Source organism: Natranaeroarchaeum aerophilus (assembly GCF_023638055.1).
Taxonomy (GTDB): Archaea; Halobacteriota; Halobacteria; order Halobacteriales; family Natronoarchaeaceae; genus Natranaeroarchaeum; species Natranaeroarchaeum aerophilum.
Genome location: NZ_JAKRVY010000001.1, coordinates 757,592 through 812,288 on the forward strand (window position 1 = coordinate 757,592; position 54,697 = coordinate 812,288).

The following is a 54,697-nucleotide window of genomic DNA, read 5'->3' on the forward strand; positions in this document are numbered from 1 at the left end:
TCGAGGGGACGATCGACGAGGACGGCGTCGGGGCCTTTGGCGGCGAGATCGTCGACACCGTCACCAAGGTCCATGGGACGACACGAGCCCGACAGCTGATCAACGAGATCGCCGCGCTCGCGATGCGCTCGATCATGCACTTTGGCTTCTCGATCGCCATCGACGACGAGACGGTCTCGCTGGAGGCCCGCGAGCGGATCAGCGAGACGATCGACGACGCCTACGACCGCGTCGAAGAACTGATCGCGACCTACGAGGCGGGCGAACTCGAATCCCTGCCCGGCCGAACGGTCCACGAGACGCTCGAAATGAAGATCATGCAGACGCTGGGCAAGGCGCGTGACAACGCCGGGGACATCGCCGAGGAGCACTTCGACGACGACAACCCGGCGGTCGTCATGGCCGAATCCGGCGCACGTGGGTCGATGCTGAACCTGACCCAGATGGCTGGCTGTGTCGGCCAGCAGGCAGTCCGTGGCGAGCGGATCAACCGCGGCTACGAGGACCGCACCCTCAGCCACTACAAGCCGAACGACCTCTCCGCGGACGCACACGGCTTCGTCGAGCACTCCTACACTGAGGGGCTGAACCCGCGGGAGTTCTTCTTCCACGCGATGGGTGGTCGCGAGGGGCTGGTCGACACCGCAGTCCGAACCTCGAAGTCCGGCTACCTCCAGCGCCGACTGATCAACGCCCTCTCCGAGCTCGAAACGCAGTATGACGGCACGGTCCGGGACACCTCCGACACGGTCGTCCAGTTCGAGTTCGGCGAGGACGGCACCAGCCCGGTGCAGGTCTCCTCACACGAGGATCACGAGATCGACGTCGAATCCATCGCGGATCGGATCGTCGAGGCCGAGTTCGCCGACGACGACGAGAAACAACAGTTCATGGGTCGCGAAGAGCTACCGACGAACCTTTCCGAACACGCCGACGCCCGGCGAGTCCAGTCGCCGCCACCGGAGCCGGAACCGGCGGCCACGGAGGTGGACGATGACTGAGATACTCGAGTTCGATGTCAGCAACGACGAGGAAGCGATGGTGGAGGATACGGACCTCCCCCGCCGCCTCAAAAACAAGGTCTACGAGACGCTCGAAGCACGGGACGTGACGCTCGAACAGGCCGACGACATCATCACGGCCGTCGAGAACCGATATCTCGACACCCGGATCGATCCGCTCGATCCCGTCGGGACCGTCAGCGCCCAGTCGATCGGGGAGCCCGGTACCCAGATGAGTGTCCCTCACGACGAGCGTGTTGTCGTTCGACGTGACGGAGAGACCGATATCGTCGAGATCGGCTCGCTCGTCGATTCGATCGTCGAATCGCACGACTCGCGTACACTCGACGACCACGAAATCTCACTGGCTCCGGACACCCTCGAAACACTAAGTCTAAGTAAAGACGAACAGGTGCGCTGGAAGTCGGTCGAAGAGGTCAGTCGACACGAGACGCCGGATGAACTCCTGGAATTCGAGCTCGAATCGGGTCGGACGATCCGCGCGACGAAAGCGCACTCGTTTGTAACTCGACGTGACAACGATATCGTACCCGTCTCTGGTGACGAACTCGACGAGGGAGACTGGCTTCCGGTTGTGTCCGAGTTCGATGCAGATGGAACAGAGACAGTCGATCTTCGAGAGCACCTACCAGCCGCCGAATACTGGTACACATCAACGTTAACTGACGGCGGTGTCGAATCGATTCCCGCTGGAGAAGACCAGCTCCGAAACAAGCGCGCTGCACTCGAAGCCGACGAAATCGATGCGAACGCAGTCTATCCAGTCGGTGGAACTGTCGGCTTGCCCGAACAGTTCCCGCTCGACGAGGAGACCGGGTTCTTCATCGGTGCGTGGCTCGCCGAAGGGTCGATAGCCGATCACTATGTCTCGATCTCGAACGTCGACGAGGCGTTCCAGGACCGGGTACGGTCGTTCGCCGATCGGTTTGACCTCTCGACAAACGAGTACGAAAACGACAGCGGATACGCGTGCGGATACGACATCCGACTCAATGGGACGGTGCTTGCAGATGTCCTGCGTGCGACGTGTACCGAGAACGGCGAAAAGATCGTTCCCGGCTTCGCGTTCGGCGCAGACCAGGCGTTCGTAACGGGATTACTGAACGGGTACTTCAGTGGCGATGGGAACGTGAGTGCAAGTGCGATTCGATCCAGCTCCACCAGTGACCGGCTCACTGCCGGGGTCAGCCTGTTGCTTGGTCGTCTGGGCATCTACTCGACACTCGCAGAGCAGGACGGATCGCGAACGCTACGAGTGCCGAAAAAGCACGTCCCAACCTTTGCCGATACGATCGGTATGACCGGCCAGCGCGGTGAGGAGCTCGAAACACTTGTCGACGATATCGACAGTAATGGTCCGGACGCGACGGACCAGATCCCGAACTTCGGCAATACGCTCAGAACAATGGCATCCGAGGCCGGAATTCCGAGTCGACAGATCAACGCGGCCTCGAACCGGCAGCGTATCGGTCGCACTCGGCTCGAACGACTCGTTCAAGAAGCCGAAGAAAGTGGCGTCACTGACGATGCCCTGAGCGAACTAAAACAGGCAGTCGAAGGCGATGTTGTCTGGGATCGCATCGAATCGATCGAAACGGTCACCAGCGAGCACGAATACGTGTACGACTTCTCCGTGGAAGGGCTGGAGACGTTCACGACCGCAGAGGGTGTCGTCACACACAACACGATGAACACCTTCCACTACGCGGGTGTCGCGGAGATCGACGTGACCCAGGGACTGCCGCGATTGATCGAACTCGTCGACGCGCGAAAGGAGCCCGACACGCCGACGATGACGGTCCACCTGGAAGACGAGTACGCCGACGACCGCGAAAAGGCCCACGAGGTCGTCTGGAAGCTCGAAGCGACGAAGATCCTCGCGCTCGGCGACGTCTCGACGAACGTCGCGGACATGCGCGTCCGGATCGACCTCAACGAGGACACCCTCGAAGAGCGGATGATCGATCCCGAGGGAGTCGCCGACACGATCGAGGCGAACCTCGGTGTGAAAACGGTTCAGGAGGGACCTGTCATCAAGTTCGGCCCGGAAGAGCCGAGCTACCGTGATCTACTCCAGCTCGTCGAGGAGCTGCGAGAGATCACCTTCAAGGGGATCGAAGAGATCTCCCGTGTGGTGATCCGCAAAGAAGAGACCGAGGACGGCGAGGAGTTCGTCCTATACACCGAGGGGTCGGCCTTTGGCGACACACTCGCGATCGAGGGCGTCGATTCGTCACGGGTCACAACCAACAACATCCACGAGGTGTACCGACAGCTCGGCGTCGAGGCCGCCCGCGAATCTATCATCAACGAGACGATGGACACGCTCGAAGAGCAGGGGCTCGATGACGTGAACGTCCGGCACCTCATGCTGGTTGCAGACATCATGACGAATCCGGGGACGATCGAGTCGATCGGTCGTCACGGGATCTCGGGGAACAAGGACAGCGTGCTCGCCCGTGCGGCGTTCGAGGTGACGGTCAATCACCTGCTTGACGCCGCGATCCACGGCGAGGTCGACGATCTCGATGGCGTTACCGAGAACGTCATCGTCGGCAAGCCGATCAAACTTGGGACCGGCGACGTCGACCTCCGGATGGGATCGCTGGGTCCGGACGCCGAGTCGAGTTCGGACTGATGACAGTCACTCTGTCGGACGCCGCACGCCAGTATCTGGTCGCGTTCGAGGACGCGACCGGCGCGGAAGCCAGAGACTGTGTCGTCGAGGACGAGCGCGTACTGATCCTCGTGGCGACCGGCGACATGGCACAGGCGATCGGCCCCGGCGGGGAGACGGTTCGGAAGGCGGAAGCCCGAATCGGCAAGGACGTCAAGCTCGTCGAAGACGCCCCGACCGCCGAGGCGTTCGTGGCGAACGCACTCGCCCCCGCGGCGGTCTACAACGTAACGATCAGCGAGAACGACGGGCTGGTGGCATACGCCGAGGTCGCCGACGAGGACACCGGCGTCGCCATCGGCGAAGGCGGGGCGAACATCGAGGCCGCCCGCCTGCTGGCGGAGCGGCATTTCGATATCGAAGATATCCAGCTCACCTGAGCACGGAGTCGACTCGTTTTCACGCCCGCCGCACACCGCTACGACGACGAAACGCCTTCAGATTCCTTTATTCACCCCTGTCGAGGCACCTCACGCCGTAACTCCGGCTTCGAAAGGGGATGCTTAAGTGGCTCCGTCAGGTAGTCGGTGGTACTATGGCAAACGGCAAATACGCCGCGCGGAAGATCAAGAAGGACCGCCAGAGTGCGCGGTGGTCCGACTCGGAGTACGCGCGACGCGAACGCGGTCTCGGCGAGAAGTCCGACCCGCTGGAGGGTGCACCCCAGGGTCGAGGTATCGTGCTGGAGAAAGTGGGCATCGAGGCGAAACAGCCCAACTCCGCAATCCGGAAATGCGTCCGTGTCCAGCTGATCAAGAACGGCAAGCAGGTCACTGCGTTCTGTCCTGGCGACGGCGCAATCTCCTTCATCGACGAACACGACGAAGTCACCATCGCCGGGATCGGCGGTGCGAAGGGTCGTGCGATGGGTGACCTTTCCGGTGTCAACTACAAGGTCGAGAAGGTCAACGGCGTTTCGATGATCGAACTCGTTCGCGGAAACGCGGAGAAACCGGTGCGATAACGATGGCGGCAGAAGACCAGCCCGAACCTGACAAGCCCGCGGGCACCGACGACGACAGCGCAGTCGCAAAGCTGTTCGGCGAGTGGGAGGTCACGGGAATCAGCTACTCCGATCCCTCTACTGAACGGTACATCACGGTCACGCCGGTCGCCCACACGATGGGGCGTCACGCAGGCAAGCAGTTCCAGAAGTCCGAAATTTCGATCGTCGAGCGACTCATCAACCGATTGATGCAGACCGACGAGAACACCGGCAAGAAACAGCAGGCGCTCAACATCACGCGCGACGCCTTCGAGATCGTCCACGAGCGTACCGAAGAGAACCCGATCCAGGTGCTCGTGCAGGCCATCGAGAACGCCGCACCGCGCGAGGAGACCGTCCGCCTGAAGTACGGTGGCATCTCCGTCCCCAAGGCCGTCGACGTCGCGCCCCAGCGCCGCGTCGATCAGTCCCTGAAGTTCATCGCGGAGGGCGTCTACGGTTCATCGTTCAAGACGACGACTGACGTCGAAGAAGCGCTGGCAAGCCAGCTCATCGGTGCCGCCGATAACGACGTCAACACGTACGCCGTCAGCCAGAAAGAGGAGAAAGAACGCGTCGCTGCCGCCGCACGGTAACTCTACTCTCGATTCTTCGTTTTTCGCGTTTGCTACTGGCGAGACTCAGTCCGCGGCCTGCTCCGTTCCCGTCGCGTACGCCCGCGTGGCATCGACGAGATGTTTCCGGTAGTCGCTTGGGTCCGGATCGTCCTGTAGCTGCTTGAACCGACGTTTGAACCCGTCGAGATCGATGGCGGGCGCGTCTCGCGTGGCCGCCTCGGCAAGGTCGTAGAGGCGGTGGTCCGGTGCGAGGAGGTTATGACGCTCCAGCAAGGCGAGCGCGAAGGCGGCGTTGACGACGGTCATTTCGGGATCCGAGGCAGCAGTGAGCCGTCGAGCCGGTTCGTGCTGCCCGTCGAACTCCATGTCCCGGGCTGGTGGGGCGGTTGCGGGCTGATCGGCCAGCGCAGCGGCGAGTTTTGACTCGAAGAAGGTGACGAGCTTGTCAGCTGGGCCGACTGAGAGCGTGATATCGTCGGCGTAAATATCCTTCATATGATTAGCGATCTGGTAGCAGTGAGTGAGGGTGCGTCGCTCGACCGTCTTCCCGGCAAGGGCGAGAAACAATATCTCCTCGGTCGACTGGACGTGTGAGGCGTGGCCCTCCTCGTGGCGAAGCATATGTGAAAGCTCGTGGAGGGCGAGTTCCCGAGCCATCGTACTGGTCGCCGCCTGTGCGGAGATGTTCAGTACGTGGTGGTCCTCGTGGTGGCCGGTCCAGGTCCGTTCGTCCGGACTCTCCCGGACGTACACCTCGACCGGGCGATCGAGATCGTGTTCGGTTTCGAACAGGTCCTGTGCCCCGAGAAACGGTGCCGCCGGGGCCCCGCCCTGTACGTTCAGTTCCATGTCTACTTCTAGCACGGAACGGACGGATATGAGGCTGTTGGCGGAGACCCCACGGGGCCTCCACGACGAGGTCAAACGTTTTGGGAGCCGAGTGACAACCTCGAAACGTAAGCCATGCCAGACACTCCCGCGGAGCATGGCCCGGAATCGTCCGACGACCACGAGGAGTCGACCGAGGACGTCGAGGTGGATACCGACACCGACGAGACGGAGATAGAGACGATCACCGAGGGATACTTCGAGGAGGAGTACTACCTCGATGCCGAGGACGCGGGTGAGTTCCTTGGCGATCTGGCCGAACAACTCCGTTCGGACGACGAGATCTCGGTGAGTGGCGACGACTGGGAGCTACCGTTCCGGTTCGGCGAGCCGGTGAGCCTGGAAATCGAGTTCGAGGGGGAACTGAGCCGGAGTTAGAGATCGAACTCGAACTGGCCGGCCGAACCGACGACGAACCACCGGAGCTGGAGTGAACGAGCCGGCTCGGCGGTGCCCGACTGCGTGGGATTTAGGTTCACTCGGCCCGACTGACAACTATGCAATCGCTATCGGGTCAGTCGGTCGCCATCGTCGGCAGCGGATTTGGCGGCCTTTCGGCTGCCTGTTATCTCGCTGATGCCGGGGCTGACGTCACCGTCTTCGAGAAGAACGAGCAAGTTGGTGGCCGCGCGAGCCGGTTAGAGCGGGACGGCTTTCGGTTCGACATGGGACCATCGTGGTATCTGATGCCGGACGCGTTCGAGCGTTTTTTCGGCCACTTCGATCGTGATCCGGCCGAGTTTTACGAGCTCGAACGGCTCGATCCACACTACCGGATCTTCTTCAAAGAGGACGGCGAGGGATCACTGCCGGGTGCGACCGCCGTCGAGGAGGTCCCGACGCGTAGCGAGCGCGAGACTGGCGAAGTCATCGATCTCGTGCCGGAGCTCGAAACGAACAAGCAACTGTTCGAGTCGTACGAACCGGGTGCTGGGGAGGCCCTAGAGCGGTATCTCGATCAGTCTAGCGAGAACTATCGGATCGGGATGGACGATTTCGTCTACACCGATCGGAGCCGGCTTCGGGACTGGCTCGACGTCGACGTCCTGCGTAACGCGCGGGGCCTCTCGCTGATCGGCTCGATGCAGGACCACGTCGAGAACTACTTCGAGCACCCGAAGCTCCAGCAGGTCGTCCAGTACACGCTGGTCTTTCTGGGCGGGTCGCCGACGAACACACCCGCCCTCTACAACCTGATGAGCCACGTCGATTTCAACCTCGGCGTCTGGTATCCCGAGGGGGGAATCGGCGGGGTCGTCGACGGGATGGTACAGCTGGGCGAGGAGCTCGGCGTCGAGTACCGGACCGGTGAGGCGGTGACCGAGATCAAGGGGCGAGCGGGCGGCTTCCGCGTCGAGACCGAGGTCGGCGGCCACGAAGTCGATTACGTCCTCAGCGACGCGGACATGCCCTACACCGAGCAGGAGCTGCTGCCGCCGCAAAAGCGCCAGTATACCGAGGAGTACTGGGAATCGAAGACATACGCTCCCTCCGCCTTCCTCATGTATCTTGGCGTCGAAGGGGACGTTCCTGAGCTGGAACACCACACGCTGGTGTTGCCGACCGACTGGGACGAACATTTCGAGCAGATCTTCGAGGAGCCGGCGTGGCCGGATGACCCCGCGTACTACCTCTGTGTCCCCTCGAAGACCGACGACACTGTTGCGCCGGAGGGCCACAGCAACCTCTTTGCGCTGGTCCCCATCGCACCGGGTCTGGACGACGACGAGGAGACCCGCGAGTGGTATCGCGAGCTCGTGCTCGACGACATCGCCGCGAACACCGGCACCGAAATCAGAGACCGGATCGTCGTCGAGGAGATCTTTTCGGTCTCCGATTTCGCCGGGCGGTACAACAGCTACGATGGCACTGCCCTGGGGATGGCCCACACCCTCACCCAGACGGCGCTGTTCCGCCCGAACCACCGGTCCAGCGAGGTCGATGGGCTCTATTTCGCGGGCTCGTACACCAACCCCGGTATCGGGGTTCCGATGTGTCTGATCAGCGGTGAACACGCGGCGACAAAGCTCATCGAAGATTACGGCGACGCGACTAAGTGATACGAAACCGGTAGCTTCGGACGTGATTCCGACCACGACGACGGGCGGTGCGGCGAGCCAGGAGACCGCAGGCGAGCGGCTGCGCTACCTGTTCGTGCTCTCGCGACCGCGCTTCTGGCTGTATCTCGCCGGGCCGGTCGCGGTCGGAGCCGTCTACGGCGCAGCCACGCTCGCCGACCTCGCCGAGCCGGTCTTGCTGGTTCTTTTCGCGTACTTTCTCGTGCCGGCGAACGTGTTCCTGTACGGCATCAACGACGTATACGACGCCGAGATCGACGCCGAAAACCCAAAAAAAGACGACGGGGGGCGGGAGGCGCGCTGGGAGGGCCAACGGTTCGTCGTCTACGCTGTTACTGTCTGTGGGGCGCTGGCGATCCCGGTCGCCCTGCTGCTGCCGCGGGCGGCGTGGCTCTGGATCGGGTTGTTTGTGCTGCTCGGTGCGGAGTACAGCGCGCCGCCAGCCAGGTTCAAGACGACCCCTGTGCTCGATTCGCTCTCGAACGGGCTCTACGTCGTTCCCGCGATGGCAGCCTACGCCACAGTTGCAGGGGCGCAACCGCCGCTTCTCGCCGTCGCTGGCGCGTGGTGCTGGGCGATGGCGATGCACACGTTCTCGGCGATTCCGGATATCGATCCGGACCGACGGGCCGGAATCCGGACGACTGCAACGCTCCTGGGAGAGCGGGCGACCTACGCGTACTGTACTGTGGTCTGGGGGCTGGCTGCGGTGGCCTTCGGACTGCTCGACCCACGCCTCGGTGTCGTGTTCGCCGTCTATCCCATGCTCGTCGCCGGGATCGGTCTCTCCTCCGTACCTGTCGACCGCGCGTACTGGTGGTATCCAACGATCAACACGATCGTCGGCGCGGTACTGACGATGGGCAAGCTCTGGCAGATCGCACCACCGTTCTGAACGACGACAAAGCGGTTCGTTGATGTATCGGGAATCCGGAGAGGGAACTAATGGATCGACGCGCGTTCGAGGACCGGTTGGATACGCTGATCCGGAACAACCGCGTGACGATCGCGATCACGTTCCCGCTCGTCGGGACCGTACTCCTGATCGGCGCGGCAGAAGGCGTGATCCCTCACTGGCTCGCGTTCAATCCACTCCTGTTGCTCGGGGCGGTGCTGGTGATGCGGCTGCCACTGATCGGCGGGCTCGCCCCGCTGGTCGACCGGCGGGTCGCCGCAGGGCTCGGCGTCCTCGTCCTTTTTAGCTGGGGCATCGAACTCGTCGGCGTCTACACGGGCTTTCCATACGGTGAATTCGAGTATCTGATCGATCTCGGACCGATGCTGTTCGATGCCGTTCCAGTTGCACTGCCGGTCTTTTATTTCCCAATCTTGCTCAACAGCTACCTGCTCTGTGCGCTAGTGCTCGGCGAGCGCATGCAGTCGCTACCGATCCGGTTCCTTTCGGTCCTCGCGGTCGTCATCACGATGGACCTCGTGCTCGATCCCGGTGCAGTCGCGCTCGGCTTCTGGGGCTGGGACGCCGGCGGGGCGTACTACGACGTGCCAGTCCAGAACTACATCGGCTGGATGATCTCGGGGACGGTCGCGGTTGGGATTCTCACTGTAACCTTCGACCACGACGCCCTCTCTCGACGGCTCGAGCGCTGTGAGTACGTCCTCGACGATCTGATCAGCTTCGGACTGTTGTGGGGACTGGTCAACCTCTACTTTGGCAACCCTATCCCGGTCGCGCTCGCCGCGGCACTGCTGGTGACGCTGTTCCGCGCGGACTGGTTCGACTTTGCGGGCCTGACGACGACCCCCGCCCATTTCCCGATCGAAAAGTAGCTACTGCGCTGGTGTCGTATCCGGCCGATCGGGATCGTGCTGTGGCGTGTCCGTCTCCGTGATCGTACTGACCCGCTGGAAGACGGCGTCCGGATCCCGGTTCCACTGCCAGTGCCAGCGGGTCTTGGCCGCCAGCCAGAGCTTTCGTGCCATACTCAACTCCGGTTCGTTCGAGACCGTATCGAAGCCGAGATCACGAATCAACCGGTGGTGGTCCGCGTACAGCACCGCCGACAGCAGGACGGGGAACTGACAGTCCTCCGGCAAGTACTTGATGCCGGCAACGCCCTCGTGATACAGCCGTTCCGTCCGGGCGAGCTCCGCCTGAATCGCCCGTCCGATTTCTGGCGTGAACTCCAGATTTTCGATATCGCTAACCGACGCATCGTACTCCTCGAGCGTCTCGATGGGGAGATAGATGCGGTCCCGGTCGACGACGTCCTCGCGGACATCCCGGAGGAAGTTTGTAAGCTGAAACGCCTCGCCGAGCGCAACGGCGTGTGGCAGTGCCACGTCGGGCTGGTCGAGGTCCATAATCTCGGTCATCATTACACCGACCGCCGCTGCCGAGCCGCGCATATACTCCTCGAGCTGGTCGTATGTTTCATACCGGCTCTTGTGGATATCCGTCTTCATCGCGTCGATGAAGTCGTTGATCTCGCGTTCGGAGATCTCGTACTCGACCGCAATATCGCGAAACGCGTCGAGTACCGGTCCCTCGGGGGGCTCCTCGCCAAGCGCCTGCCTGCGGAACGATTCCAACTGCTCTGCCTGTTCGTCCGGCGGCGTTTCTCCGGCATCGTCTACTACTTCATCTGCGATGCGAAAGAACGCGTACAGTACGTACGTTGGATGGCGCGCACGCTCGGGGAGAAAACGGGTCGCGACGTGGAACGTCCGCCCGGTGCGCTGCTGGATTTCTTTCGTACGTTCGATCTGTTTGCTATCGACCATATTACGTGAACAACTGAGAGGCTACGGTGTCGGGATCATCGAGTCGGGCGAGCATGATAGATTCGTGTAATCGGCTAGGGAACGACGGGGTATAATAATTTGTGTGACGCCCCAACGAGTAGTTTTTCACTCCCCACCCGCAATCGGATGCTATGCACCTCGGGATCGTCGCCCAGCGGGGGAACGAGCGGGCAGCCGAGCTCGCGCGGGACCTCGTCGAAATCCTCACGGCTGACGATCTCACAGTTTCGGTCGATGCGGCGACCGGCGACACGCTCGACCGTCCCGGCGTCGACGTAAGCGAAATGGCTACGTGCGACCTCGTCGTCTCGATCGGCGGGGACGGGACTTTCCTGTATGCGGCCCGCGGTGCCGCTTCGACGCCAATTATCGGCGTCAACCTCGGTGAAGTCGGCTTTCTGAACGCGATCGCGCCCGCCGACGCGATCGAAGCGGTCACCGCCGAAGTCGAACGGCTTCGGTCGGACGGTCGTGTAGCGTCGCGTGAGTTGCCACGGTTACAGGCCGAAAACGGGGACTGGTCGCTCGAGCCGGCGATCAACGAGATCGTGTTTCAGGGCCCACAGCGCGGCCACGGGATGGGTGCTGATTTCGAGGTCCGGATCGACGGCGACGTGTACACGACCGGCCACGCCGACGGTGTACTCGTGTCGACGCCAACCGGAAGCACCGCGTACAACCTCAGTGAGGGGGGCCCGCTCGTTCATCCGGGGCTCGACGCCGTCGTCGTTACCGAGATGTGTCCGACTGATTCGATGCCTCCGCTGGTTGTCGATGCCGACAGTACGGTGTCCGTGACTGTCTCGGACGCCGACGACGCCTTCGTGGTGAGCGACGGCCGGACACGAAAGCAACTGGACCCACCCACCACCGTCACCGTCGAAACTGCTGGCGCTCCAGTCCGTCTCGCCGGAGGCAGTGCCGATTATTTCGAGGCCCTGAAGAAACTGGAGTGATAGCCTGTCGTCCCCGCATTCCTGTCGTAGAAGTGCTCCTTTCGAAAGGCCTAATCACGCTCCACCCTGACCACCGCTCAATGAGTGAACAACTGCCGGACGTCCAGGCTACCCGCCCGGATGTCACCGTCGGCCTGAGTCAGGTCGGCGTTACGGATGTCGAGAAACTCGTCAAGGTCGCCCGCCCCGACAAACGCCCGATCGTACTGATGGCCGAATTCGAGGTGTTCGTCGATCTGCCCTCCTGGCGCAAAGGTGCGGACATGAGCCGGAACATGGAAGTCATCGACGAGACGCTCGAAGCCGCCACCCGTGAAGAGGTTTACCGTGTCGAGGATGTCTGTGGCGACGCTGCGGAACGACTGATCGAGAAACACGAATACACGAGTGAGGTCACTGTCTCGATGGAAGCCGAGCTGGTCCAGCGCGAGCAGACGCCGGCTTCGGACAAGGAGACCCAGAGCACCGTCGATATCACCGCCAGTGCGACGGCAACCGATGAGGGCACCCGCGAGATGATCGGGGTCGATGTCACCGGGATGACGGTCTGTCCCTGCTCGCAGGGGATGTCCGAGACTCGTGCCCGTGACAAACTCGAGGAGCTCGATGTCGACGCCGACGCCGTCGAAGAGTTCCTCGAAGACGTGCCACAGCCGGGCCACTCCCAGCGCGGCCACGCCAAGATCACGATCGAGAGCACGGGAGCACCCGAAGTCGACCTCCGCGATCTGATTGAGGTCGCCAAGGAGTCGATGAGCGGCCGGATCTACAACATGGCGAAACGACCGGACGAGGACCACATGACCTACGAGTCCCACGCCGACGCCAAGTTCGTCGAGGACTGCGTCCGCGCGATGGCCGAGGGTGTCGTCGAGGAGTTCCCCGACCTCGCAGATGACGCGGTCGTCTCGATGCGCCAGTCCAACGACGAATCGATCCACCAGCACAACGCCCACGCCGAACGGCACGTCGAGATGGGTCAGCTGCGATCGGAAGTACAGAACTGACCGGAGTGTCTGACGGAAGCTATTTTATGATCGGCCGATTCGTCCCGGACGATGAGACCGATTACGCGACGGAAACTGCTCGCCGCGAGCGCGGCGGGAACAGGTGCCGTTCTCGCGGGCTGTCTCGGCGACGATGATGAGCCCGAGAACGGCGACGAGGAACCGACCGATCAACCCGAAGACGACGGGAACGGCGACGATGACTTCGAGGAACCGGACGACAACGAGGACGCGGACGATACCACCGACGACGAACCCGCTGGCTCGACCCCGGCACTGTACTACGTCGACGTGGAAAACGGGACCGACGAGACCCGGACGGCACACGTCATCGTCGAGGACGGCGGCGAGCTGATCCACTGGTCCGATCTCTCCCTCGAAGCGGGCGAAACTCGACGCGTCGAACGGAACTGGGAGCCAGTTTCGGGCTCCTACGTGGTTTCGATCCGCATGGACGGACAGGACGAGTGGCGGCAGGTCGATCTGACTCAAGAGAACTCGCCGTGTTATGGTCTCTTCGCCCGGGTTCGTGATGGCAACGAACTGAACGTGCTTCTCGATCCCGGCCCGAGCGGCTGTGAGGAGGATACGGAGGGAGACAACTAGAAGGAGAGGGGCTCGGCGTCCTCCCACTTCGGCAGGAACTCGTCGTGGATGTTGGTCGCGAACTCGGGATCCTTCAGGTCGATCATACCGAAGGTGTCGTTGACAGCGAGCGGGTGTGGCACCTGAATGCAGACCTCGACGTCGTCGATTACGTTGAACGTCCCCGTCACGTCGTCGCTGACCCGGACCTCGTAGTCGGGATGCGGTGAGAGCGTCTCGCGGTGGCGCTTGCCGACGTCCTCGGGCAGTGAATCGACCAGTCCTGGCGTCATCAGCACGTTGATCTCGACGCCCCGGTCGATCGCGGCTTCGAGCTGTTTCGCGACGAGCGTGCCAATATCGCCCTGATCGAACAGCGAGGTCTGGTCGGAGGCGACGACGACGATCCGTTCGTCGGCCGCCGATAGGCGTTCGACGAGCAGGTCGGCAGTCTCTTCCGCGCCGACCGCCGCCGTCCAGAACTGTTCTTCGACGGGGTCGGCGGCGTGCAGTTCGGTCGATAGGTCGTCGACGATCTCCTCGTACTGGTCGGCCTTCTCCTCGAGTTCGCGCTTCTTGTCGTCAAGCAGGCGGTCGAGCGCGGTCGATGGTTCGACCGCGACGTACTTTTTCGGTCGACTGGCGGTCTGGGTTCGGACGAGATTGTACTGCTCGATACTGTTGAGTACGTCGTAAATCCGCCCCATCGGCACGTCACTCACCCGAGACAACTCTTTTGCGGTTGTGGGACCCGTGTTCAGCAGCGACCGGTATGCGCGAGCTTCGTACTCCGATAGGCCGAGATCCCTGAGGCTAGGCATACTGCTCAAGAAACGCTCGAACAGTATAAACGCACCGACCGTTTGAAACCTTGGCGGGACGAACGGAGAAAACCACCTGCAGGTCTACGCCATTGAGAGCGTCCGAACGCGCTGCTCGAGCTCATCGGGTGTCGTTGCAGGATCTGCCGATCGGTCGCCGCGTCGCGCGACAGCTGTACCGTCTTTCATTCCGGCTGCGTCCGGCACCACGACTTTCTCGTGATCGCCGACGCGAAGTGCGGCGCGGTGCAGGTCCGAACCTGCGGCATCACCGATGCGGATCGTCAGCGTGTCGTTCAGGAGTCGGGCAGTGACAGAGCCAAACCCGGTTACTTGGGGACCGAACCGGTCGTAGGCACCGGCGAACGCCTCGACCGTTTTCCGTGTGACATCACGATATCGTTCGTTACCAGTGATGGCATAGAGATCGAGCAACGCGTCGGCCATTTCGACGTTGCCGTCGAGCGGGCGGAGCGGCCTGTCGAGCAGACCAAGGCCTGCAGCAGGACCATCCCGGAACGAGGACTCGTCGAACAGTTCGTCAATGGCCGCATCGGCGACGGTTTGGGCGGTCTCAATTGTATCAGCTCCAATCACTTCGTGGGCCGTCACGAGTGCTGCAAGCGTGTGCGCGTGATCTGCAAGCAGGAGCCGTTCGCCGCGTTCGTCGCCATCAATAAAGTGTAACACCTCTCCGTCGTCGATCAGTTCCTCCCGGAGGTGATCGAGCGCTCGCTCCGCATAGCGACGTGCCCGGTCTTCGTCCGTGTAGGCGTGGTACGTCAGGAGCGCGTCGACGGCCAGCGCGTTCCGGTCGGCGAAGACTGTCGTATCGACCGGTGGGGCCTCTGCGTCCTCGCGCCCGGTGGGTTCCAGCGTGTAGTAGCTCGCCCCCTCGCCCGCGGACTGGCTGCCGGCAAAGGCAGCTCCGGTCCACAGAGTCGTCGTCAGGTAGTCGATGGTGCGCTCTGCGGGCTCGCGGTACTCCTCCTTGCCGGTGTAGAGATAGGCGTTTGCGAACGCTCGCACCAGCGCGGCGTTCGTGTCCAGTAGCTTCTCGTAGTGGGGATCCGCCCAGTTGCCCTCGGCGGCGTATCTGAAGAAGCCACCGGCGTACTCGTCGAACAGGTTCGCGCTGATCGCACTCAGGGTCCGCTCGGCCTGCTCGCGCTCGCGTTTGAGCGCGAACTCGACGGTTCGGGGCATCGGGAACTTTGCATTCGTTCCCCAGCCGCCCGCCCGCTCGTCGTAGGTCTCATGGAGTGCACCGAGAAAGTGGCGTTCGATCTCCTCGCTTATTTGTCCTGCAGGTGGGCTATCGCCGTTGACCGCCCGGGGGACCCGGCCCGCGGAACTGCCCTTTCCGTCCCACATCTTCCGGACGCTCGTAATTACCTGACGCATCCCGTCGGGCCCGAGATAGCCCGACCCGGTCAGCAGTTCACCCTCGGGCGTCAGAAAGACCGTCGAAGGAAACCCACCCATGTTGTACCGCTCGCGAACCCGTGGATGGCGATCGACATCGACCCGCACCGGTACGAAGCCGTCGTTGACGTTTGCGGCGATGCGTGGCTCACCGTACGTCTCGTGATCCATCTCGTGACACCACGAGCACCACCTCGCCGACAGCGACAGCAAGATTGGCTTGTCCGCCCGGTCCGCAATCTCGAACGGCTCCGGCCCCCACTCGTGCCACTCGACACCGGTCTGGGCTGCGTGTTCGTCCATGCGGGCCGCTACGCCGCCGCGAGGGTAAGGGCTTCGGGACCGGTCCGGAGTGTTAAGCGTTTTTACCGCGGAGCCGCTATCAGTGTGTATGTTCAAGCGGATTCTGGCCCTGTTGATGCTCATCCCGCTCCTGGACTCGGTGTTGCTGGTCGCACTGGGCATCTTCTGGGTCAGCTGGATCGGCGGGCTCGAGATCGTCCTGCTGGTCGTCTTGACAGCCCTGATCGGTACCCTCGCGGTACACGCCGAAGGTAAGCGAACAATCCGGAAGCTTCAGCGCTCCCTTCGGGCTGGCGACGTCCCGACGAACCAGCTGATCGACGGGGGCTTCCTGATCGCCGCCGGAGCCTTCCTGCTCACGCCGGGACTCGTAACCGACCTTATCGGCTTCCTGCTCGTGATCCCGCCGACACGGATCGCCATCAGAGCCGTGGTCAAGAAGTTCGTCATCGTCCCCTATATCGACAAGCAGACCGGCGGCTTCGCCACCGGAAACGTCTACACCTTCGGGTTCCCCGGGGACACGAACGAAGGGCCAGGCCCAGCACAGGCCGGGAATCCGTTCGACATCGACGGGGGATCGGGTGGCGCTGACGATTCCTTCGATACGAATCCACGGTCCGACGGGGGCGACGACGTATACGACCTCGGCGACGACTCCTACGATGTCGAGTTCGACGAATCCGGAGAGTCGCCGGATCGCTAGCGATACCGCAGGAGGGCGTCACCCCCTGACAGGGCCCCGGGAGAAGGAAACGCTTAAACACACAAGCCAACTACCCGATAATGCGTTCGCGGGCCAATAGCTCAATCAGGTTGAGCGCTCGGCTGATAACCGGGAGGTTCGCGGTTCAAATCCGCGTTGGCCCATCAAAATTTTAACCGGTCTTTGGTCGGTAGAAAAACGGCGTTACAATCCGTCAGCACGTCGTTTATCCACAAATTCAGTTTTCGAAAATCGGACCGCTGAGTTTGTCCCATCATATTCTATCCCGGTGGTCCGCGCCCTCTGGCGATTGGGATTAGCCGAAATTGAGGGGTGGTCGGCGTGTTGAAGCTCGTCGAGAGCGACGAGTCCCCCACCTGCCGGAACTGTGGCGCCCACGTCACAGAGGACTTCCGGCGCGTGTTCGGTGACGAGGATCACGTCGCCCACCGCTGTCGTGAGTGCGATACCAGCCGCACCAGTCGCAGACCAACAGGGGCATCCACGTCGGCGCTGGCGAGCGCGGTCGCCCAGATGCGCCGGAAACGGTGAAAGGTATCGTACTCCACAACCGATCACACGTACTTGCCCAGTGACCAGTCTGCAGATATCTGGGCTCCGCTATCGCTCCCAGGTTCTTGAAAGCACCCAAAGATAGTAATTGAAAAGAAAATCTTTTCATAGACCAGCTCTGAAGTTCGTAGTAATCACTGGTGTCAGTTAGTGCCACGAATGGAAACTGCAAACATCGATACCGACTTGAGTCTCTTCAAATACGACAACCTCGAACAGTTACCCGAACAGTACCGGGAACTGGACGAATCCGAACGGACTGACCGGATTGAGGCTGCATTGGCCGAGTTGGGCGACGATGTCGTGATCCTCGGACACAACTATCAGCGCCGGGAGATCGTTGAACACGCCGATTTCATCGGTGATTCCTACCAGCTCTCGAAAGAAGCGGCGAACGCTGACGCCGAGTACGTAATCTTCGGCGGCGTGACGTTCATGGCCGAGAGCGCGGACATCATCACTGACGACGAGCAAACTGTTATCCTCCCGAGCATGGAAGCGTCCTGCCCGATGGCCGGGATGGCAGAAGCCCTGCAGGTCGACGCCGCGTGGGCCGAGATCACGGCGGCTGCACCCGACGAGGAGATCATCCCGATCACGTATATGAACTCCTACGCGGATCTGAAGGCGTTTACCGCCGAGCATGGCGGCGCGATCTGTACGTCCTCGAACGCCCATCTTGTCTTCGAGTGGGCCCTAGAGAAGGGGGACAAAGTACTGTTCCTGCCCGACAAACACCTCGGCGAGAACACGGCTCACCGACTGGGCCTCGAAGACGAGACCGCCGACTGGGATCCGTGGGATCCCGAGGGAAAAGACGCCGAGGAGGTGGCAGAAAGCGACATCATCCTCTGGGATGGCTACTGCCAGGTCCACGAGAGGTTCCGCGAACACCACATCGAGAAGATGCGCGAGGACAATCCCGCGGCGAACGTCGTGGTGCACCCGGAGTGTCGCCGCGAGGTCGTCGAAGCCGCGGACGTCGTCGGCTCGACGAGTACGATCTGTGAGGTCGTCGAGGAGGCCGATCCCGGCGACACCTGGGCGATCGGAACAGAGATTCATCTGGCGAACCACCTCGATCGCTGGTATCCCGAGGTGAACGTCCTTCCACTGTGTGGCGACGCCTGTATGGACTGTAACGCGATGCGCCAGATCGACCCGAACTACCTGACGTGGGTGCTCGAAGAGCTTGTCGAGGGGCGTGAGCGCAACGTCATCGAGGTGGCAGAGCGGGAGAAAGAGCTCGCCGAAGTGGCGATGAACCGGATGCTGGAGCTACAGGGGTGAACAATGTCGGACCACACCACTGCGGACGTGCTTGTCGTCGGTACCGGCATCGCGGGCTGTGCCGCGGCGCTCGCGGCCGCACGCGGGGGAAGCCACGTGCTGGTCGCAACGAAAGCCGAACGTCCCGAAGACGCCAGCACCGACTGGGCACAGGGGGGCATCGCCGTCTCGCGGGACGATCCCGATGGGTTCAAACGCGATATTCTGGCGGCAAGCAGTAATACCGCGGATCCCGACGCCGTCGACGTCCTCGTGGAGAACGCCAATGACGCCGTCGAGGACGTCCTGCTGGAGACGCTCGGGGTCGAGTTCGATATGGCTGGTGGAGAGTTCGATTCGCTGGGCGACGACTGGGACTACGGGCGCGAAGCGGCTCACTCCGAGAACCGGATCCTGCACGTTAACGCCGAGACGGGTACACACATTCTCCGACCCCTTCTATCCTATCTCGACGACCACGAGCGCGTACAGATCATGGAGGACACCGCCGCGCTCGATCTGATCACCCACGAAGGGCGCGTCCACGGCGTCCAGCTGGACCGGACACCAGACGGGGAGCGTTCACGGACCGGCTACCCCGTCTTCGCCGGATCGACCATCCTCGCGACTGGTGGGATCGGATCGCTGTACCCACACTCGACGAATCCAGCGGGTTCGACCGGCGATGGGATCGGGATGGCCGCGCTCGCCGGCGCGGACGTCGCCGACATGGAGTACGTCCAGTTCCACCCGACCGCGCTCGATGAGACGGTATCGGGCGTGACCGATGCGGCGGACAACGACACGATTGAGACAGTCCTGATTAGCGAGGCCGTCCGCGGCGAGGGTGCACACCTCATCAACGGCGAGGACGAGCGGTTCATGCCCGGGGTTCACGAGGACGCCGAACTCGCCGCGCGTGATGTGGTTGCACGTGCGGTCGCACGCGAGCGTGACGAAACCGGCGAGGTCCGACTTGACGTCTCGATGTTCGACTTCGCCGAGCAGTTCCCCGATCTCGCCGAGCGCTGCGAACGGCGCGGCGTGGATCTCGACGCTGGCATCCCTGTCACGCCCTGCCAGCACTTCCTCTGTGGCGGCATCGCAGTCGACGACCGCGGTCGGGCCAGCCTCGACCGACTGTTCGCCGTCGGCGAGTGTGCCCGAACCGGCGTCCACGGTGCGAACCGACTGGCCTCGACCAGCCTGCTCGAAGGGCTGGTCTGGGGGCTCCGGACCGGCGAGACGGCGACTGGCAACGAGCCACAGCCGATCGAGGCCGCCGACCTGCTCGACAGCGACCCGGACCTCCCGCCACGTTTCGCCGCCGAGAAGTTCACGCGCCTGCGTCGCGTGATGGGCGAGCACGTCGGCCTGCGTCGCGAGTCCGAGGGGCTCGCACGCGCTGCCGCCGTTCTACGCCGACTCAAGGGAGAGGTCGACGCATACGTCCGAACGCGAACCGCGAGGGATCTGTACGAACTCCGGCACGCGAGCGTCACTGCATTGCTGATCGCGCGCGCCGCTGCTGAAAACGAGCGCTCTGTGGGCTGTCACTATCTCGTCGACGAGCCCACCGAATCGGCTGCGACACTCGCGGACGACTGATGATCACCGACTCACAGATCGAAGGCTGGCTGCGGGAAGATCTGGGCCATCACGACGTGACGAATGGGGTGCCCGGCCGGACAGCCGGTCGTCTCGTCGCAAAAGAAGCGGGTGTTATCGCTGGACTCGACGCCGCTCGCGCGGTCTTCGTGTACCTCGACGTCGACGTCACGGAATCGCTGGAGGATGGCGAGCGAATCGAACCGGGCGATCAGGTCCTCGCAGTCGAAGGACCCGCCCGCGACGTCCTGCGTGGCGAGCGCGTCGCCGTGAACATCGCTGGCCACGCCTCGGGCATCGCCACGAAGACGCGTCGAGCGGTCGAGCGTGCCGCGGCTGTAGTCGGGGCGGAAACGGCCCCGGAGATTGCGGCGACCCGCAAAACGACGCCGGGCCTCCGCGGGATCGAAAAACGCGCAGTAGTCGCGGGCGGTGGCGATACCCACCGCCTCGATCTCTCGCATATGGTGATGGTGAAGGACAACCAGATCGCGGAGCTGGGCCTCGAAGGGGCCATCGAGCGCTTCGACGACCGGACTTCCTTCGCCACGAAGATCGACGTCGAAGTCGAACGCGTCGGAGACGCCCCACGAGCCGCGGAGGCCGGAGCCGATATCGTCCTGCTGGACAACATGACGCCCGCCGAGACCAGCGAGGCCGTCAACCTGCTGGCAGAGTACGACGGCGTCCTCGCCGAGGCGTCGGGCGGCATCGGCGTCGATGACATCCCGGCGTACGCGACAACTGGCGTCGATATCATCTCTATGGGCGCGTTGACCCACAGCGCGCCCGCGCTCGATCTGTCCTTTCGGACGGGGCAGTGATAATCATATTCTGCCATATCTGGTTAAGTTGAAAAGAACTATAATGGAATATAAATTACAGATCCATGATGTCAGCACAAGCCTCCAAAAATAATATACTCTCTGTATATACTGGAATTGGAATTCTACTGTTCTCTATTAATCTGGTCATCATTGGAGTGAGTATCGAGGAATTCCTTCTTTTAACCATTGTAGGCATGGTACTATCCCTTTGTGGACTTCTCATCGTGATATTGTCCTGAACTGTGGACTATTCTTCGATAGTTTCGGACCGGTGAGTGAACCATTCCTGGTCGTCTATCGGTTCGAATACATAAACCCCCGACGACGACATCGCCGAGATGATCGTCGGCGGGGGCGATCCGGAGCCGTATATTGATCAGATCGACGCCTTCGCCGATGCGGGCTACGATCACGTCTACATCCACCAGATCGGACCGGAGCAGGAGGGGTTCATCGAGTTCGCACGCGAGGAGTTGCTGCCGAAGTTCTGATCGAGTTCGTCGGACCGTTTATATACGATTGGGCGGCCAGCCCCGCCATGCGACTCGAAGCCTTCCGGTCGGACGACCGGGCGATCGAGGGACTGCCGATCAGACTCGTCATCGCCATCGTAGTTGGCGTGGCGAGTCTGTCAATCATGATGTCGATGCTCTCGGGCGTCGGGACGCTCGGAACGACCGAACTCGACGTCGAACCCGACGAGGAGGTGATCGAGACGGGGTACAACTCGGTCGATCTGACGGTAATCGACGATCAGGGCGATCCAGTCGAGGGCGCGACAGTGATCGTCTCCAGTGGGACCGCGAACATCGATGGGGTTGTAAACGAGGAATCGGACGCCGATGGCGAAGCCACAGTCGGCATATCGCCGGAGCTCCGGGACAATCAGGACAAGGGCACCCTGGAGATCGACATCAATCCGCCAGCAGGAACCGAGTACGAGGACCAGCGCGAGAATACGGAGCTACTGGTGATCGACGACTAGACGCCGTCCCAGTCGATCCACTCGCGCTCCCAGCAGTGACGCGACTGAGCGGCGCGCTCTGCGTGCTCACGGTCCTCGCGAGCGGTTCGGTTGCGCTCGATGGCATCGGCCTGTTCGCCCTCGACGAGCAGCGGCGCGAACGCCACCGTACCGTGTTCCTCGACATCGCCACTGCTCTCGATGACGGTGAGCCGCTGGGTGGCGTTGCCCTGCGGTAAGACGAGTTTCCCCTCGGGAGCGAGCTGATCCAACAGGGCTGGTGGCGGTCGTACTGCCGCCGCTTCCAGCAGGATCCGGTCGTAGGGCGCGTACTCGGGGAGGCCGTCAGCACCGTCACGGCAGTCGACCAGCACCTCACCGTGACCCGCCGCAGCGAGGTTCTCGCGGGCGGCGTACACCAGCGAGCGGGTGATATCGACCGCGTGAACGCTTCGCCCATCGACGATCTCGGCGAGCACAGCGGCGGTGTAGCCGACGCCGACGCCGACGACCAGCACCGAGTGACCCGGCCTGACATCGACCAGTTCGAGCAGTCTGGCCGCTTCGCTCGGCGAGAGAACGCGTGTGCCGTGCTCCTGATGGGAGATATCGGCGTAGGCCGCCCGATCGGCGTCGACGAACTCGTGGCGCGGAACCTCCCGCATCGCGAGCCCTACCTGTTCGCTCCGGACAACGGCCTTGGCCTCGTGTTCGAGGCTGTCGACCATGTCGTCTCGGAGTACCGCGGGTTCCATGTCTCCGGATTCGTTCCGGAACGTAATCAATCGCGCGGCTGGCGGGCGGGATAGTTCGGTGTCGGGTCAGCCACGCATCTGTACGAACCGGACCCCGCCATGAGATTCCGTGGCGAGAGAGCCGTCCGCTCGCTTGTCGAACTGTTTGAGCATCTGCTGTCGTCGACCGATCGGGGCGAGGATTCGACCACCGCCCACGACCTGTTCGGCGACCGGTTCTGGAAGTTCGGTGGCAGCACAGGTCAGATACGCACGGTCGTACGGGGCGTGTTCCGGCCAGCCATCCCAGCCGTCGCCGACGCGAATCGAGACGTCACCGTATCCGAGATCGGAGAGCGTGTCCTCGGCACGCTCGGCGAGGCACTCGCTGTACTCGACGGAGTAGACGTTCTCGCTCCCGACGACTTCCGCAGTGACGGCTGCGTGATAGCCACAGCCAGTGCCGATTTCGAGGACGACATCCCCGGGTTCGGCATCGATCAGCTCGGTCATCATCCCGACCATATGTGGGGCGCTGATCGTCTGATCGTCGCCGATCGGGAGGGGACGGTCCACGTAGGCTGCGTCACGTTTGGGGGCGGGGACGAACTCGTGGCGCGGGACCGAACGGAGGGCGTCGATAGTCGCCTCGTCGCCGATCCGGCCGCTCTCTACGAGACGGTCGACCATCCGGTCGCGTCGATCCTCGAACGCACCCCCGGACATCGGCTACCAGGCCGACCAGGCGGTTGAGGTCTCGTCTCGGACGTACAGCCGCTTGACGTCCTTTGCGACCGCCGTATCGCGGTCGTGATCCAGTTTGTCGAACTTGTAGCCGGTTGCGTCGTCCCGGACGACGATCCCTTCGATCGTGAACTTTTCACCGGCGAGTTTGTCGGTCGCGCCGACGGTGAACTCGTAGTCCCCTGGGACCTGCAAGGTAACGCTTCTGGTCTCCTCTCGGCGACCGTCCTTCGGGTGGATCGTCGTGTTGACGCCGACGTTCCCGACCGCGCGGGTCCAGATCGTACTGACGTCCTCGGCGCTTGCTTCGTCGACGCGCTTGTCGCCGTCGAGTTCGAGGCTGGTGATCCGGACAGTCATGATCGCCTCGGGCGTATCGAGGACGAACTCCTCGCCGGTGGCAAGGGTTTCGTCGGCCGGTGGTTCTGCCGTCGCGGAGAAGGACTCGTCTTCCTGTGAGACGACGACATCGCGCTCGACGGTCCGATCTTCCTCGATACGAACCTTGTGGACGTGGCCGCACTCCGTACAGCGAACGGTCGCCTGTCCACCGGGCTTGAGTACTTCGTGGACAGTCTCGGCATCTGGCGAACAGGAGGGACAGCGTGCTCCGATTCGCTCCGTGGTATCGCTCATACCGGCCACCTACCGTCCGAGCGGATAAAAGGAGTCGGTCATGGGAACGTCAGGCCGTCGCCGCTGGCGCGGTGGCAAGCTTCCCCGATCCGATAGCACTTATACGTCCGGCCGGTCTGTGACCGAGTATGGCACGACAGGACTACCAACAACAGCTGGAGTCTCTCCGTGAGGACGTTCTCTACATGAGCGAACTCGTCCTCGAACGGCTGCGGATGAGCTTCGACGCCCTCGAACAGAAAGACGAGGCGATCGCGGAGCAAGTGATTCAGGGCGACCACGAGATCAACCAGCTGTATCTCGACCTCGAACAGGACTGTATCGATATTCTGGCGCTACAACAGCCCGTCGCCGGTGATCTTCGATTTATCGCATCCTCGTTCAAGATCATCACAGATCTGGAACGGATTGGGGATCTCGCTACCAATCTTGCCGAGTATTCCCTCAACGCAGAACAGGACATCTATCCCGAGGTCGACGTGCAGGGACTGGGAGATTTGGCTCACGAGATGGTCGAGGACGCAATGGACGCGTATGCGACTGACGACCCGGACGCGTGTCGTAAGATTTCGCGACGCGACGACGAGATCGATGCGCTCTGTGAAGAAGCGAGCCAGACGGTCGTTCGGGACCTGCTCGAACGGGAGTTCGACGAGAAATCGAGCGAGGATATCGAGGCACTCATGAACGACGTGTCACGGCTCCTGTTGACGATTCGAGACCTCGAACGCATCAGCGATCACGCCGTCAACATCTCCGCACGAACGCTGTATATGATCGAGAGCGACGACGAACTGATCTACTAGCCGTCGTATCGCCACGTTTCGCCGCCCCATCGAGGCTCGATGACACCCGGTAGATCGCCCAGCCGTTCCGATACCATCGCCCACCACTGTTCTGCCTCGTCGTACCCCGCGGAGTGTGCCGGATACACCTGTTCGATCAGTTCGGCTTCCTCGAGCTCGCGAGTGTCTCGGAGCTGGTCGAACGTGGCACGAATCGCGTCGCGTCGCCAGTCCCGCATCATTTCGCTGATTCCGGGGACGTCCATATCGTCGAGCAGGGTGGAGACGTGTTCGTCGACCGGCCGACCCGTTCCGTTGTCCTCGCTGACAAACGTTGCTCTGGGCTGGTACCAGACAGTCAGCGGCGGCTCTTCGCGCACCTGTTTTCGGTCCAACTGACCGGTACGACACAGCGCGTCGAGTTTGCTCCGGGCCTCATACTCGGTGCAGGACAGCACATCGGCAATTTCCGTCGCCGTCTTCGGCTCCGCACCCTCGAACCGTTCGACGACGGTGTCGTCGGGGATCTCCTCGACGAACTGCCCCCAACTCCTGTCGTCGTGGTTACTCATATACGCAGGATTTGTACCGAATACTCATTATTTTTTGTATCGCTCTATGAGCTGATATATTCTCTCAGTGAGAACCGTCGTTCGCCGACGCTTCCTCGTCGACGAGTCGGTGAGCGTACCAGACCGTCGAGAAGTCCTGTGGGCTCGGTAGGGCACAGGCCAGCCACGCGACGGCGGCGGCGATCACGTACGGACTCCCGGTCGCGAGCGGATCCGAAAGGGCACCGATAGCAACCAGTATGAACGGGATAGTCAGGGTTAGCGGCATCAGGGCGGCAACACGGAGTCCGCCAACCGGTGTTTCAGCGGAGAGCTGCGGCGTTACCGACGCCCACGTCCCGAGGACCCCCGCTCGGAGTCGGCCGATTCCCTTGCGCCCACCGAGCCAGTCAATCCGATACTCGATTCCGAACGCCCGCAGGGCAAGCGCGTGCGTGTACTCGTGCACGACAGTCCCCAGACAGAGCGTTAGCAGGAGTACGCCGGATACTCCGGCGATGGTAAATGGGTCCATGCTACCTGTACCAGTAGCTACGGTAAGGTCGCTTTAATCTGTTGTTTCCGGCGCTCTTCCTCGGTATTTCGACCAATCAGCGAACGTCACACTTCGCATGATAGACCGGTCAGTACGATTGTACGAGCACCGGACCGCTGGCTCGATTCCCGTTTACTGGCCCCTCAGTAACGGCAGGTTACGCCGGACAGTCCGCCGAAACTGGCCGGAGATGCCCAGTACGGTGGCGAAGTACAGACCCGCCCCGAGCGCGACGACGGCGGGGACGGCAATGAGGTTCCCGACCTCTGCCGTCTCGACAAGTTCGAGGGCGAGCCAGACGCCACCGCCCATCAGCCCGGCCGACACCCACTGGCGACCGATCTCCCGGACCGGCGTTCGGAACGCGAGCACGTCAGTAAGCGCGACGTACGCAAGGGCGAGACCGATTCCGGCGGAGAGTGCCGTGGCGATGGCCGCACCCGTCCAGCCGATCTGCCAGACCAGCAGGACGTTCAGCACGGTGTTGATCGCAATAAACGCGAGATTGATCCGGAAGGCGAGGTCGGGCCGGTCGACCGCGTTCAACGCAGTCAGTAGCTGTTTCTGGTAGCCGTACAGGAGCGTCGCGACCAACAACAGCCCTAGCACTGCCGTCCCCTGCACGAACTCGGGGCCGTAGATCGCAAGCAGTCGGTCACCGACCAGCAGTCCGCCGACCAGCCCCGGAACGACGATCAGGCCGCCGTAGGCAAGACTGTCCTCGACCAACTGGCTCGCCCTCGCGTCGTCGCCGTCCGCGATCGCCCGACTGATCTCGGGGAAAAGCGTGTCGCTCACTGCCGTCCCGAAGAGCTCGAGAAACTTCGCGATCGACCATGCAACGGCGTAGACGCCGACCAGCGCCGAGGGGACGAATGCACCGAGCACCAGTATGTCGACATCGTTGAACGAGCGGGACTTGAGTCCGCCGAGCCAGGCGTACTTCGCGTACTCGTAGAGGCTCCGGAAGTGTCGTTTCCGGGGACGTTCCAGCGACGTCGAGACGTACACCAGACCGAGCACGCCGATCAGGACGCCGCCGATGCCGTAGCCGACCAGTAGTCCGGCGAGCGACAGGCCCGCGATTACGAGCGCGATCTGCACGAGCGTCGCCACGCCGATCCGGACCGGGGCGAGCAGGCCCGCAAGATGGACCTTCCGCTCGCCTTCGAGCACTGCCAGCACGAGTTTGTAAAACAGTTTGATCGCCAGCAACGCGAGGACGAACCAGACCACGGAGACGGCGACGTAGGCGTCGAACTCCCCGACATAGGTGGCGAGATACTCCCGTCCGAGCACGAGTAGTACCGAGACGACCCCCCCAATCGCCAGCGTCGACAGGATTCCGGCGGCGACGTACGCCCCCTGCTCGTCGCCCTCGCTGACGCGTTTGGTCACGGCGGTGCCGACACCCATCGACCCGCCGAGCTTGAGCCATGCGACGACGGCGATGATCAGCGCGTACAGCCCCAGTACCTCCGCGCCGAGCTCCCGAGCGAAGTAGATCGTTCCCAGAAAACCGAGCGCGGAGCTGACGAGCTTCGAGAGGAAGACGACGATCGAGGTCTGACCGATCCGCATCTGTCGGCCCAACGGACGAGTCGGCTATGCCGTTTTCGGTCGCCGGACGGAACAGACTGATAGGGGTCCGTCCGAAACGGTCGGGTAATCGATGGGTCCCGATCTCTCGCATGTCACCGCGTTTACCGAACACGTCGGGAGCGGACAGTCACGGCCCAGATCGTTCTACGCGCTCGATCCGCCCGGGGAGCACTATTACCTGTTCCGGCCGACGCGGGCGGCGTTCGAGACGGTTGCGGGGATGATCGCCGGTGAAGGACTGAAGCGGCGGCTCGGCGGCTACGCCCTGCGTGGGTGCGCTGTGGCCCCGGTGTTCGCTCGGCTGGTTCCGTTCGTTTCGACGCGCACGCTCGACGTGGGTGATGGCTTCGACTGCGATATTGCGGTACTCAGCAATCGGACGCGTCTCGTCGACCTCGGCGAGCAGGTGGTCTACACGATCCCTTCGGGCGGCCCCGAGCGGGTCGTCGACGAGGTGTACGCCCGCGAACGACTTCCACCCACGATCACCGTTCCGACACTCCACGACTACGATCTGGACTACCCCTATCTCGCCGAGGCGTTCGTTACAGGAACACACCCGCGCTCCCCCGTCGAGGGCTGGCCGTTCCTCCTCGATGCCCTCGATCAGCTCACCGACCTCTACCGAAACGATCCGGAACCGGTGGCAGTATCGGGAATCCTCGACGACGCGAAAACGACGCTCGACGAACGGGGGTTGCTCGCCGAACCGCCGTTCGACCGGGCGTTCGATCTACTCATGCGACTCCATCTCCCCGAGTACCTCTACCGGGCCTGGGTACACCGCGACCTCCACACGCGGAACGTGCTCGTCGAGGACGAGCGGGTCTGCATCCTCGACTGGGAAAGCGCCGGTCAGGATCTGGTCGTTCGGGATCTCTTTCGACCGTTTACCATCGCTTACTACGACACCCGTGATCCGCGACCGTTCGTTGAGCTCTGCACGTGCGAGGGCACGGGCGGCGAAATCGTCGACGATTATATCGACGTTGTCGGCGAGTACGCGATGGCCGGTCCCGGCCGGTACTCGGGCCTGCCGGTGTTGTACCTGCTGAGTACACTTGCCGACAAGGAACGAACGGAGTTCTGGGAGAGCAAACGTGAGCTCCTGAGCGAAGTGATCGACCGGATTCAGTGACCGGTATCCGGCACGTTACGCCGTTATTCGTCGACGACGTCCTCGTACAGTGCCAGTACGTCAGCACTCATCTCGGCCCACGTCGTCAGCGCGTCCGGCTGAGGCGTCAACTCGACTGCTGCCCGGACCGCGTCGGCAACCACTCTCGCGTCGACGTCCTCGACGCCGACGCAGCCATCGACGTTCGTCCACTCCGACAGCGCGGTGGCGTCCCGCACGACGCAGGGCGTCCCGGCGGCCAGCGACTCGCCGACCGTCAGCCCGTAGCACTCGTAGTCCGAGAGGAAGACGTGGGCTGTCGCGCCCGCGTAGAGACCGGGCAGGCGCTCGTCGGCAACGTAGCCGAGGAACTCAACGCGGTCGTCGACGCCGCGTTCCGCGACGCGGGATTCGAGGGCCTCGCGGTATTCGCCGGTACCGGCCACGAGCAGGTCGTACTCGGGAAGGTCGGCGAGCGCGTCGATGACGTGCTGGACCCCCTTGTACTCGACCAGCCGACAGACAGAGAGCAGGTAGGGCCGGTCGCGCTCCGGAGCGTCCGCCGCCTCGAACTGTTCGACGTCGACCCCGTTCGGGATCACGCGGGCATCACAGTCGAACTCCTCGGCGAGGCGGCCACGTTCCCACTTGCTGACTGCAACGGTGGCGTCGGCGCTGCGGAGCGCGCGACCGCCGATCGGTGCGTACAGCCGGTGGAGCAAGCTTCGGACGGTCGTCGAGCCGCGACCGGTGTAGTGTGGCGTCACGACCAGCGGCGTCGAGCGCGCGCCGAGCGCAGCAAAGGCGAGCGGAAACGAGTGATAGCCGTGAGCGTGAACGACGTCGGCGTCGGAGCGACAGACAGCACGTGCGATATGCGGTGAGATGTAGTAGGCGTCCCCTGGCGCAGCGACGGGATAGCGGCGAACCCGGACCGCACCGTCGCGGCTCTCGCGATCGTAGCTCCCGTCCCAGTCGGTCGCGTGCACGGTGACGTCGTGGCCGTCGCCCACAAGCCAGCGGGCCAGTTCGCCGACGTGTCGCTCGATCCCACCGAGATCCGGTGGGTAGCGGTGGGTGACCAGATCGATTTTCATCCCAGCTCCTCCAGCCAGCCCCACAGGTAGCCGAGGCCGACGATCACGGTGAGCAGGGCAAGCGCAAGGAGTTCTCCCAGCGTTCGAACTGATGCCGACTCGACGATTCTGCGGAGTCGCCGTGGAACGCGATCCCGAATGAGCCAGCCCAGATAGTTGCGTTCGGTACTGTCCGTGCCGGTTGGTCCCTCGCTGCTGCGATCCAGCCGTCGCTTCGATGTTCCCTGCTGAAAGGCGCGTAGGGCGAGAAACCACGGTCTGGTTCGATACTCAAAGACGGTGTGTGCGACGACGGCGTCGGGCGCGTAAACGACCCCACGGTCGTACTCCGCACGAAGGCGGTCACCAAAGGCTGCCCCTTCGCCATGGCGGTACCGATCGGCGGTTGGCCCGAGATCGGGATCGAAGCCGCCCAGTTCGAGGAAGACGTCCCGCCGAACCGAGAGGTTCGACTCGAAGGTGTTCCGGACCTCCGCGCCCGCCTCGGCAAAATCAGGGTAGGTGACGCCGACGAGCCAGTCGAATTCGGTCGGGAGATACCACGGCCGACCGCCACGCCAGTCGCCGATCATCCGCCCGCCGACCGCGAGGGCGTCGTGGTCGTCGTAGGCTGCCACGAGCCGTTCGATCCAGTCCGGCTCGGCGATAGCGTCGTCGTCGAGAAAGGCGACTACCTCGCCCGTGGCGAGTTCGGCTCCGCGAGTTCGCGTCGCTGACACGCCGCGGTTATCCGGCAGGCAGTGGATACGCACGTTCGCGTGGTTACCGAACTCCTGCTCGGCACGCCTCGCGACGGCCTCCGTCCCGTCGACGACAACCACCAGTTCGACCGGCTCGTGACTCTGTTCGAGAACGCTCTCGACGGCTTCGCGCAGCGCCGGATAGCGCGCCATCGCGTGCGTGGCGACGACGACGGAAACCTGCATCGTCAGGTGGTTCTGCTGACTACTGCTTGAATGTTGTCACCGGAGAGTCGTATCAATCCGAAAGGATCTCGGCGGGAAGCTCGGTCGGTTCGAGATTCCGACGGTGACACTCACGGACGAGTCGTAGCGAGAGCGGATACGCAATCGCGGTGAACACGACTGCGATGATCAGGTTGCCGACCAGCAGCCGGACGACGATCTCTGAGCCGGCCGAAAAGGAGACAGTCGAGGGGACGCCGCCCGGCGGGACGCCCAGTAACTGAATGCCGAGCCAGAAGCTTGCAGCGTAGACGCCCCACTTGACGACGGGATTGAGCACGATCACCGACGCAAGGAGCGCGATCTTGCTGATGCGATCGGAGATATACGCGAGGACAACAAACAGGAAGAGACCGGTCCCAAGCGTCGGCATGGAGGTGATAAAGACCCCGATCGAGAAGCTGCCAGCAATTTCGCTCGGCGAGTTATCCTCCAGTAGCGCCCGATCGAGCTCGCCACGGACTCGCTCGGCCAGCGACGACAGCCGCTCACGAACCATCTACCGGTCAGACGGGGCATGGATACATCAACGCTTCGGCAGCTACGACCGGGTCGACTGTGGGGTCGGGGAGGATGTCGACGTCCTGAGCGGAAGTAAGTAGAGGTACTCATCGAGATCGAGCGCGAACTGTGTCCGCTCGGAAACCGTAACCCACGTGCACTCGTACTCATCCCCGACTTCCTCTCCTTCACCGGTCACCGTATGGACCCATTCCTCTCGTGGATCGTCAACGCGTGCATGGAAAAAGTGTCTGACGTACCAGCGTCCCTCCCGACGCTGCCAGAGATCCGTTTGCAGATGCTCGACCGAGTCGAGGTCGTCGAGACCAGTCTCCTCGTAGACTTCTCGTTGCAGTGCCTCTCGTGGCGACTCATCGTCATCAAGCGTTCCTTTCGGGACCTGTTTCCCCTCGTACTCCGGGCCATCGAACACGAGCAGTTCACCATCGGATCGGGTGATGTACGCACAAGCTTTGTGTACGTACGTTGCTGTACTGGGCGGCATTGTATGCTATATTCCCACGTGAGGCGATAAAAATCCTTCATGCAAGTACCTCTTACACCTAAGTCGGATACAAAGAGCTAGTTTGTCGTCACCACTTCGAGCACGTCGCGTTCGTCGAGGTCGTAACTCGCACCGCGCTGTCGATTCGATCGGCAATCGATGGCGTGGAGAAAGCCCTCGCCGATATCGGAGTGGAGGCTGTACGCGAAGTCTTCGGCAGTCGAGTTCGGCGGGAGCAGGTAGCAGTCGGGCAGCACCTCGCCGCGTTCGTTCCCAAGACCGTTCGCACCGCCCGGGAACACCGGTATGACGCCGAGCACGTCGAACAGCGCGGCTTCGAGTGCATCCTGAACGCCGGTCGCGCCGTACTCGTCGACGAACTCGCGGATCTGCTCGAGTCCGGCCTCCTGACTCCCGGAGACGTCGCCGATAATCTCGAACCCGCCCGCGCCGGGCGTGTACTCGACGACACCGGATTCGTCCGCGGACTTCAGTGCCTTCTCGGCGTGGGCACTCGCGGGAACCATCGTCAGGTGTTCGTAGTCGGGATCCGACGTGATCTCGGCGTAGTTCTCCTGGGCCTCGGACGTGTCCATCTTGTTGGCCGCGATCACCATCGGTTTGGTCTCGCGTCGGATCTCGCGCGCCAGTTCGAGCCGATCCTCGTCGTCCCACTCCGCCGGATCGAAGCCGATATCGACCCGTCGGATCAGGCGCTTGATCTCGTCTTCGGTGATCCGGAACGCACTCATCTGCTCTGCGAGCTCTTCCTCGATATCGTCGTCCTCGGTAGTGTACCCTGTCTCGTACCGTTCGATACCCTTCCCGAGGACGCTCAGGTACCACTGATCGAGTTCGGTTTCGAGGAAGTCGATGTCGTCCCGCGGGTCGTGACCCTCGGTCGGTTCCCCCTCGATATCGGTCTCACCGGAGAAATCGACGACGTGGACCAGCACGTCGGTCTCGTTCAGGTCGCTCAGGAACTGGTTGCCCAGCCCAGCGCCCTCGTGTGCGCCGGGGATCAGCCCCGCAACGTCGACCAGTTTCGTCGGAACAAAGCGAGTCCCGTCGTCACAGTAGCCGACCGAGGGGGTACACGTCTCGTCGAACTCCGGTGCCGCACACTTGACGCGAACGTAGGCCTCGCCCACGCTCGGGTCGATCGTCGTAAACGGGTAGGCACCCTCGGGGACGTCGTTCATCGTCGCTGCGTTAAAAAACGTCGACTTTCCCACGGAGGGCTTGCCGACCAGTCCGATCCGGTAACTCATTACAACAGGTCCGTAGGCACCGGTAAAACGCGTTTCCCTCTGTCCGCCCAGTGGTACGGGGTGACGTGACGCCCGGGCGAGCGCGCCGGTGGGTACTGGTCAGTCCCTCTCATCCGGAGTCGCCCGGACTACAATAGCCCGTCCTCTCTGGCAAGCAACACGCCGTTGATCGTCGCGTCGTTGGTCGGATTCTCCCGCACCCGCTCGACGGCCTCGTCGACCGGGACAGTTCGGACATCGAGGAACTCGTTGTCATCGAGTTCCTGTTCGACCGGCGTTAGCCCCTCGGCGAAGACGATCCCGCGTTCGTGGCGGAGGACCCCTGTCGCCACTTTGTACGTCTGCAACAGCGAGGTCCCCGACGGATCGAAGCCGGTCTCCTCGCGGAGTTCCCGTGCTCCGGCAGTGGTGTAGGACTCGCCGTCCTCGACGATTCCGGCAGGCAGTTCGAGCTGGCTCTCCCGAATCGTCGGCCGGTACTGCTCGACACAGACGAGCTGGTCGTTCGCGACAGCAACGATGACGACTGCGGGCGGCAGTTCAGCCCAGTAGTAGCGCTTCGTGGTACCGTTTGGCTGTTCGACGAGGTCGTAGCCGCCCTCGTACCAGCCAGTCTCGTATTCGGTCACCGATTCGAGCACCGTCCAGTCGTCTCCTGTCCTCGCCCCCTCCCGTTCGGAGTTGTCCATACGGGGTCGATAGACTCGTGACTCACAGAGCTATCGGTTTCGACACCGCCCGCTGCTCACTCGGGGTACCGACGGACCGAAAACCGCTCGTAGCCCCCGTAGGCGACGTCGAGCGAACCCATCCACCAGTTCCAGCGCTCGGCAGGCGTCCCGTCCGGAGCGTCGGCAAGATGGTCGATGATCTCTTCGACGGTCAGTTCCGCCCCCGTATCCGATTCGTACTTGCTGGCGTCTTTCAGGTCGACAGCCTGTCGGGCAACGACACGCTGTTCGCCGGGCTTGCCGCCGAACTCGTCGTCCAGTCGCTGTCCGAGTCGAACTGGATCCAGTGTCACATCCACACTACGGTCTCCGGACAATTGAGTTCGGTGGTCATCCCACAAGTTCGCGATAGATCGTCCCGAACGCCTGCCGCCGGAGCGTACCGACTGCGGCCCGCTCCTCGCTCTGGAACGTCGCCGCGACTGCGCGCTCGCCCGGTGCGACGTGCCAGACGACGTTGTCGACGTGCTCGCTTCCCCGTACCTCGACGTCGCCGTCGAAGTCCTCGCACCACGCCTCGAACTCCTCTACGGTCCCGACCTGAACCGAGAGCAGTGAGGCAAACAGCGCGTCCCGTGCGGTCTCGATCACGTCGCCGGTTACACGCTCGTCGTACTCGTCGGCGTCAAACGCCATTGCCTTCGCGGTCTCCTTGACGACGGTCTGGGCGGCCGGTCCCAGCGAATCGTAGGTCTCTACGGCCTCGGCTTCGTCGTCCGGAGAGAATAGTCCCGTCGTGTGCATATCCGAAGGTTTGGGCCGGGGAAGTTACCGGTTGCGACTTCGAGGCTTACTCCTCGTCGGGAGCCGCCGTTGTCTCTTCGCCCCCTGCATTCAGCATCTCTTCAGTCATCTTCCGCGCTTCGGCGAGAACGTCCCCCGTCTCGTCGGTGAGGTCCCCACGACCGCGGCCAGCGGTCTGGCGAGCCATCTCCTGCTCGAACGTGGCTCCCGACTGTCCACCGTGGCCGTGGTCGTGGCCGTGCCCATCGGTCGTGTCCTCGAACAGCTGCGGAAACTCCGTCTCGGGGACGTGCTCGACGACCGCTTCGGCAAGTTCAGTCTGGGTCGAGTTCTCCCAGTCGGGAGCATGTTCGTTCAGCCATTCTTCGTGTCCCTCACGGCCCATGATCGCGGTGATCGCGAGGTGGTTGGCGAGGTGTTCCCCATCGGCCTGCGGGGTCTCGCACACCGGACAGACGTATCCCATGCGCGTGGGTTGGCGGGTCAGGTGGAAAAGACTAGCGCGTCTCCCCGGCGTCGACCCTGTGGAGTGTGATCGTGATTTCCGTCCCGGGATCTGTCTGCCTGACATCGATCGAACCGCCCGATAGCGAGATGATCCAGTAGACGTGCCACAGGCCGAGGCCCAGTCCGTGGGTGAGCGGCCCGACGCGTTGCTCACCGGTGAGAATACTCGCTTCCTCGTGGGGCAGCCCCGGCCCGTAGTCCCGGACGTGGATCGCGACCGTAGTTTCGCCGACCTCGATACCGATACTGACACGTGGCTGCTCTCGCTCACTATGTTCGACGGCGTTCGAGAGCAGTTCATCGATGGCGTCCTCGAAAGTCGGGATCGCATCGACCAGTACGTCAGTCGACCCGTCGATTGATAGTTCGGCGTCGCCGTCGAATGCTCTGACCGTGATGGCGATCGACCGTGCGATTTCCCAGAGTGGAATCGACTCCGGTCGCGGATGCTCGCTCAGAAGCTTGACTATCTTCCGGTGTTTGTTGGTCAGACCGATTAATCGGTCTGCCTCCCGGACGATGGTTCGTTCGGCCTCCCGCTCACCAGTATCGACAGTAGTGAGCTGTTCGGCATAGCCCACGATGACGTTCATCCCATTCGTAATGTTGTGTCTGAGGACGCGGTCGAGCACCCGGAGCTGCTGGCTCGCCTCGACCCGGTCGGTCACGTTCTGCTGAAAGCCCACGTAATTTCGCACGGTCCCGTCCTCGTCTTTGACGGGGGCAATCGTGACACGGTTCCAGAACATGCTCCCGTCGCTGCGATAGTTCCGAAGTTCCACATCCACGGGGCGTTCCTCGTCGATGGCTTCGCGCAGCTCCGCCACAGGGCGCGGCTGGGTCTGCTCGCCCTGCAATATTCGGCAGTTCCGGCCGAGCACCTCCTCGCTGGTGTAGCCAGTCAACTGCTCGAACTGCTCGTTGACGTAGATCATCGGGTTGTCCTCCAGATCGGGGTCAGTAATCGTCACTCCGACCGGAGCTTCGTCGATTGCCCGGTTTTTGAGTTCGAGTTCCCGCTCGCGCTCACGCTGGTCAGTGATATCACGACATCGCCATAACCGACCGTAGCGTGTGCCGTCTTCCCCAACGACCGGAGTGGAGTAGACGTCCAGAATCCTCCCCGAGTCGAGCCGGATCTCGTCGTGGCTCGTCGCCGTCGGATCCGCCCTGAGCCGTTTGATCAGGTCGAAAAACGCCTCCGGGTCTTCAAGCACGTCCCGTGCATATTCGAGCGCCTCCGCCTCGTTTCCTCGCTCGAAGATTTCCTCCGGAACCGCCCATAGCTGTTTGAACCGCTCGTTGTACGAGAGGAACTCACCCTCCGTCCCGACAACGAGAATCCCGTCCTGTACTGACTCCTGCTGGGCCTTGAGCAACGACCGTCTGAACTCCATCCGGGTTCGATTTCGGTCCCGTTGCTGCCGACGGAACGTCCGGTGGACGAGGTCCGCAATGTTACCGGCAAACCCGAGTTCGTCGTCGGTCCACTCGCGTTGCTCCCCGACCTGCTCGTGACAGACGACCCCGATGACGTCGCCACCGTCCCGGAGCGCGGCGTCGAGCATCGACGTGATCCCGTTCGGTTCGAGATACGACTCGGTCAGTGCGGCCGTCCGTGGATCCGCTCTGGCGTCCGGGATGGCAAACGTTCGGTTCGACTCGACGGCATCAAAATACGCGGGATACCGCTCGGCCATCAGTCTATCACCGGTACTGTGTTCGCCTGACTGCCGGTCGTACCGATCGACACACCGCATCTCTTCGCCCGACTCGTCGAAGAGCCAGACGCTAACCCGAGTCGTCCCCAGGACATCGGCAGCCGTCTCGGTGATCGTTTCGATCGCAACCGTGAACTCACCCTCGGTCACGCTCTTGTCGATCGATAGTTCGTACAGCGCATCTCGATGACGGTCTCGATGTCGCTGCTGGTCGTACTCGGTATCGACAGGTCGGAACAGAAGCATCGCCGCTGTATCCGCTTCGTCGATCGGAATGACACTGAGCGCCACCGTTTCCGATGAACCATCCTCAGACCTGACAGTCAGCGGACCACAACTATCCAGTTCGCACCCGCTCGTCGGCGGCTCCGCTGACGACGGGCGTCTCCGGTCACCCGTAATCGGATCGGTGAACTGCAACACGTCGTCGAGTGGTCGGCCCAGAGACTGGTCCAGGTCGTCGACGAGCAATCGATCAGTGGCAGCGTTGCCGCCCACGATTGCCCATCGGTCGTCGACGAGAATCACCGGATCGGAGAGTTCCTCGATCGGAACCCGGGCAGAACAGGGTTGGTTACTCATCGTGCCACCTCCCGAGACCCATCACTGCTGTACATTTTCGAGCGACTTACTTAAGCGTGCTTGCCACTTCTCGATGAGTGGGTCGTCATTTCATGGCCTGTCGAATCATAATAATCGCGTCCTCGCCGTCATCGTAGTACCGCGGGACGCGCCGCAGCGGCTGAAACCCGAACCTGCTATAGAGACGTTGTGCGCCGTCGTTTTCCTCTCGAACTTCGAGTTTTACCGAGCTGACGGACTGTTCCTGCAGGGATTTCAGGCCGTGACGGAGCAGTGTCGTGCCGACGCCCTCGCCCCGGAACTCGGGATGGACTGCCAGGTCCTTGATATGGCCCAGCGGCTGACCGTGGTTCGGCACGAGATCCGCGACGACAAACCCGATGACGTTTGCCGTGTCGACTCCCCCACCGTTTTCCCCTCCTCCCTCCTCGACGGCGACGAGAAAACCCGGGTCTGAGAGCTGGCGCTCGAACGCCTCGAACGGCCACGGACTCGCAAACGACGCCTTCTCGATGCGGTAGACGGCAAGGAGATCCGCCCGCTCGGCCTGCCGGATCCGGATGTCCGATGGTACGTCTCCCGATGTGACGGTCACTATCCCGACTACGTGTTCCGGATGCCTAAGCCCTGTCGGCCGTCGAACATACCTGTGAGATACCAGCCGAACAGAAGCGGTGACACGAGCAGTGTGATCGGAACGACGACCCAGACCTGTCCGGCGAGCACGTCGTACTGACCGATCGTCACCGAGACTGGAGTTCCCTCGACGTAGCCGACCAGAAACTCGAAGCCGACGGTCAGTACCGTCCACAGCACAGCGATGGCCGCCAGCTCGCTCCGCGTATATTCGATCGCTGTCCGGGCGAAGTACAGAGCTGAAACCACGAGAATCGCGACGACGAGCAGAGCCGTACTCACGACATGGGCCATGTACTCGCCCATCCGCGGGACGAGGACGACCTCGCGGAAGCCGCCGTTTACCACGGCGAGGACGGCCATCAGTACCCACGCTCCGAGCGGGAACAAGAATGCCCGAGACAGACGTGCCCCGAGCGTAGTGGGTGGTTGCATTGAGGACGGTTCGATGCCCATGATCAAAGAGCTGTCTGTGTGGGGTAGGCCTTCAAGAAACTCATCCTTTCCATAATGGAAAAGAGTTAAGACTCTATGTAAAGTTGTCTTTACTCACAATGTGGATTACACAATCACGGATCGCACTCGTCATCATCGGAATCGTCTCGTTGGGTGTTGGGTTCACCGTCGGATATCTCGACCCCGACATCCCGATACTCGCATTCCTGATTGTAGCGGGCGCGATCGGGGGGACCGCGATGTTTCTCTACTACCGGAGCCAGCAGCGAACCGGGAGCGTCGACGAGCGATATATCCGGATCCAGGGTCGCGCATCGATGGGGACGGCAAGCGCGCTGATCGTGAGTTTGAGCGTGCTGGCCGCCGTCGTCACCTTCACCGACTACCAGCTCCCAATCGAATGGGTGCTATGGGGACTCGTCTTCGGCGGTATTGTGCTCGACGAAGGGCTCCTCGAACTGTACCGGCGTCGGATGTGATCGAAAGCAATGGAAAACCCGCTGAAAGTCTGGCGCGCCAAAGCCGACATCACACAGGCCGAACTCGCCGACGAGCTTGGCGTATCGCGACAGACGATCAACGCGATCGAGGTTGGCCGATACGATCCAAGCCTCGAACTTGCGTTCAAACTCGCCACGCACTTCGACTGTACGATCGAGGAGATCTTCGAGTACGACCCAGACGAGGAGTGACCCGTCAGTCGTACCGACAGCTACGCCGTCACATAGACAAAAAAGGTCGTGTTGTCGTGGAGGTCTCGCGTCAGTCGTCCGCGGGTGCAGGACTGTCGCCGCCTTCGGCCTGCTGTTTCGTCCACGGCAGCTTCCCGCCCAGCGAGAGCATGTCGCGCTCGCGCCGGGAGGCGTTCAGCGTCGCGGTCGCTTCCCAGTCGTCGTTGACGCGGACGGTGAACTCCTCCTGTCCGCTCTCGACGCCCTCGCGGACATCGTCGACGATCTCGATGTCGTCGCCCTGATCGATCTTCTCGTAGGTGTCCTCGTCGATGATCAGCGGGACGAGACCGAAGTTAAACAGGTTCGCGCGGTGGATCCGTGCGAAGCTCTGTGCGAGCACGCCCTCGATGCCCAGATACATCGGGCACATGGCGGCGTGTTCGCGAGAGGAGCCCTGTCCGTAGTTCTCGCCGGCAACGAGGAAGCCGCCGTCGGCGTCGGCCGCTCGCTGTGCGAACGTGTCGTCGACACGCGAGAGAGTGAACTCCGAGAGCTTGTCGATGTTCGACCGGTACATCAGGATGTCCTGCGTTGCAGGGATGATGTGGTCGGTCGTGATGTTGTCGTCCATCTTCAGCAGCGCCTCACCGGCGAGGTTGCTGTCGAGTTCGTCCTTCAGTGGCACGTCGCCGATGTTGGGTCCCTTGATGAGCTCGTCGTCGACAGCCTCGTCGGGGGCGATGAGGTCCGTCTTGGAGCCGTCGTACTGATCGGGCAGTTCGACGCCTGGTGCGTCGACCCCGTCGTCTTCGAGTTCGCGCGGATCGACGATCTCGCCTTTGAGCGCCGCGGCCGCGGCGACCTCGGGCGAACAGAGGTAGACGTTGTCGTCCTCGATGCCCGAGCGCCCCTCGAAGTTGCGGTTGAACGTCCGCAGGGAGACGGAGTCACTCGCGGGAACGTGGCCGATGCCGATACAGGCACCACACGTCGCCTCGGAGAAGTTGACACCGGCTGCCATCATCTCGGCGACCCAGCCCTGTCGGGCGAGCATCTCGGAGGCCTGCTTGGAGCCGGGTGCGACGATCGTCTCGGTCTCCATGGAAACCTCGCGGCCTTCCAGCATCTTCGCGACGGGGAGGATATCTTCGTAGCCGCCGTTCGTACAGGAGCCGACGATGACCTGTTCGACGTCCTCGCCAGCGGCCTCGCTGACGGGAACGACGTTGTCCGGCATCGAGGGCTGTGCGATGAGCGGTTCCAGATCGGAGAGATCGACGACGATCTCGTCGTGATACTCGGCGTCGTCGTCGGGCTGGAGCTCGACGTACTCCTCGCCGCGGCCGACGCGTTCGAGGTAGTCTTTCGTCTGCTCGTCGGTCGGGAAGATCGAGGAGGTCGCACCGAGCTCCGTGCCCATGTTGGTGATCGTCATGCGCTCGGGAGCGGTGAGCGTCTCGACGCCCGGACCGGTGTATTCGAGGATCTTGCCGACGCCACCTTTCACGGAGAGTCGTCGGAGCAGCTCGAGGATGACGTCTTTCGCGGTCGCCCACTCGGGGAGTTCGCCCTCGAGTCGGACACTGACGACTTCCGGCATCTCGATGTAGTACGGTGCGCCACCCATCGCGACGGTGACGTCGATCCCACCTGCACCGATGGCGAGCTCGCCGAGCCCGCCGGGCGTCGGGGTGTGGGAGTCCGAACCGAGCATCGTCTTGCCGGGGGCCGCGAAGTTCTCGCGGTGGACATTGTGGCAGATACCGTTGCCGGGGCGGGAGAAGTGTGCCCCGAAGGTGCCGGCCGCAGAACGCAGGAAGCGGTGATCGTCCGTGTTCTTGAAGTCAAACTGATATGTCTGGTGGTCACAGTACTGGGCAGCAATCTCGGTCTGGACCTCTTCGAGGCCCATCGCCTCGAACTGCAGCCAGACCATCGTCCCGGTCGTATCCTGAGTGAGAACCTGATCGATCTCGATACCGATCTCCTCGCCGGGCGTCAGCTCGCCTTCGACGAGGTGATCATCGAGGATCTTCTCTGTTAGTGTTTTTCCCATAGCGCGCGGATATCGTTTTTCCTCAAATATAAAACCCGCGAGTCCCTCCTGTTCAACCGTTCAGAATTCGAGATGTGGGTCGGGCGTCGCTGTCCCACCTGTTCAGAAACGGCTATCGCTCGGCGGGCTGGTTCGTCAGGTACGCGCTTTTTGAAGCCGCAGTCACTGTTTGTCCTATGGACAGTCGGGTGTCACAGTTCGCCGTACCGAGCCAGACAGCCATGGACTGGCTGGTGCTCGCGACCGCGTACGTCCTGTTGGTGCTGTTTTTGATCGGCGTCTTCGACGTCCTGATCGGCCTGTACGGGCTGTTCGTGACTGGACAGTTCACGGAGCCGGTCGCGCTCGTCCGGCTGCTCGATACTGTCTTGCTGTTGTTGATTATCGTCGAAGTCCACCGAACGCTGCTGGCGTACGTCCGTGACGAACCGGTTATTCGGATCGTCATCGGCGCAGCGATTATCGCCGTTGCACGGGAAATTATCAGTTTCCGGCTGGACGACTTCGCGACGACCGACGACGCACTCACCGCGGCAAGCGCATTCTCGCTCCTGCTGATCGTGCTCGTGGTCGCGTACTACGTCGTGTACGCCCGGATCGAGTAGCGCCATCCGACAGTCTAAAGCGCACGGCACGGGACGTGTTCGATATGAAGTTCCACGACGCGGCGAACTTCCTCTACGATCTGCGCCGGTTCGGTCCACGCCCCGGGATCGAGTCGACCGCGGATCTGCTCGCCGCACTGGAGGACCCACACGACGATCTCGACTGCGTGCAGGTCGCTGGCTCGAACGGCAAGGGCAGCACGGCCCGAATGACGGAGTCGATCCTCCGGGAGGCCGGTCTCACCGTCGGACTCTTTACGTCGCCACATCTGGAGGACCTGCGCGAACGCATTCGTGTCGACGGGCGCAAGATCCCGAAAGGGGCCGTCTGTGAGTTCGTCGAGCACGTCGAGGGGCACGTCCGCGATCGCGGGGCGGAGGGGATCTCCCCGACGTTTTTCGAGGCGACGACTGCAATGGCACTCTGGCAGTTCGCCCGCGAGGACGTCGACGTCGTCGTGCTGGAGGTCGGCATCGGCGGCAAGAAAGATGCCACGAGCGTCGTCGATCCGGTCGCCAGCGCAGTCACCTCCGTCACGCTCGAACACACGGGCGTCCTGGGGGATACGATCGAGGAGATTGCACAGGACAAAGCCCACGTCGCACCCGCCGATGCGCCACTGGTGACGGGCGTCGACGGTGTAGCGCTCGACGCCGTCCGCTCGATTGCTGGTGAGGTCGTCACCGTCGGCGCGGGCGGCGACGTGGTGCCGACCTACGGCGGCCGGACGAATCACACCGAAGCCGCCATCGGAATCGAGGGGCCAGACTGGTCGGTCGACACGCGGCTCCCGACACTGGGTGCTCACCAGTCCGAGAACGCGGCCATCGCGGCGACGCTCGCCCGGCACGTCATCGACGAGCAGGGGGGCGACCTCGCCGAAACCACGATCGAGACCGGCCTCCGGCGCTCGCACTGGCCCGGCCGGTTCGAGGTCGTGGAGCAGGAGCCACTGACCGTGCTGGACGGCGCACACAACCCTGGTGCCTGCGAGCGGATCGCGGAGGTCCTGACGGAGTTCGAGTACGACGACCTCCATCTCGTCTTCGGCGGGATGCACGACAAGGACCACCGGGCGATGGCCGACGCGCTCCCGACCGCCGACCGCGTCGTGGCGTGCCAGCCAGACCTCGATCGCGCCGAGGACGAGGCCGTACTCGCGCGGGTATTCGAGGCAAGCGGGGCCGAGGAGGTCGTCACGAACAACTCCGTCGAGGGCGCGCTTTCGCGGGCGCTCCGCGAGGCCGACGCTGACGACTGCGTGCTCGTCACCGGATCGCTGTTCACCGTCGCTGAAGCCCGGACGCGCTGGACACGCCTGCAGGTGCCAAAACGTGTCGAGGAGATCGACGATGCCCGCGCCGTCCTCTCGGACGCCCACGTCACCGATCCGGGCGTCTGGCGGATGCGCGGCAAGGGCGTCCACCGCGTGCTCAAAACCCGCGTCCAGAAGCGGCAGGCCCAGTACCTCAAAGAGGAACTGCTCAGCCTCGGCGGCGAGTGTGCCCTCTCCGGGCTGAACGATCAGGACGACGTGATCATCGATGTCGTGATGATGGCGACGATGGCCCAGTTCAACCGGCTCGTGGACAAACTCGACGGCCAGCCCTACGGCCTCTCGGTCGTCGGCGAGGAGATCCGTGAGACCCTGGGGATCCGCACGGCCGACCCCGAGAGCGGCTACCCGTGGGATGAGGGCACCGCCGTGATGGGCATCCTCAACATCACGCCGGATAGCTTCCACGACGGCGGCGAGTACAACGCCGTCGAAGCGGCACGCGAACGCGCCGAGCGGATGGTCGCAAACGGCGCGGCGATCCTCGACGTGGGCGGCGAGAGCACGCGACCCGGGGCCGACCCGGTCAGCGTGGAGGAGGAGATCGACCGGGTCGTCCCGGTGATCGAGGCCATCGCCGATCTGGATGCCATGATCTCCGTGGACACCCGCAAAGCCGAGGTTGCTCGGGCCGCCGTCGAGGCCGGTGCCGACATCATCAACGACGTGTCCGGGCTCGAAGACCCCGAGATGCGCTTTGTCGCCGCCGAGCACGACGCCGCGCTAGTCGTCATGCACAGCGTCGACGCGCCGGTCGATCCCGACACCGAGATCGACTACGACGATGTCGTCGAGGACGTGATCGATCAGCTCGCAGAACGGGTCCTGCTCGCCGAGAAAGCAGGGCTCGATCGCGAGCAGATCGTCGTCGATCCCGGGTTGGGCTTCGGGAAGCGCTCGGCGGAAAGCTTCGAGCTACTGGATCGGTGTGACGAACTCGCCGCGCTGGGCTGTCCGATCATGATCGGCCATTCGCACAAGTCGATGTTCGCGCTCTCCGGCCAGGACGCCGACGAGCGCCTCCCCCCGACGATCGCCGGGACGACACTCGCGGCCGAGCGCGATGTCGACATCGTCCGCGTGCACGACGTCGCCGAAAACGTCGCGGCGGTGAACGTGGCCGAGACGACGGCCGGGAACACGTCGTCTGGAACGGACGACTGACAGCGGTCATTGTTGAATATTCAGCGTACGCTCCAACACCCGATGTCACAGCGTGTACATTCGCACGGTGAAAAACTCCTGCACCGCGTTCTTGAGGGCCGGTTTGGGCTTGCCCGATGCGTCCACCGTTCCCGTTGCAGCGGGGTCCACGTCTGCCTCTAGCCGGTCGATCGCTTCGGCGTCGCCGAGCAAGAACAGTCGATCTGCAGATCGTTCCTGGATTTTTTCTCGACATTTGTTCAGATGTCGACGCACCTGCTCCTCCCGGAGCCGCTCGAAGCGGGCCTGCGAGTAGCCCCCCTTCGAGTGGTCGCCTTTCACGTCCGTCCGGAACCCGCTGGTAGATAGCTGCTCGTCGCCCGTGTACTCTCCGAGTGCGAACAGATCGGCACGCACGAGTGCCACCGCGTATCGGCCGGTTGGTCGGAACCATTCGCGGTCGATCTCGACGCGCTCACCCCACCGCTCGAACGACTCGGGGGCAACAGGGGGACGCAACGCTACGCTTAGCAGCCCCTCGTCGTCGGTGATCGCCAGACAGGGACTGGCGCGCTCGACGAGCGCAGTTCGCTCACCGAAGGCATCCCGCGTCGTTGACGAGGCATGACCCTCCACCATCGTCGTAAAGACCCCTTCCTCGTCGGTCTCGAAGCTCTCCAGCCGGTCGAGTACCCCAGCCAGACGTCCCCCTCGAACGTCGTCGACGGATCGAAACGAGATTTCGCTGTCCTCGTCCCGGAGTCGTTCGACCGTGTCCTCAAGCTGTGTCACCCTGTCTTCTAGCCGGTTGACCCGTTCCTGAGCGTCCTGCCGGTCACTGACTGCGTCGGCGCGTCGCTCCTCGGCGGCGTCGAGTTGTTCTCGCAGCCCGTCGCGCTCCTCTTCGAGCTCGGCTAGCTCGGCTTCTAGCTCGTGAATACGCTCTTTGAGGCCAGCGCGTCCGAGTAGCGTATCGATCATAGAAAGGAAACTGCGCGGCGCACACTTTTACGTTCCGACCACGCCCGTAGAGCGGCGACTACACGATCGACTCGGCAGGCTCTGTGGCCTCTTCGAGATACGTTTCACCCCAGTCGATCATTGCGTCGATCACCGGTTCGAGGGATTCTCCATGTTCGGTGAGCGCGTACTCGACCCGGAACGGCGTCTCGCTGATAACCCGTCGTTCGAGGAGGTGTTTGTCCTCCATATCTTCCAGACTCTCCGAGAGGACCTTCGACGAGATACCGTCCAGATCACGTTGCAGGGCGTTGAACCCGAGCGGGCCGTTCTCTAGCAACGTGTGGACGATGACTGGATGCCACTTCTTGCCGATGATCGCGGCCGTCGACTCCATCGGGCACCAGTCGTCACCCTCACACCACGTGGGGAGGGCGGAACTCGGTTGACTCATACACCTCGTTGCGACCGTCCCCTCTAAAGCATAGCGAGTCTCTCGTCGGCTACTGTACCTTCGTCCCCGGTTCGGCGTCTTCGTGTGTCGTCAGCAGGTCGGCCTGCTCGCCAGCCGCAAGCACCATCCCGTTGCTCTCGACGCCGAACAGTTCGGCCTGCTCCAGGTTCGCCATCACGATTACCTTCGTCTCCGGTAGCTCGTCGACGTCGTGAAGCTGCTTGAGCCCGGCGACGATCTGGCGCGTCTCGACGCCGATGTCGACGTCGAGGCGGAGCAGTTCGTCCGCGCCGTCGATGCCCTCGGCGCTCTCGATTCGGCCGACTCGCATGTCGAGGTCCTGGAACTCGTCGAAGCTGATCCGGTCGTCGAGAACGGGTTCTACGTCGGTGACATCGTCCTCGCTCGCGTCGTCGTTGTCTTCCTCGCCGTCCGCCGCCTCGTCCGTTGCTGCTTCGATACGCTCGTCGAGTTTCTCGTTGAGTTCGGCGACGCGGTCGTCCTCGATCTTGCCGAACAGTTCGTCGGGTTCGTCGAATTCGCGGGGCGGGGAAGCGAGCGCGTCCTCGAGTTCCGTGTCGGCTACCGTCCCCGCTTCGCCCAGCTGCTCCCAGACGAGCTGGGCCTTGCCGGGGGCAATTGGCTCGAACAGCACGGCGGTCGCCTTCGCGATCTGGACGCAGTCGCGGATGACCTGTGCAGCCTGCTCGGTATCGTCGTCGACGAGGTTCCAGGGCTCGTTGCGCTGGATGTACTCGTTACCGAACTTCGTGAGTTCGAGCGTCGCGGTGGCGACCGCCCGTAGCGAGTAGTCGTTGACGCCCGCCTGGAACGCGTCCATGGCGTCTTTGATGCGCTCTTCGACCTCGGCGGAGACGTCCGCGTCGGGTGTCCCCTCGTAGTTCCGGTATGCAAACAGCAGGCTCCGGTAGAGGAAGTTTCCGACGTTGCCGACCAGCTCGCCGTTGACCTTTTCCTGGAAGGCATCCCACGAGAAGTCGACGTCCTGCTGGAGGCCGCCGGTCGTCGTCAGATAGTACCGCAGGAGGTCGGGATGGAACCCCTCGTCGAGGTATTCTTTGGCCCAGATTGCACGATTCCGGCTCGTCGACAGGCCCTTGCCGTTGATCGTGATGAAGCCTGTCGCGGCGATCCCGCGCGGTGCGTTGTAGCCCGCGCCTTCGAGCATCGCCGGCCAGAAGATCGCGTGGTGCTGGATGATATCCCGACCGATTACGTGGACGATCTCGCCTTGCTCTCTCCAGACCTGCTCCCAGTCGTACTCGTCGGTGCCGACACGTTCCGAGTACTGCTTCGTCGAGGCGATGTACTCGATCGGTGCGTCAACCCAGACGTAGAGGACGAGGTCACTTTCGTCTTCCCCCTCGGCGGTCGGGTAGTCGATCCCCCAGTCCATATCTCGCGTGATACACCAGTCCTGCAGGCCGTCCTCGATCCACTGGCGCGGCTGGTTCCGGGCGTTCGATGTCCCTTCCAGGTTGTCGAGGAAGTCGGTGAGGTAGTCGGCGAACTCCGAGACCTCGAAGAACTTGTGGGTGCGCTCGCGGTACTCCGCGGGGTTGCCGGTGATCGAACTCTGCGGGTCCTCGACCTCGCCGGGTTCGAGGTGGCGCTGACAGCCCTCGTCGCACTCGTCGCCGCGAGCCTTCTCACCGCAGTAGGGGCAGGTCCCGACGACGTACCGATCTGGCAGATACTGGTCGGCGTCGGGATCGTAGGCGACCTGAATCTCCTTCTCGTAGATGTAGCCGTTCTCATCGAGGGTCCGGACGATCTCCTGGGTCAGTTCGGTGTTCGTCTCGTCGTGGGTGTGGCCGTAGTTGTCGAACTCGACGTTGAACTTCGGAAACGTCTCCTCGTACTGTTCGTGCCACTCCAGGGCGAACTCCTCGGGGTCGACACCTTCCTTCTCGGCGTTGACCGCGACCGGCGTGCCGTGCATGTCCGATCCACAGACGTAGGCCGACTGCTGGCCCAGCGTCTGTAGACTTCGGTTGAACGCGTCCGCACCGATGTACCCGCGCAGGTGACCGATATGCAGGTCGCCGTTGGCGTACGGCAGCCCGCAGGTCACCACTGCCGGACTGTCCGTCGGAAACTCGTCGTTGCTCATACTCCCTCATCGTTGCTTGCCCGAGTAAAACCCGCTGGTTTCCGACCGGCCCGTTCCAGTGTCACGATACCGTTATACGTCTGTCCGGTCTGAACTCCCTGAGAAGCAGCGACGAGCGCCATCGACGCACATAGCGTTTCAGGCGCGCTGCTCTCCCGACAACCATGACGACCGACGATGCGGCCACTCACCGAAACGAGTCTGCCACCCACGAATTCGAGGCACAACTGACTGACCTGCTACTGACCGCTTTTGCGGACGGGGAAGATATCGCCGGATGCTGGCGGATCGAGACGCCAGCTAGCAGCGTCCCGGACTGGACTATCGAGATCACCTGCGAGATGTAGCTGTCTGTTGCGGTCTGTAACTATCACTTTAATATCCGTACATAACGAGTACATATTATTATAACTCCCCGGCCGAAGGTAGGGTCGTACCCACCGTGTGTGTACGCAGGGAACCATGAATACAGATACCAGAGACAATAAGCACGGGGCCGTACGGAACGAACTATCCGCGGAGGTCATTTTCGATCTATTGAGTGTCACGCGCCGCAGACACGCGCTGTACTATCTCACCGAGCAGGTCGGGACAATTAGCCTGCACGAACTCTCGGACGCGCTGACCGTGTGGGAGGCAGTTGACGGGGAGCACCACCACCAGCGAATTGCAACCGGTCTGTATCACAGACACCTGCCGAAACTCGCGGACGCTGGTGTTCTCCGGTACGACCCCGATGCTGATACGATCGAACTCCTCCCGGCTGCCGAGCAGCTACAGCCGTATCTCGGTCTCGCCGCGCAAGACGATGCGCGGTCAGTGTAGCATTGCTGGTCTCTCCTGACCCAATACTACAATAATTGTAGCATTAAGCTACACTATTCGAAGCCAGTTATCTCGTCGAATAGCTGTGATGGCGCGGTAGCAGATTCCGCACGCCGATTTGATATCTCGACATTTGGTTTATATCTCGGTGGCCGCAGCAAATACCAGAAGGAGAGTCTCTCAGACTGCGGACTGCTCCTTGCCGACATCCGGGTCGACGCTCAGCAGGGCCTCGGCGTGGTCGCCCCACACTCGCCCGACGACGTGGTAGGCGACGACCAGCGTATAGAACACCACGAAGGCGCTACCGACCACACCAAGTACGGGAACGACATTCAGCAGGCTAGCGATCGCTCCTCCAGCGAGGACGACCAGCAATCCGACCAGCCACGCCGAGGCGTACGCCTCGCTCCGGAGAACCGGGCGCAGCCGAGCCCAGTCGAACCCCGAATCGATCGTCTCCTCCTCGGCGACGTTCGCCAGTGCGGCCGGAAGCGCGTATGCGACGGCGATGGTGAGCCCGAGCCACAGCAGGCCGCCGATCAGCACGCCGAGCACACCGAGGAGGCCGAACTCAGCACCTATCGTGATGACGCCGCCGACCGCTACCGCGACTCCGACCAGTGGTATCAGCCCGTACACGATCGAGACCACCGTCCCGCGGAGCCCGTCGACGAACAGCTCCCGCCACTCGTCCATCACGGGGGGCTGTGGCTCGTCGGCCGCCGAACTGCGAAGCACCCGAAGGAGATACCCAACGAGCAGTATCGTCGGAACGACGAGCACCGACAGTAGTACCAGTAGCCCGCCGAGGATGATCGTTCGTGCCGTCTCGTCACCGGTTCGTGGATAGTTGAGTATCTCGATGTTCATGATGTGGGACGCCCGGGATCGAGGGGTCCTACGTGTAGAAACGGCTTTAGATAGCATAGCCGTAGCTGTCGGAAGGCCCCGTTTTAGCCACTGTTGGTCGGGTTTACGCGAGGTATACGCACTGTTAGACTCCGGGCCGATCGCTCAGGAGTTCGTTCGAGGTCGTGCTCGCAGGGCATCGACGTCCGCCATGAACGCAGACAACTGTTCGCGAGTGACGTGGGGCATACAGACGATCCGCAGTTCTCCCGCGCCCGTCCGGGAGATCCGCCACCCCTCCTCGCGGAGTCTGGAAAACAGTCCGTCAGGGAGGTCAATCGCCAACAGCGGAAGCGTCGGCGACACGGTATCGAACCCGCGGTCCGCGAAGGCGTCAGCCAACCATTCAGTGTTTTGCATCGATCGCTGGAACTGGTCGCGATAGCCCGTCCGCCACAGTTCCTCCATAGCAGCGACGGCGCTGGCGATGCCCGCCCCACTTCGGGTGCCTGTCAGCGTCGCCTGATCGGTCGATTCGAGGTAGGGCGTGTCGATCGCCAGCGCATCGAGGACGTCCGGCATCGAAGTGAGAAATCCACCGGCTGGCACCGCGGCCTGCCCCATCTTGTGGGGATCGATCGTCATCGTATCGATCGGGACCTGATCGAAGCGCCACTCGTAGTCGGTAAAGGGTAGGACGAAGCCGCCCCAGGCCGCGTCGACGTGAAAGAGAGCGTCGACGTCCCGCGCAATCCGGCTCAGTTCGCCGAGGGGGTCGACCCGACCGTATTCGGTCGTTCCGGCGACACCTGCGATCAAGACGGTATCCTCGTCGGCAAGGGCGCTGACGGCGTCGAGATCGACCCGATACTCGTCGGTTGTTGGCGCAGTACGGAGTTCGACGTTCAGTACGCCAGCAGCCTTCTGGAAACTGAAGTGGCCGCTGTCGGGCACGACGACGTTCGGTTCCGCGGTCGTGGCAAGGTTTCTGGCCGCTCGCACGGCCTGAATATTGGCTTCGGTCCCGCCGCTGGCGACGTAGCCGTGTGGACTGGCGAGGCCGGTGATCTCGGCCAACTGTGTGATCGCCTGGGCTTCCAGATCGGCAACCGCCTGATACGTGTCGGGATCGCCAGGATTCGTGGCGAGAAACTGCTCGGCCGCTTCACGGGCTGCCGGGTGCGGTGTCGTACACATCGACGACAGGACCCGACCGAAATCTTGCGGCTCTGCTCGCATTGACCGTAATGACGGGCGTCGGCCGTTTAGTGATTGCGCTTCAGAAAGGATGTCAATTGTCGGCCGTCGCCTACGGCGACAGACGCCGGCGATCCGGCGAGACTCGCAGCGCTCGCCTCGCTGGCTCTCAACGTCTTCGCTACGGGCTCAGACGTTGACGATCTCGCGGGAACAACACCGCTTCCCGGATGTTATCGAGATCGAGCATCGTCATGACGACGCGCTCGACGCCGTAGGCCCACCCGGCGTGGGGCGGCATCCCGTAGCGGAACATCTTCGTGTAGTACTCGAACTGGCTGGGGTCCAGACCCTGCTGCTCGAAGCCTGCTTCGAGCGCCTCGAAGCGGTGTTCACGCTGGCCGCCCGAAACCAGTTCCATGCGCGGGTGCATCAGGTCGAACCCCTTCGAGAGCTCGGGATCGTCGTCGTAGTCCTGGATGTAGAACGGCTTGATCTCGCTGGGCCAGTCGGTGATGAAGTAGTGGCCGCCGATCTCATCGCCCAGTGCCTTCTCGGCCTCGGTCGAGAGGTCGTCGCCCCAGACGAGCTGCTCGTCGAGTTCGCCGGTCGCGTTGATGCGTTCGATAGCTTCCTCGTAGGTGAGTCGCGGGAAGTCCTCCTCGGGCGCGGCGAAGTCGTCGTAACCGAGCAGTTCGAGCTGCTCCTCGCAGTTCTCCTCGACAGCCTGGTAGGCGGCGTGCAGCGTGCCCTCACAGACGTCCATCGCCTCGTTGTGATCGATGAAGGCGGACTCGAAGTCGATCATCGTCGCCTCGTTGAGGTGTCGGGGCGTGTTGTGTTCCTCGGCACGGAAGATCGGCCCAATCTCGAAGACGCGTTCGAGGCCCGAGCCGACCATCAGCTGCTTGAACAGCTGTGGCGACTGGTTCATAAAGGCCTCCTCGCCGAAGTAGGTGACCGGGAACAGTTCAGTTCCGCCCTCGGTGCCTGTAGCCACGATCTTCGGCGTGTTGATCTCGGTCCCGCCGACCGATCGGAAGTACTCCCGGACCGCGCGCAGGATCTCCGCGCGGATCTCGAAGACCGCCTTCACTTCGGGCTTGCGGACGTCGAGTGTCCGGTTGTCGAGCCGCGTCGAGAGGTCGGCGTCGACCTTTCCGGAGGGGTCGAGCGGCAGTTCGGGGTCGGCTTCGGCGATCACTTCGACCTCCTCGGGCACGATCTCGACGTCGGTCGGCGCGCGCGGCTCCTCTTCGACTGCGCCGGTCACCTGTACGACGCTCTCGCGGGAGATGTTGAGGCCGGTCTCGACGAGGTCGTCGTCCATCTCGTCTTTCTCGAACTTGACCTGAATCTTTCCGCTTGTGTCCCGCACGATAAGGAAAGCGATGCCACCGAGATCGCGAAGCTCGTGTGCCCACCCGGCGACGGTGACGGTGTCGCCCGGTTCGGCGTCCGCTGTATACGTTCGGTCTTCCATACCCCCGATTTTCGCCGCCGAGCCTTAAACTGCGTCGGTTCGGTGTGGAGACATCCAGCGCGGCTCACAGACTGTAAACCTAAGAGTGCTATATTGAATCGAGGGTAGCGGTACACTTTCGATTCTGGAGTCACACTCTGGCTGCATGACGTCAGTTCGTATCGCGACGGGACAGGATACGGAGGCAATTCTCGCGCTTCACACCGACGCGATCCGTGTACTGGGGGCAGATGCGTACAACAACCGGCAGATCGATGCCTGGGCCGAGAAGGAAGACGGGACGAAAGCCTATCCGACCACCGAGAACGGTCACCATCTGGTCGTCGCCGAACGAGACGGCAAAATCGCGGGCTACGGTCACGTCATCACCAACGCCGAGGAGATCCGTGCGGTGTACGTCGACCCCGATCACGCACGATGTGGCGTCGGCTCGACGATCCTCGCCCATCTGGAGGGGTACGCGCTGGGTCAGGGACTCGACCGCGTTGAGCTGTGGTCCTCGCTCAACGCGGTCCCGTTCTACGAACGGCAGGGCTACCGGACGATCAGGGATGAGACGATCCAGAAGGAGTACGAGGGAGAATCGGTGCCGTTGCCGGTGCGAGTCATGGAGAAGACGTTCGGGCCGTGGCGGTGAGCGTGGGTCGGGATCGTCTACTGGTCCGTGACCCGATCGATCGCCCACTCGTGGAGGTAGCCGAAGGCGGGGAACAGCTCCTCGGCCTTTTCGGTCGGCTCGTAGACGACTCTCGGGGGGACTTCGTCGTGGGACTCCCGGATCAGCAGCCCCGCCTCGGTCAGCTCGGAGAGCCGCGTCGAGAGCGTGTTCGGCGGGACGTCGAGCGTTGACTGGAGATCGGAAAAACGCAGGGGCTCCTCGGCGACGGCGAATTCGCTGAGCACCGCCATCGCGTGGGCTTTCCCGAGCACATCGAGCAGGTCGGCGACGGTCGCCTCGACCGCTGCCCGATCCTCGTCGGAGAGCGTCTCGCGTCGCGCTCTGACGTCCTCGCCCGTCTTTCGTCCCGGCGGTGCGTGATCTGCTGGCGGACCGTTGTTCCCGCTCATAAGCGTCGTAACGGCGTCCGATCACTAATACTTTTGTTTTCGAACTATTGGAACTGGCGGCGATAGACGGCTAATACTTCGATACTTCGAAGTTACAAGCTTATTACTTCGAAGAGTGTAGTCTGGGGTATGACAATACGCACTGGCCTTCGGACTGTGATCGGTCGAGCCGTCCCTGCGCTCAGTTTCGCGGTCGCGGGCAACCTCGTAGTGCTCGTCCTCGCGTACCTGACTGTCGGCCTGTTCGGCCCGCTCAGCCTCGTACCGGTCGTGCTCGTCTCGACGCTCGCAGGAATCGGAGCGGCGATAACCTACAGCCTGCTGGACTGGCGACTCGCCGATCCGGATCGGCCGTTCCTCGCTATCGCTGCGGTGGTTCTGCTCGTTTCGTTTGTCTCCCTCGATTTCGCGGCGACGCTTGACGGTGCGACGATTCCACGGCTGGTCGTACTGGGAGTAACACACGTGGTCGCGGCGGCGGGCTGTGTCGCCGCGCTGGTAGATGTTGGTCAATGACGCAGGTACTGGTCACCGGCGCAACCGGTACGGTGGGATCGCTGGTCGCCGACCGCCTGCTCGATCGGGCAGAGCTAACGGTGCGAGTGGCCAGCCGGAGTCCGGCGTCCGCGCGCAAGCGATTCGACTGCGAGGTGACTCGGTTCGATTTCACCGATCCCACGACCTACCGCGAGACGTTCCGCGGCGTCGATCGTCTCTTTCTGGTCCGGCCGCCTGCCATCTCCCGCGTTCGGCGCGATATTGTCCCCGCGCTCGCGGCGGCGGTCGGGGCGGGTGTCGAACAGGTAGTCTTCCTGTCGGTACTCGGCGCAGGTCGGAACCGCGTCATTCCGCACGCCCGCATCGAGTCGTGGCTAGCGAGCTCGGACGTCGACACAACCGTTCTCCGGGCCTCGTTTTTTATGCAGAACCTGACGACGACACACCGCAACGAGATCAGGGACGGCGAGCTGTTCGTCCCCGCGGGTAGCGGCGAGACCAGTTTCGTCGATGCCCGAGACGTCGCTGACTGTGCGGTCGCGGCGCTCACCGAACACCGAACTGGAACGTACGATATCACTGGCTCGGCGGCGCTCGACTACTCGGAAGTCTGTAGGATCCTTTCAACCGTGCTCGATCGCGAGATACAGTACGCCGATCCGTCGCTTCCCCGGTTTCTCGTTCGACGCTACCGGATCGATCACGACCCCGCCAAAGTGTTCGTGATGGGCGGGATCTACACTACCGCCCGGCTGGGACTCGCCGACCGCGTCACCGACGACGTACAGGAGCTCCTCGGTCGCGAGCCGATCGCGTTCGAGAGCTTCGCTCGTGACTACCGTGATCGCTGGAAAAAGTAGCTACTCGGGTGGCATACCTCAGGCGTCCTGTGCGCCACGGACCGTCTCGGCGACGGCCTCGGCCCCTTCGTCGTG

At 62.7% G+C, this 54,697-nt stretch carries 61 protein-coding genes and 1 tRNA gene (2 of these 62 cut by a window edge); 31 read left to right on the forward strand and 31 right to left on the reverse strand.

The features are described 5' to 3' along the window. The 5 genes from AArcSt11_RS03895 to AArcSt11_RS03915 all read left to right on the forward strand — a co-directional run. A protein-coding gene (locus AArcSt11_RS03895) for a DNA-directed RNA polymerase subunit A' (protein ID WP_250594803.1) crosses the window boundary here: on the forward strand, positions 1-1,001 show its end. It extends 1,948 nt beyond the left edge of the window; 1,001 of the gene's 2,949 nt are visible here — the last part of the coding sequence; its start codon lies off the left edge, out of view; it ends in the stop codon at positions 999-1,001. A 37-nt stretch (positions 1,002-1,038) separates the two neighbouring features. Further along, a complete protein-coding gene (locus AArcSt11_RS03900; RefSeq protein ID WP_353617688.1) occupies positions 1,039-3,660 on the forward strand; it encodes a DNA-directed RNA polymerase subunit A'' in 2,622 nt (873 codons plus the stop codon). Beyond that, positions 3,660-4,079, forward strand: coding sequence for a NusA-like transcription termination signal-binding factor (locus tag AArcSt11_RS03905; protein WP_250594804.1), 420 nt, complete (start codon positions 3,660-3,662; stop codon positions 4,077-4,079). The genes AArcSt11_RS03900 and AArcSt11_RS03905 overlap by 1 nt, the downstream gene beginning before the upstream one ends. Before the next feature lie 155 nt (positions 4,080-4,234). Beyond that, positions 4,235-4,663, forward strand: coding sequence for a 30S ribosomal protein S12 (locus tag AArcSt11_RS03910; protein ID WP_238478078.1), 429 nt, complete (start codon positions 4,235-4,237; stop codon positions 4,661-4,663). Between the two features lie 2 nt (positions 4,664-4,665). Then, positions 4,666-5,280 carry a 30S ribosomal protein S7 gene (locus AArcSt11_RS03915; RefSeq protein ID WP_250594806.1) on the forward strand — a complete coding sequence of 205 codons (615 nt, stop codon included), beginning with the start codon at positions 4,666-4,668 and terminating at the stop codon, positions 5,278-5,280. A 45-nt stretch (positions 5,281-5,325) separates the two neighbouring features. Here AArcSt11_RS03915 and AArcSt11_RS03920 read toward each other — a convergent pair whose 3' ends face one another. Next, positions 5,326-6,111 carry a DUF5781 family protein gene (locus AArcSt11_RS03920; RefSeq protein WP_250594808.1) on the reverse strand — a complete coding sequence of 262 codons (786 nt, stop codon included), beginning with the start codon at positions 6,109-6,111 and terminating at the stop codon, positions 5,326-5,328. A 114-nt stretch (positions 6,112-6,225) separates the two neighbouring features. Here AArcSt11_RS03920 and AArcSt11_RS03925 point away from each other — a divergent pair, with 114 nt between their 5' ends. The 4 genes from AArcSt11_RS03925 (at position 6,226) to cruF (ending at position 10,016) form a co-directional block, all read left to right on the forward strand. Beyond that, complete coding sequence (locus AArcSt11_RS03925) at positions 6,226-6,528, forward strand: amphi-Trp domain-containing protein (RefSeq protein ID WP_250594810.1); 303 nt, start codon at positions 6,226-6,228, stop codon at positions 6,526-6,528. A 119-nt stretch (positions 6,529-6,647) separates the two neighbouring features. Continuing rightward, the gene (crtID, locus tag AArcSt11_RS03930) at positions 6,648-8,210 is read left to right on the forward strand and encodes a bifunctional phytoene desaturase/3,4-desaturase (RefSeq protein WP_250594812.1); all 1,563 of its coding nucleotides are present in this window, start codon (positions 6,648-6,650) and stop codon (positions 8,208-8,210) included. A gap of 22 nt (positions 8,211-8,232) precedes the next feature. Beyond that, positions 8,233-9,123, forward strand: coding sequence for a prenyltransferase (locus AArcSt11_RS03935; protein ID WP_353617674.1), 891 nt, complete (start codon positions 8,233-8,235; stop codon positions 9,121-9,123). A 50-nt stretch (positions 9,124-9,173) separates the two neighbouring features. Continuing rightward, positions 9,174-10,016: a bisanhydrobacterioruberin hydratase gene (gene cruF / locus AArcSt11_RS03940; RefSeq protein ID WP_250594813.1), complete on the forward strand. Its 843-nt coding sequence runs from the start codon at positions 9,174-9,176 to the stop codon at positions 10,014-10,016. Here the strand turns inward: cruF and AArcSt11_RS03945 are convergent, their stop codons facing one another. Continuing rightward, the gene (locus AArcSt11_RS03945) at positions 10,017-10,970 is read right to left on the reverse strand and encodes a phytoene/squalene synthase family protein (RefSeq protein ID WP_250594815.1); all 954 of its coding nucleotides are present in this window, start codon (positions 10,968-10,970) and stop codon (positions 10,017-10,019) included. It lies immediately after the preceding gene. Between the two features lie 152 nt (positions 10,971-11,122). On the opposite strand from AArcSt11_RS03945, the gene AArcSt11_RS03950 reads away from it, so the two are divergent. The 3 genes from AArcSt11_RS03950 to AArcSt11_RS03960 all read left to right on the forward strand — a co-directional run bounded on the left by AArcSt11_RS03950 (position 11,123) and on the right by AArcSt11_RS03960 (position 13,560). Further along, a complete protein-coding gene (locus tag AArcSt11_RS03950) occupies positions 11,123-11,947 on the forward strand; it encodes an NAD(+)/NADH kinase (protein ID WP_250594817.1) in 825 nt (274 codons plus the stop codon). An 80-nt stretch (positions 11,948-12,027) separates the two neighbouring features. Next, positions 12,028-12,954: a GTP cyclohydrolase MptA gene (gene mptA / locus AArcSt11_RS03955; protein WP_250594819.1), complete on the forward strand. Its 927-nt coding sequence runs from the start codon at positions 12,028-12,030 to the stop codon at positions 12,952-12,954. Positions 12,955-13,005: 51 nt separating this feature from the next. After that, a complete protein-coding gene (locus AArcSt11_RS03960; protein ID WP_250594821.1) occupies positions 13,006-13,560 on the forward strand; it encodes a hypothetical protein in 555 nt (184 codons plus the stop codon). Here the strand turns inward: AArcSt11_RS03960 and AArcSt11_RS03965 are convergent. Further along, complete coding sequence (locus AArcSt11_RS03965) at positions 13,557-14,360, reverse strand: TrmB family transcriptional regulator (RefSeq protein WP_250594823.1); 804 nt, start codon at positions 14,358-14,360, stop codon at positions 13,557-13,559. The genes AArcSt11_RS03960 and AArcSt11_RS03965 overlap by 4 nt on opposite strands. An 84-nt stretch (positions 14,361-14,444) precedes the next feature. Then, a complete protein-coding gene (locus AArcSt11_RS03970; protein WP_250594825.1) occupies positions 14,445-16,088 on the reverse strand; it encodes a thioredoxin domain-containing protein in 1,644 nt (547 codons plus the stop codon). Positions 16,089-16,176: 88 nt separating this feature from the next. Between AArcSt11_RS03970 and AArcSt11_RS03975 the strand changes: the two genes are divergently transcribed. From AArcSt11_RS03975 to AArcSt11_RS04010, 8 genes are all read left to right on the forward strand, one after another. Beyond that, on the forward strand, positions 16,177-16,794 hold the full coding sequence (locus AArcSt11_RS03975; RefSeq protein ID WP_250594827.1) for an FxsA family protein: 618 nt from the start codon (positions 16,177-16,179) through the stop codon (positions 16,792-16,794). A 90-nt stretch (positions 16,795-16,884) separates the two neighbouring features. Continuing rightward, positions 16,885-16,958, forward strand: a tRNA-Ile gene (locus AArcSt11_RS03980). Between the two features lie 178 nt (positions 16,959-17,136). Further along, a complete protein-coding gene (locus tag AArcSt11_RS03985; RefSeq protein ID WP_250594829.1) occupies positions 17,137-17,346 on the forward strand; it encodes a DUF7563 family protein in 210 nt (69 codons plus the stop codon). Positions 17,347-17,526: 180 nt separating this feature from the next. Beyond that, positions 17,527-18,657, forward strand: coding sequence for a quinolinate synthase NadA (gene nadA / locus AArcSt11_RS03990; RefSeq protein WP_250594831.1), 1,131 nt, complete (start codon positions 17,527-17,529; stop codon positions 18,655-18,657). Positions 18,658-18,660: 3 nt separating this feature from the next. Beyond that, a complete protein-coding gene (locus AArcSt11_RS03995; RefSeq protein WP_250594833.1) occupies positions 18,661-20,244 on the forward strand; it encodes an L-aspartate oxidase in 1,584 nt (527 codons plus the stop codon). Continuing rightward, the gene (gene nadC, locus AArcSt11_RS04000; protein ID WP_250594835.1) at positions 20,244-21,068 is read left to right on the forward strand and encodes a carboxylating nicotinate-nucleotide diphosphorylase; all 825 of its coding nucleotides are present in this window, start codon (positions 20,244-20,246) and stop codon (positions 21,066-21,068) included. The genes AArcSt11_RS03995 and nadC overlap by 1 nt, the downstream gene beginning before the upstream one ends. Positions 21,069-21,409: 341 nt before the next feature. Further along, positions 21,410-21,562, forward strand: coding sequence for a hypothetical protein (locus AArcSt11_RS04005; RefSeq protein WP_250594837.1), 153 nt, complete (start codon positions 21,410-21,412; stop codon positions 21,560-21,562). 47 nt (positions 21,563-21,609) lie between these two features. Then, a complete protein-coding gene (locus AArcSt11_RS04010; RefSeq protein ID WP_250594839.1) occupies positions 21,610-22,056 on the forward strand; it encodes a DUF7382 domain-containing protein in 447 nt (148 codons plus the stop codon). Here AArcSt11_RS04010 and AArcSt11_RS04015 read toward each other — a convergent pair. From AArcSt11_RS04015 to AArcSt11_RS04025, 3 genes are all read right to left on the reverse strand, one after another. Continuing rightward, positions 22,053-22,790 (reverse strand): protein-L-isoaspartate O-methyltransferase family protein, encoded by a 738-nt coding sequence (locus AArcSt11_RS04015; protein WP_250594840.1) that lies wholly within the window; start codon positions 22,788-22,790, stop codon positions 22,053-22,055. The genes AArcSt11_RS04010 and AArcSt11_RS04015 overlap by 4 nt on opposite strands. A gap of 66 nt (positions 22,791-22,856) precedes the next feature. Next, positions 22,857-23,495: a protein-L-isoaspartate(D-aspartate) O-methyltransferase gene (locus AArcSt11_RS04020; protein ID WP_250594841.1), complete on the reverse strand. Its 639-nt coding sequence runs from the start codon at positions 23,493-23,495 to the stop codon at positions 22,857-22,859. A gap of 3 nt (positions 23,496-23,498) precedes the next feature. Beyond that, positions 23,499-24,149 (reverse strand): HVO_0476 family zinc finger protein, encoded by a 651-nt coding sequence (locus AArcSt11_RS04025; RefSeq protein ID WP_250594842.1) that lies wholly within the window; start codon positions 24,147-24,149, stop codon positions 23,499-23,501. A 128-nt stretch (positions 24,150-24,277) separates the two neighbouring features. Between AArcSt11_RS04025 and phoU the strand changes: the two genes are divergently transcribed. Continuing rightward, positions 24,278-24,955, forward strand: coding sequence for a phosphate signaling complex protein PhoU (gene phoU, locus AArcSt11_RS04030; protein ID WP_250594843.1), 678 nt, complete (start codon positions 24,278-24,280; stop codon positions 24,953-24,955). Here phoU and AArcSt11_RS04035 read toward each other — a convergent pair. The 3 genes from AArcSt11_RS04035 to AArcSt11_RS04045 form a co-directional block, all read right to left on the reverse strand. Further along, positions 24,952-25,506: a FaeA/PapI family transcriptional regulator gene (locus AArcSt11_RS04035; RefSeq protein WP_250594844.1), complete on the reverse strand. Its 555-nt coding sequence runs from the start codon at positions 25,504-25,506 to the stop codon at positions 24,952-24,954. The two genes, phoU and AArcSt11_RS04035, sit on opposite strands and share 4 nt — an antisense overlap. A gap of 64 nt (positions 25,507-25,570) precedes the next feature. Further along, entirely contained in the window at positions 25,571-26,020 is a 450-nt protein-coding gene (locus AArcSt11_RS04040; RefSeq protein WP_250594846.1) for a hypothetical protein, read from the reverse strand. Positions 26,021-26,173: 153 nt separating this feature from the next. Next, a complete protein-coding gene (locus AArcSt11_RS04045; protein WP_250594847.1) occupies positions 26,174-27,622 on the reverse strand; it encodes an oligosaccharide flippase family protein in 1,449 nt (482 codons plus the stop codon). Positions 27,623-27,713: 91 nt separating this feature from the next. Here AArcSt11_RS04045 and AArcSt11_RS04050 point away from each other — a divergent pair, with 91 nt between their 5' ends. Next, positions 27,714-28,781, forward strand: coding sequence for a phosphotransferase family protein (locus AArcSt11_RS04050; RefSeq protein ID WP_250594848.1), 1,068 nt, complete (start codon positions 27,714-27,716; stop codon positions 28,779-28,781). Positions 28,782-28,804: 23 nt separating this feature from the next. On the opposite strand, the gene AArcSt11_RS04055 is transcribed toward AArcSt11_RS04050, so the two are convergent. The 12 genes from AArcSt11_RS04055 to AArcSt11_RS04110 form a co-directional block, all read right to left on the reverse strand. Next, positions 28,805-29,857 carry a glycosyltransferase family 4 protein gene (locus tag AArcSt11_RS04055; RefSeq protein WP_250594849.1) on the reverse strand — a complete coding sequence of 351 codons (1,053 nt, stop codon included), beginning with the start codon at positions 29,855-29,857 and terminating at the stop codon, positions 28,805-28,807. Continuing rightward, positions 29,854-30,783 (reverse strand): glycosyltransferase family 2 protein, encoded by a 930-nt coding sequence (locus tag AArcSt11_RS04060; RefSeq protein WP_250594850.1) that lies wholly within the window; start codon positions 30,781-30,783, stop codon positions 29,854-29,856. Before AArcSt11_RS04060 ends, AArcSt11_RS04055 begins: the two co-directional genes overlap by 4 nt. A 52-nt stretch (positions 30,784-30,835) precedes the next feature. Then, the gene (locus AArcSt11_RS04065) at positions 30,836-31,321 is read right to left on the reverse strand and encodes a DUF2062 domain-containing protein (protein ID WP_250594851.1); all 486 of its coding nucleotides are present in this window, start codon (positions 31,319-31,321) and stop codon (positions 30,836-30,838) included. A 42-nt stretch (positions 31,322-31,363) separates the two neighbouring features. Further along, positions 31,364-31,828 carry an NUDIX domain-containing protein gene (locus AArcSt11_RS04070; protein ID WP_250594853.1) on the reverse strand — a complete coding sequence of 155 codons (465 nt, stop codon included), beginning with the start codon at positions 31,826-31,828 and terminating at the stop codon, positions 31,364-31,366. Positions 31,829-31,905: 77 nt separating this feature from the next. Further along, the gene (locus AArcSt11_RS04075) at positions 31,906-33,099 is read right to left on the reverse strand and encodes a redox-regulated ATPase YchF (protein WP_250594855.1); all 1,194 of its coding nucleotides are present in this window, start codon (positions 33,097-33,099) and stop codon (positions 31,906-31,908) included. 128 nt (positions 33,100-33,227) lie between these two features. After that, on the reverse strand, positions 33,228-33,788 hold the full coding sequence (locus AArcSt11_RS04080; protein ID WP_250594856.1) for an NUDIX hydrolase: 561 nt from the start codon (positions 33,786-33,788) through the stop codon (positions 33,228-33,230). Between the two features lie 56 nt (positions 33,789-33,844). Then, positions 33,845-34,123, reverse strand: a complete 279-nt coding sequence (locus tag AArcSt11_RS04085; RefSeq protein ID WP_353617678.1) for a WNWW family protein — start codon at positions 34,121-34,123, stop codon at positions 33,845-33,847. 37 nt (positions 34,124-34,160) lie between these two features. Then, positions 34,161-34,574: a DUF5809 family protein gene (locus AArcSt11_RS04090; protein ID WP_250594857.1), complete on the reverse strand. Its 414-nt coding sequence runs from the start codon at positions 34,572-34,574 to the stop codon at positions 34,161-34,163. A 46-nt stretch (positions 34,575-34,620) separates the two neighbouring features. Continuing rightward, positions 34,621-35,040: a DUF5810 domain-containing protein gene (locus AArcSt11_RS04095; protein ID WP_250594858.1), complete on the reverse strand. Its 420-nt coding sequence runs from the start codon at positions 35,038-35,040 to the stop codon at positions 34,621-34,623. Positions 35,041-35,071: 31 nt separating this feature from the next. Next, a complete protein-coding gene (locus AArcSt11_RS04100) occupies positions 35,072-37,384 on the reverse strand; it encodes a PAS domain-containing protein (RefSeq protein WP_250594859.1) in 2,313 nt (770 codons plus the stop codon). Between the two features lie 85 nt (positions 37,385-37,469). Next, positions 37,470-37,982, reverse strand: coding sequence for a ribosomal protein S18-alanine N-acetyltransferase (rimI, locus tag AArcSt11_RS04105; RefSeq protein ID WP_434803492.1), 513 nt, complete (start codon positions 37,980-37,982; stop codon positions 37,470-37,472). A 5-nt stretch (positions 37,983-37,987) separates the two neighbouring features. Then, positions 37,988-38,455, reverse strand: a complete 468-nt coding sequence (locus AArcSt11_RS04110) for a hypothetical protein (protein ID WP_250594863.1) — start codon at positions 38,453-38,455, stop codon at positions 37,988-37,990. A 119-nt stretch (positions 38,456-38,574) separates the two neighbouring features. Between AArcSt11_RS04110 and AArcSt11_RS04115 the strand changes: the two genes are divergently transcribed. Both AArcSt11_RS04115 and AArcSt11_RS04120 read left to right on the forward strand, forming a co-directional pair. Then, positions 38,575-38,955 (forward strand): DUF2178 domain-containing protein, encoded by a 381-nt coding sequence (locus tag AArcSt11_RS04115; protein WP_250594864.1) that lies wholly within the window; start codon positions 38,575-38,577, stop codon positions 38,953-38,955. Between the two features lie 9 nt (positions 38,956-38,964). After that, complete coding sequence (locus AArcSt11_RS04120) at positions 38,965-39,168, forward strand: helix-turn-helix transcriptional regulator (RefSeq protein WP_250594866.1); 204 nt, start codon at positions 38,965-38,967, stop codon at positions 39,166-39,168. Positions 39,169-39,238: 70 nt separating this feature from the next. Here the strand turns inward: AArcSt11_RS04120 and AArcSt11_RS04125 are convergent, their stop codons facing one another. Then, positions 39,239-41,206: an aconitate hydratase gene (locus tag AArcSt11_RS04125; RefSeq protein WP_250594868.1), complete on the reverse strand. Its 1,968-nt coding sequence runs from the start codon at positions 41,204-41,206 to the stop codon at positions 39,239-39,241. A gap of 176 nt (positions 41,207-41,382) precedes the next feature. On the opposite strand from AArcSt11_RS04125, the gene AArcSt11_RS04130 reads away from it, so the two are divergent. Both AArcSt11_RS04130 and folP read left to right on the forward strand, forming a co-directional pair. Next, positions 41,383-41,811: a phosphate-starvation-inducible PsiE family protein gene (locus tag AArcSt11_RS04130; protein ID WP_250594870.1), complete on the forward strand. Its 429-nt coding sequence runs from the start codon at positions 41,383-41,385 to the stop codon at positions 41,809-41,811. Between the two features lie 44 nt (positions 41,812-41,855). Beyond that, positions 41,856-44,312: a dihydropteroate synthase gene (gene folP / locus AArcSt11_RS04135; RefSeq protein ID WP_250594872.1), complete on the forward strand. Its 2,457-nt coding sequence runs from the start codon at positions 41,856-41,858 to the stop codon at positions 44,310-44,312. A 45-nt stretch (positions 44,313-44,357) separates the two neighbouring features. Here the strand turns inward: folP and AArcSt11_RS04140 are convergent, their stop codons facing one another. Genes AArcSt11_RS04140 through metG form a run of 3 tightly spaced genes read right to left on the reverse strand, consistent with a single transcriptional unit; the run spans position 44,358 to position 47,839 of the window. Continuing rightward, a complete protein-coding gene (locus AArcSt11_RS04140) occupies positions 44,358-45,272 on the reverse strand; it encodes a Vms1/Ankzf1 family peptidyl-tRNA hydrolase (protein ID WP_250594874.1) in 915 nt (304 codons plus the stop codon). A 58-nt stretch (positions 45,273-45,330) separates the two neighbouring features. Continuing rightward, the gene (locus tag AArcSt11_RS04145; protein ID WP_250594876.1) at positions 45,331-45,705 is read right to left on the reverse strand and encodes a winged helix-turn-helix transcriptional regulator; all 375 of its coding nucleotides are present in this window, start codon (positions 45,703-45,705) and stop codon (positions 45,331-45,333) included. A gap of 49 nt (positions 45,706-45,754) precedes the next feature. Continuing rightward, positions 45,755-47,839, reverse strand: coding sequence for a methionine--tRNA ligase (gene metG / locus AArcSt11_RS04150; RefSeq protein ID WP_250594878.1), 2,085 nt, complete (start codon positions 47,837-47,839; stop codon positions 45,755-45,757). 164 nt (positions 47,840-48,003) lie between these two features. On the opposite strand from metG, the gene AArcSt11_RS04155 reads away from it, so the two are divergent. Together AArcSt11_RS04155 and AArcSt11_RS04160 are read left to right on the forward strand one after the other, a co-directional pair. After that, a complete protein-coding gene (locus tag AArcSt11_RS04155) occupies positions 48,004-48,186 on the forward strand; it encodes a hypothetical protein (RefSeq protein WP_250594880.1) in 183 nt (60 codons plus the stop codon). Between the two features lie 190 nt (positions 48,187-48,376). Then, the gene (locus tag AArcSt11_RS04160; RefSeq protein ID WP_250594882.1) at positions 48,377-48,664 is read left to right on the forward strand and encodes a DUF7344 domain-containing protein; all 288 of its coding nucleotides are present in this window, start codon (positions 48,377-48,379) and stop codon (positions 48,662-48,664) included. Positions 48,665-48,844: 180 nt separating this feature from the next. Here the strand turns inward: AArcSt11_RS04160 and AArcSt11_RS04165 are convergent, their stop codons facing one another. From AArcSt11_RS04165 to aspS, 3 genes are all read right to left on the reverse strand, one after another. Further along, complete coding sequence (locus AArcSt11_RS04165) at positions 48,845-49,537, reverse strand: DUF4013 domain-containing protein (RefSeq protein WP_250594884.1); 693 nt, start codon at positions 49,535-49,537, stop codon at positions 48,845-48,847. A 144-nt stretch (positions 49,538-49,681) separates the two neighbouring features. Next, complete coding sequence (gene mfnA / locus AArcSt11_RS04170; RefSeq protein ID WP_250594886.1) at positions 49,682-50,755, reverse strand: tyrosine decarboxylase MfnA; 1,074 nt, start codon at positions 50,753-50,755, stop codon at positions 49,682-49,684. Between the two features lie 139 nt (positions 50,756-50,894). Beyond that, on the reverse strand, positions 50,895-52,196 hold the full coding sequence (gene aspS, locus AArcSt11_RS04175) for an aspartate--tRNA(Asn) ligase (RefSeq protein ID WP_250594887.1): 1,302 nt from the start codon (positions 52,194-52,196) through the stop codon (positions 50,895-50,897). 145 nt (positions 52,197-52,341) lie between these two features. On the opposite strand from aspS, the gene AArcSt11_RS04180 reads away from it, so the two are divergent. Continuing rightward, entirely contained in the window at positions 52,342-52,833 is a 492-nt protein-coding gene (locus AArcSt11_RS04180; protein ID WP_250594889.1) for a GNAT family N-acetyltransferase, read from the forward strand. A gap of 17 nt (positions 52,834-52,850) precedes the next feature. Here the strand turns inward: AArcSt11_RS04180 and AArcSt11_RS04185 are convergent, their stop codons facing one another. After that, positions 52,851-53,264 (reverse strand): winged helix-turn-helix transcriptional regulator, encoded by a 414-nt coding sequence (locus AArcSt11_RS04185; RefSeq protein WP_250594891.1) that lies wholly within the window; start codon positions 53,262-53,264, stop codon positions 52,851-52,853. A gap of 129 nt (positions 53,265-53,393) precedes the next feature. Here AArcSt11_RS04185 and AArcSt11_RS04190 point away from each other — a divergent pair, with 129 nt between their 5' ends. Together AArcSt11_RS04190 and AArcSt11_RS04195 are read left to right on the forward strand one after the other, a co-directional pair. Continuing rightward, entirely contained in the window at positions 53,394-53,780 is a 387-nt protein-coding gene (locus AArcSt11_RS04190; protein WP_250594893.1) for a hypothetical protein, read from the forward strand. After that, the gene (locus tag AArcSt11_RS04195; RefSeq protein WP_250594895.1) at positions 53,777-54,622 is read left to right on the forward strand and encodes an NAD(P)H-binding protein; all 846 of its coding nucleotides are present in this window, start codon (positions 53,777-53,779) and stop codon (positions 54,620-54,622) included. Before AArcSt11_RS04190 ends, AArcSt11_RS04195 begins: the two co-directional genes overlap by 4 nt. Before the next feature lie 18 nt (positions 54,623-54,640). Here the strand turns inward: AArcSt11_RS04195 and AArcSt11_RS04200 are convergent, their stop codons facing one another. Continuing rightward, a protein-coding gene (locus AArcSt11_RS04200) for a phosphoglycerol geranylgeranyltransferase (RefSeq protein ID WP_250594896.1) crosses the window boundary here: on the reverse strand, positions 54,641-54,697 show its 3' end. Its footprint extends 645 nt past the window's final position; the window shows 57 of its 702 coding nt (coding positions 646-702); its start codon lies beyond the right edge, outside the window; the stop codon is at positions 54,641-54,643.

Coding starts and splice junctions, on each gene's coding strand:
- AArcSt11_RS03900 (WP_353617688.1), top strand. CDS start 1,039: ATGGTGGAGGATACGGACCTCCCCCGCCGCCTCAAAAACAAGGTCTAC.
- AArcSt11_RS03905 (WP_250594804.1), top strand. CDS start 3,660: ATGACAGTCACTCTGTCGGACGCCGCACGCCAGTATCTGGTCGCGTTC.
- AArcSt11_RS03910 (WP_238478078.1), top strand. CDS start 4,235: ATGGCAAACGGCAAATACGCCGCGCGGAAGATCAAGAAGGACCGCCAG.
- AArcSt11_RS03915 (WP_250594806.1), top strand. CDS start 4,666: ATGGCGGCAGAAGACCAGCCCGAACCTGACAAGCCCGCGGGCACCGAC.
- AArcSt11_RS03920 (WP_250594808.1), bottom strand. CDS start 6,111: ATGGAACTGAACGTACAGGGCGGGGCCCCGGCGGCACCGTTTCTCGGG.
- AArcSt11_RS03925 (WP_250594810.1), top strand. CDS start 6,226: ATGCCAGACACTCCCGCGGAGCATGGCCCGGAATCGTCCGACGACCAC.
- crtID (WP_250594812.1), top strand. CDS start 6,648: ATGCAATCGCTATCGGGTCAGTCGGTCGCCATCGTCGGCAGCGGATTT.
- cruF (WP_250594813.1), top strand. CDS start 9,174: ATGGATCGACGCGCGTTCGAGGACCGGTTGGATACGCTGATCCGGAAC.
- AArcSt11_RS03945 (WP_250594815.1), bottom strand. CDS start 10,970: ATGGTCGATAGCAAACAGATCGAACGTACGAAAGAAATCCAGCAGCGC.
- AArcSt11_RS03950 (WP_250594817.1), top strand. CDS start 11,123: ATGCACCTCGGGATCGTCGCCCAGCGGGGGAACGAGCGGGCAGCCGAG.
- mptA (WP_250594819.1), top strand. CDS start 12,028: ATGAGTGAACAACTGCCGGACGTCCAGGCTACCCGCCCGGATGTCACC.
- AArcSt11_RS03960 (WP_250594821.1), top strand. CDS start 13,006: ATGAGACCGATTACGCGACGGAAACTGCTCGCCGCGAGCGCGGCGGGA.
- AArcSt11_RS03965 (WP_250594823.1), bottom strand. CDS start 14,360: ATGCCTAGCCTCAGGGATCTCGGCCTATCGGAGTACGAAGCTCGCGCA.
- AArcSt11_RS03970 (WP_250594825.1), bottom strand. CDS start 16,088: ATGGACGAACACGCAGCCCAGACCGGTGTCGAGTGGCACGAGTGGGGG.
- AArcSt11_RS03975 (WP_250594827.1), top strand. CDS start 16,177: ATGTTCAAGCGGATTCTGGCCCTGTTGATGCTCATCCCGCTCCTGGAC.
- nadA (WP_250594831.1), top strand. CDS start 17,527: ATGGAAACTGCAAACATCGATACCGACTTGAGTCTCTTCAAATACGAC.
- AArcSt11_RS03995 (WP_250594833.1), top strand. CDS start 18,661: ATGTCGGACCACACCACTGCGGACGTGCTTGTCGTCGGTACCGGCATC.
- nadC (WP_250594835.1), top strand. CDS start 20,244: ATGATCACCGACTCACAGATCGAAGGCTGGCTGCGGGAAGATCTGGGC.
- AArcSt11_RS04005 (WP_250594837.1), top strand. CDS start 21,410: ATGATCGTCGGCGGGGGCGATCCGGAGCCGTATATTGATCAGATCGAC.
- AArcSt11_RS04010 (WP_250594839.1), top strand. CDS start 21,610: ATGCGACTCGAAGCCTTCCGGTCGGACGACCGGGCGATCGAGGGACTG.
- AArcSt11_RS04015 (WP_250594840.1), bottom strand. CDS start 22,790: ATGGAACCCGCGGTACTCCGAGACGACATGGTCGACAGCCTCGAACAC.
- AArcSt11_RS04020 (WP_250594841.1), bottom strand. CDS start 23,495: ATGTCCGGGGGTGCGTTCGAGGATCGACGCGACCGGATGGTCGACCGT.
- AArcSt11_RS04025 (WP_250594842.1), bottom strand. CDS start 24,149: ATGAGCGATACCACGGAGCGAATCGGAGCACGCTGTCCCTCCTGTTCG.
- phoU (WP_250594843.1), top strand. CDS start 24,278: ATGGCACGACAGGACTACCAACAACAGCTGGAGTCTCTCCGTGAGGAC.
- AArcSt11_RS04035 (WP_250594844.1), bottom strand. CDS start 25,506: ATGAGTAACCACGACGACAGGAGTTGGGGGCAGTTCGTCGAGGAGATC.
- AArcSt11_RS04040 (WP_250594846.1), bottom strand. CDS start 26,020: ATGGACCCATTTACCATCGCCGGAGTATCCGGCGTACTCCTGCTAACG.
- AArcSt11_RS04045 (WP_250594847.1), bottom strand. CDS start 27,622: ATGCGGATCGGTCAGACCTCGATCGTCGTCTTCCTCTCGAAGCTCGTC.
- AArcSt11_RS04050 (WP_250594848.1), top strand. CDS start 27,714: ATGGGTCCCGATCTCTCGCATGTCACCGCGTTTACCGAACACGTCGGG.
- AArcSt11_RS04055 (WP_250594849.1), bottom strand. CDS start 29,857: ATGAAAATCGATCTGGTCACCCACCGCTACCCACCGGATCTCGGTGGG.
- AArcSt11_RS04060 (WP_250594850.1), bottom strand. CDS start 30,783: ATGCAGGTTTCCGTCGTCGTCGCCACGCACGCGATGGCGCGCTATCCG.
- AArcSt11_RS04065 (WP_250594851.1), bottom strand. CDS start 31,321: ATGGTTCGTGAGCGGCTGTCGTCGCTGGCCGAGCGAGTCCGTGGCGAG.
- AArcSt11_RS04070 (WP_250594853.1), bottom strand. CDS start 31,828: ATGCCGCCCAGTACAGCAACGTACGTACACAAAGCTTGTGCGTACATC.
- AArcSt11_RS04075 (WP_250594855.1), bottom strand. CDS start 33,099: ATGAGTTACCGGATCGGACTGGTCGGCAAGCCCTCCGTGGGAAAGTCG.
- AArcSt11_RS04080 (WP_250594856.1), bottom strand. CDS start 33,788: ATGGACAACTCCGAACGGGAGGGGGCGAGGACAGGAGACGACTGGACG.
- AArcSt11_RS04090 (WP_250594857.1), bottom strand. CDS start 34,574: ATGCACACGACGGGACTATTCTCTCCGGACGACGAAGCCGAGGCCGTA.
- AArcSt11_RS04095 (WP_250594858.1), bottom strand. CDS start 35,040: ATGGGATACGTCTGTCCGGTGTGCGAGACCCCGCAGGCCGATGGGGAA.
- AArcSt11_RS04100 (WP_250594859.1), bottom strand. CDS start 37,384: ATGAGTAACCAACCCTGTTCTGCCCGGGTTCCGATCGAGGAACTCTCC.
- AArcSt11_RS04110 (WP_250594863.1), bottom strand. CDS start 38,455: ATGCAACCACCCACTACGCTCGGGGCACGTCTGTCTCGGGCATTCTTG.
- AArcSt11_RS04115 (WP_250594864.1), top strand. CDS start 38,575: ATGTGGATTACACAATCACGGATCGCACTCGTCATCATCGGAATCGTC.
- AArcSt11_RS04120 (WP_250594866.1), top strand. CDS start 38,965: ATGGAAAACCCGCTGAAAGTCTGGCGCGCCAAAGCCGACATCACACAG.
- AArcSt11_RS04125 (WP_250594868.1), bottom strand. CDS start 41,206: ATGGGAAAAACACTAACAGAGAAGATCCTCGATGATCACCTCGTCGAA.
- AArcSt11_RS04130 (WP_250594870.1), top strand. CDS start 41,383: ATGGACAGTCGGGTGTCACAGTTCGCCGTACCGAGCCAGACAGCCATG.
- folP (WP_250594872.1), top strand. CDS start 41,856: ATGAAGTTCCACGACGCGGCGAACTTCCTCTACGATCTGCGCCGGTTC.
- AArcSt11_RS04140 (WP_250594874.1), bottom strand. CDS start 45,272: ATGATCGATACGCTACTCGGACGCGCTGGCCTCAAAGAGCGTATTCAC.
- AArcSt11_RS04145 (WP_250594876.1), bottom strand. CDS start 45,705: ATGAGTCAACCGAGTTCCGCCCTCCCCACGTGGTGTGAGGGTGACGAC.
- metG (WP_250594878.1), bottom strand. CDS start 47,839: ATGAGCAACGACGAGTTTCCGACGGACAGTCCGGCAGTGGTGACCTGC.
- AArcSt11_RS04155 (WP_250594880.1), top strand. CDS start 48,004: ATGACGACCGACGATGCGGCCACTCACCGAAACGAGTCTGCCACCCAC.
- AArcSt11_RS04165 (WP_250594884.1), bottom strand. CDS start 49,537: ATGAACATCGAGATACTCAACTATCCACGAACCGGTGACGAGACGGCA.
- mfnA (WP_250594886.1), bottom strand. CDS start 50,755: ATGCGAGCAGAGCCGCAAGATTTCGGTCGGGTCCTGTCGTCGATGTGT.
- aspS (WP_250594887.1), bottom strand. CDS start 52,196: ATGGAAGACCGAACGTATACAGCGGACGCCGAACCGGGCGACACCGTC.
- AArcSt11_RS04180 (WP_250594889.1), top strand. CDS start 52,342: ATGACGTCAGTTCGTATCGCGACGGGACAGGATACGGAGGCAATTCTC.
- AArcSt11_RS04185 (WP_250594891.1), bottom strand. CDS start 53,264: ATGAGCGGGAACAACGGTCCGCCAGCAGATCACGCACCGCCGGGACGA.
- AArcSt11_RS04190 (WP_250594893.1), top strand. CDS start 53,394: ATGACAATACGCACTGGCCTTCGGACTGTGATCGGTCGAGCCGTCCCT.
- AArcSt11_RS04195 (WP_250594895.1), top strand. CDS start 53,777: ATGACGCAGGTACTGGTCACCGGCGCAACCGGTACGGTGGGATCGCTG.